This is a genomic window from Promicromonospora sp. NPDC050880, from assembly GCF_044456525.1.
GTDB lineage: Bacteria > Actinomycetota > Actinomycetes > Actinomycetales > Cellulomonadaceae > Promicromonospora.
In genome coordinates, this window is sequence record NZ_JBITFV010000003.1 from 282,453 (window position 1) to 338,361 (window position 55,909).

The window sequence follows — 55,909 nt, forward strand, 5'->3', positions numbered from 1 at the left end:
TGGACGTGTCGGGCGAGTCCGTCGCATGGTCCTCGGCAGAGGGACCCGCGCACGTGCTCACCGGTACCAGCGGATCGATGAGCCTGTTCGCCGTGCCGGGGGAGCGGGCCTCGGTCGGGGTCGACGGCGACCGCATCGCCTGGGCCACGCTCGACGACGCCGGCGCGTCCATGACGTTCGCCCGCCTGCGCTGGTGAGCCGCGCCTCGCCTGGTTCCGCCGTCGGGCCGCGCAGTGGGCGATGATGGGCGGCATGAAGGTCTCCCGCCGGTCCCACGTGCCCCCGTTCGCCGTCATGGAGGTGCTCGCCGCCGCCAACGCCCGCCGTGCCACCGGCGCGGACGTGCTCAACCTGTGCGCGGGTGAGCCGTCGACCGGGGCGTCCGACGTGGTGCGGGAGCGGGCCATCGCCCTGCTCCGTGACGGCAACCTGGGATACACCGAGGCGATGGGCGTGCCCGCGTTGCGGGCGGAGATCGCGGGCCACTACCGGCGCTGGTACGACGTCGACGTCGACCCCGCCCGGATCGCCGTCACCACGGGATCCAGCGGCGGCTTCGTGCTCGCGTTCCTCGCGGCGTTCGACGTCGGCGACCGGGTGGCGCTCGCCCGACCCGGCTACCCCGCGTACAAGAACATCCTGTCGGCGCTGGGCTGCGAGGTGGTGGAGCTCGACTGCGGCCCCGAGACGCGCTACCAGCCCACCGTCTCGCAGCTGAACGAGGCGTACTACGGCGGCGGGCTCGACGGCGTCATGGTCGCCTCGCCCGCCAACCCGACCGGCACGATGATCACGCCCGCCGAGCTGGGGGCGGTCGCGGACTGGTGCGCCGACCACGACGTGCGCCTGATCAGCGACGAGATCTACCACGGCATCGCCTACTCGGACGAGGTGGCACAGGCGACGGCGGCCACGTTCACCGGCCAGGGCGCCGTCGTCGTGAACTCGTTCTCCAAGTACTGGGCCATGACCGGCTGGCGGCTCGGCTGGCTCGTGCTGCCCGACGAGCTCGTCGGGCCCGTCGACGCGCTCGCGGGCAACGTGGCGCTCTCCCCGCCCGCGCTGGCGCAGCAGGCCGGCATCGCGGCGTTCACCCCGGAGGGCTACGCCGCGGCGGCCGAGAACGTGGCCCGGTACGCGGCGTCGCGCACACTGCTGCTCGACCGGCTGGGCGAGCTGGGCTGGCGCCCCGTCGCGCCCGCCGACGGTGCCTTCTACCTGTACGGGAACATCTCCGCCTTCGGCCTGGACTCCGTCACGTACTGCGCCCGGCTCCTGGCGGAGGCCGACGTCGCCATCACGCCCGGGACAGACTTCGACGGTGAGCACGGACGGGACTGGGTGCGGCTGTCGTTCGCGTCGTCGCTCGACACCGTGACGCGCGCGGTGGACCGCATCGTGGCCTGGCACAAGACGCTCTGATCACCGGCGCCGCCGCAGCACCTCCGGGAAGGCCACCCAGAGGATGCCCAGCACGACGAGCACGCTCGCCCCGGCGACGATCCCGGCGGTGCGTCCGACCACGACGTCGAACACGAGCAGGGTGGCACCGGTCATGACCAGGGCGAGCACGCCGAGGGCCGCACGGGTGATCCGGTCGGCCAGGGTGACGATGTTCCGCTTCATCTGCTTGCGGAACAGGGACCGGTGCACGCTGACCGGCGCCACGATGAGCGCGGTCGCGACGACCGACGTGATCACCAGGATCAGGTAGACGATGCGCTGGTAGTCGTCGAGATCGGAGAAGCGGGACTGGAACGGCAGCGTCAGCAGGAAGCCTGTCAGGATCTGCACCCCGGTCTGCATGACGCGCAGCTCCTGGAGCAGCTCGTTCCAGTTCCGGTCGGCGCGCTGCGCCGTGGACTCTCCTCGTTCGTCGGCATGCATCGACCCATTGTCGCAACTGTCGCGTAGGTCCGACCGGGCGAAAAATTTCACCCGGTTGCATTACCGCCTCCCGTGGCCGGGCCTGGTCGCCCGGGAGAACATGCCGCTGGGGCGGGACGCGTCCGCGTCCCCCGGACGAGGGGCGTGCGCGTGAAGAGATCAAGGATGCGGGTGTCGCTGGGTGTGGCGCTCGGGGCAGCACTGATGGTGGCCGGCGCCGTGGCGCCGAGCGTGTCCGCGGAGCCGACGGCGACGGTCTCGCCCGGGCCGTCGGGCACCGCGACCATGACCGCACGGGCGGAGAACGTGGCCGTCACGGCCAAGATCTCGCTGCCGCCGGGGTCGTCCGTGAACGGTTCCATCACCGGGACGCTCACCATCACGCACGACGGGACGTCCGCGGCGATGAAGTCGGGACGGATCACGATGGTCGACCCGGACGGCCGGGAGCTCATCGGTGAGCAGTTCGTCCCGTCCGGGACGGCGAACGCCTGGACCTCCACTGTCCCGCTGCCCGACGACGCCGCACCGGGGATCTACGAGGTGAGCCTGTCCGCCCGGGTCGCGATCACCACGGCCAGCGGCGTCACCGAGGTGCCGATCCAGACGGACACCCCCGTCTCGGTGCCCTTCCGGGCGCAGCGGAACATCCCGCTCATCTGGACCTCGCCGGCGAGCGCACCCGCGGGCTCGACGATCTCGGTCCACGGCGCCGCCAACATCAGGAGCCTCGGTACCGGCGAGTACGAGCCGGCCACCGGCCAGGAGGTCAAGCTGTACTTCGACCCCGAGGGCTCCGCGCCGGAGGCGCTCCGGGCCACGCTCACGACCGACTCGCGCGGCTACTTCACGAGCCGGCACAAGCCCGGTGGGTCCGGCAAGTGGCGGGCGGAGATGGCGCAGACCGACACGGGCGCGCGGGCGGTGTGGACCATCACCTCCGCGGAGCGTGAGCGCAACACGACGTTGCGGCAGGGTCAGGTCCGTGCGACGCAGGGCGACTACACCGCGGGCGACCACCTGATGACGCAGGACGTCGTCGTGGGGCTGGCCCCCGTGAGCCGCCGGGTCGACGTCGGCAGCCTGGGCTTCACCATCGGCGGGACCTCCGGCTGGGTCAGCGCCGAGAGCCAGCGCGGCGAGGGCAGCTACCCCAACGGCTACCGGATGCAGCGCGAGCTGGTGCACTCCGGCATCGGCACGAGCCATGTGACGCTGACCTTCAACCCGACGCTCCCGGCAGGTGTGTACGACATCGGCATCCGGGACGAGATGAAGGCCTGCTCGGCGCCGGACTGGGACGGCCTCGAGGGCGGCACCAGCAACTGCATCCACGACGTGCTGGTCGAGGACCCGACGGTTACCACGATCGTGGTCAAGCGGGCCAGCACCACCACGGTGACCGCGTCCGCGACATCGGTCCCCGGACCGCAGTCCATCAACCTCAGCGGTGGGGTCCGCAAGGTCCAGCTCGTCAGCGGCGGCAGCGCCCAGGACCGCCCGGCACCGAACACGACCGTGCAGATCTGGTTCGATCCCGCGGGCACGGCGGAGCCGGTCCTGAAGAAGACGGTGACGACGGGCTCGAACGGCACCTACTCGACGTCGGTCTCCGCGAGTGCGACCGGCAGGTGGATCGCGAAGTACCCGGGCACGAGCCTCCAGGCGCCGTCTCAGGCGTCGGTGAACGTGACGGTCGGCTGACCCCGGCTTTCCCCTGAGCGCCTCCGCCCGGCCGTGTCGTTCGACGCGGCCGGGCGGAGGCGTTCTTGTCGTGCGGGGCTCCGGGTGGCGGGTTCGCTCGGGTGCCGCGGCGGCTTGTCCCGCGAGGGTGCGTTGCTCTGTGTAGACGATGTCTACCGAGAGCGACTGACCCCCGCGAGGGTGCTTCGTCAGTGGTGGGTCGAAAGGTTCCACAGCTCGCGCCCCGCTCCGAACCGGCAGGTCACGGCACATTGACGGTCTCGGCGCGCGGAGGTTACCGTGCATCCGTGACCAGATGAACGGATCTGGTCATATTTTCAGGATCGGCAGGAGGGCGACGGCATGGAGGCCACACAGACCACCAGGCGCCCGGCAGCTGCGCGCCGGCGTGCCGAGCGTGCGGAGCGGATCCTCGCCGCGGCCACGGAGCTGGTTCTCCGCTGGGGCTACGACAAGACCACCATCGATGACGTCGCCCGGCTCGCCGGAGTCGCCAAGGGCACCATCTACCTGCACTGGAGCAGTCGCGAGGAGCTGTTCGCCGCGCTCATGCGGTGGGATCGGGCCCAGATGATCGGCGCGGTGCGCCGGGAGCTGCGGGATCATCCGGAGACCGCGACCCTCCCTGGTCTGTTCGGTCACCTGGCGCGCGAGATCCACCGCCGCCCGCTGCTGCAGGCCGCGCTGGTGCAGGACTCGGCCGTGCTCGGCAAGCTGGTGGCCCGCAAGCGCACGAGCACCACGACGCCCGAGATGGTGGTCCCGTTCGGTGAGTATCTCGCCACGCTCGGGAAGCACAGCATGGCGCGTGCTGACCTGAACGTCGAGGACCACCTCACGGTGATCGCCGCCGTGCTGCACGGTTCTCTGTTCTCCCTGCGGATGATGCCCGACTCCCTCCGGGTGTCCGACGAGCGCACCGGCGAGCTCGTCGCCGACATGCTCGTCCGTGCGCTCGCGCCGGAGCGTGAGCCGTCCGAGGCGGACCGTGTGGTCTGCGCGGACGCCACCCGCCAGTTCGTCGACCGGGCCTACGCGATCGCGCGGGCCAAGCTGCGGGAGTCGCTCGGCGACGACCTTCCGCCGGACGAAGGAGAGCCCTCGTGAGCATCGACGTCACGCACTCGTTCACGCTGCCCCTCGCGGACCCCGGGGCGGTGGAGCTGGCCGCGACCGGGGGCAAGGGATCCTCGCTCGCCCGTCTCGCTGCGGCCGGGCTGCCCGTGCCCGGCGGGTTCCACGTCACCACCGACGCCTACCGCGCGGCCGTCGCGGGTGCGCCGCAGCGGGAGATCGTCGCGGCGACCCGCGACGTGGACCCCGAGCGACCCGAGACCCACGCGGTCGCCGCGGCCCGGATCGCCGCCGTGTTCGCGGCCCTGGAGATCCCGGGGGCCGTGGACGAGGCCGTCCGGGCGGCGTACCGGGGCCTGCACGGCGCGGCCGCTCCGGCGCCCGGCACACCCGCCACGGCTGGCGGCACACCTGCTCCGGCGCCCGGCACACCCGCCATGGCGGACGGCGCACCCACCGCCCCGGCCGCGTCCGCCGCGTCCGCCGCACCCGCCGCACCCGCCGCACCCGCCGCGGCCGGCGACGCCGGCCCGTTCGTCGCCGTCCGGTCGTCCGCCACGGCCGAGGACCTGCCGGGCATGTCCTTCGCCGGCCAGCAGGACTCGTTCCTGAACATCCGGGGCGAGGACGCGCTGCTCCGCGCGGTACGCGACTGCTGGGCGTCCCTGTGGACGGCGCGCGCGATCGGGTACCGCGCGCGGCACGGCATCCCCGCCGACGAGGTCGCGCTCGCGGTGGTCGTGCAGCTCCTGGTCGACGCCGACGCAGCGGGCATCCTGTTCACCGTCGACCCGATGACGGGGTCACGGGACCGCGTGCTGATCAACGCGGCATGGGGCCTGGGCGAGGCGGTGGTCGGCGGGCACGTCACGCCGGACACGTTCCTCGTGGCCCGGGTCGGCGGAGCGGTGGAGCGCACGGTGAGCACCAAGGACGTCCGCACCGTCCGGACGGCCGGCGGCACACGGGACGAGCCGGTGCCTGCTGCGCTCCGGGACCGCCCGTCGCTCACCGACGAGCAGGCGGCGGGTCTCGCCGCGCTCGGCGTCCGCATCGAGGAGCTCTACGGCGCGCCCATGGACGTGGAGTGGGCGCTGCACGACGGTGTCCCGGCCCTGCTCCAGGCCCGACCCGTCACCGGAGCCGCCGGTCGGGCGCCCATGACGGAGGTGTGGAACGACAGCCTGCTCGGCGACTTCCTGTGGACGAACGCGAACCTGGGCGAGGCCCTGCCGAGCGTGATGACGCCGCTGACCTGGTCGCTCGTGCAGATCTTCATGCGGCACGCGATGGCCGAGACGGACATCGGTGTGCCGGCCTACGGGACCATCGGCGGCCGGTTCTACATGAACCTGAGCACCACCGAGACGGTCGCCCGCGCCCTCGGGATGCAGAAGACGATCGACGCCGCGTACCGGGAGGTGTTCGGGCGGCTCCCGGGTCAGCCGGAGATTCCCGTGGCCCCGATCGGCCGCGGGGAGCTGTTCCGCCGGCTGCTGCCGATGGTGTGGCGCAACCTCACGTCGCTGGTGCGCGACGTGCGCGCGCTGCCGAGCTTCCTGGCCACCGCGGAGGAGCGGGGCACCACCCTGCGCCGGCGCGCGGCCGAGACGGCCGGGCGGCAGGAGCTGGCGGCCTTCTGGCGCAGGGAGCTCGGTCCCTACCTGGTCGAGTCCTCCCGGGCGCTGCGCGGGGCGAGCCGGCAGGACGGCACGGCGCTCCTGACCCTGCGCAGGGACCTGAGGCCGCTGCTCGGTGACGTGGACACCGAGACGCTGACGTCCGGGCTGTCGACCGGTACCCGGGGGCTGGCCAGCATGGACACGCTGCTCGGCCTGCGGCGGGTGGCGCTGGGCGAGCTCGACGCGGAGACCTACGTGTCCCGCTACGGGCACCGGTGCGTCGACGAGTTCGAGGTGTCCGTGCCGCGCCCCGCCGAGGATCCGGACTGGCTCGGCCGGCAGCTCGCCGCGGCGGCGGAGACCGACGTCGACGCGCTGCTCGCCCGGCAGGAGGAGGCTCGTGCTGCCGCATGGGCGCGGCTGGAGCAGCGCTCGGCCCGCACGGCGGCGTCCGTGCGGAAGAAGTTCGACCGGTGGGCGCGGAACGCGCGCGACCGCGAGATCGCGCGCTCCGAGGTGATCCGCACGTTCTGGGCGCTGCGCGTCTTCGCGGTGCGCGCCGGCGAGCTCACGGGGCTGGGCGACGACGTCTTCTTCCTCGACGTCGGCGAGCTGCTCCAGGTGCTCGACGGCGGCGCCCCGCCCCGCGAGCGCGTCGCCGTCCGCCGGGCCACGTACCAGCAGTACCGCGACCTGCCCGCCTACCCCGCCGTGATCCGCGGCAGGTTCGACCCGGTGCGGTGGGCGGCGGACCCGGCGCGCCGTACCGACGTGTTCGACGAACACGGCGAGGCGGCTCCGGCGAGCGACGTGGTCCGCGGGTTCCCCGGTGCGGCGGGTGTGGTCGAAGGGGTGGTCCGGGTGGTGCCCTCGGTGGACGACGGCGCCGCGCTGCAGCCGGGGGAGATCCTCGTCACGACCGTGACGAACGTGGGCTGGACACCCCTCTTCCCCCGCGCGGGCGCCGTCGTCACCGACGTGGGCGCACCCCTCTCGCACGCCGCGATCGTGGCCCGAGAGCTGGGTATCCCCGCCGTCGTGGGGTGCGGCAACGCGACCATGCTGCTGCACACCGGGGACCGGGTCCGCGTGGACGGCGAGCACGGGACGGTCGAGGTCCTGGCGCCGGCGGCGGGCTAGAACACCGGGCTAGAACACCGGGCGCCCGCCCGTCACACCCAGCACCGTGCCGGAGACGTACGACGCCGTCACCGGCGACGCCAGGAAGACGAACGCGGGTGCCACCTCGGCCGGCTGGCCGGCACGGCCGAGCGGGGTGTCGGCGCCGAACGACGCGACCTTCTCCTCGGGCTGCGTGGCCGGTTGCAGGGGAGTCCAGATGGGACCCGGGGCCACCGCGTTCACGCGGATGCCGCGCGGCCCGAGCTCCGCGGCGAGGTTGACGGTGATGTTGTTGATGGCCGCCTTGGTGGCGGCGTAGTCGAGCAGCGAGGTCGACGGCTGGTAGGCCTGGATCGACGAGTTGTTGATGATCGCGCTGCCCTCGCCGAGGTGCCCGAGCGCGGACTGCGTCAACCAGAACAGCGCGTACAGGTTGGTCTTGAGCACCCGGTCCAGCTCGTCGGTGGTCACGTCCTCGACCGACTCGCGCCGCGCCATCTGGTACCCGGCGTTGTTCACCAGCACGTCCAGGCCGCCCAGCTCCCCGGCGGCGCGATGGGCGACACCACGCGCCGTGGCCTCGTCCCGCAGGTCGCCCGGCAGCAGGGCGCACTGCCGGCCCGCGCGGTGCACCCATTCCGCCGTCGTCCGTGCGTCCTTCTCCTCCTCCGGGAGGTAGGAGAGGGCGACGTCGGCGCCCTCGCGGGCGAAGGCGATGGCGACCGCCCGCCCGATCCCGGAGTCGCCACCGGTGACCAGCGCCTTGTAGCCGACCAGCTTCTCGCTGCCGACATAGCTCGCCTCGCCGTGGTCCGGCGTGGGCACCATCCGGTCGGTCGTACCGGGCGGGTCCTGCTGCTGCGGGGGAAAGGGCTGGTCCTGGCTCATGGAGTCCTCCGTCGTCCTGCGGGCATGTCCAACCGACGCGACGGCCACTTCTCGACCTGCCGTCCACGCTATCCGTGCCGCTCACGGGTCGCACGTCCCGTACTCTTCGATCACCAACCGCGAACCTGCCCCCGGGAGGAACCTCGTGAGCTCTGGACAGCCCCCTGTCGAGCGCGTGTTCGACGGCGCCATCGAGGAAGCGCTCGTCGGCGGAAGCCGTCCGCCCGTCGGGCGGTACCGGCTCGACCTGGCGACAGGGGAGTGGGCGTGGTCCGACGAGGTGTACGTGATGCACGGGTTCGAGCCCGGGCAGATCGTGCCGACCACGCCGCTCATGCTGTCCCACAAGCACCCGGACGACAGGGCCCGCGTGGACGGGGTCCTGCGGCGTGCTGCCGAGACCGGGCAGCCGTTCAGCTCCGTGCACCGGATCCGGGACGCGCACGGTGCGACGCGGACCCTGGCCGTGACGGGCCAGGGGCGGCGTGACCCTGCGACGGGGCGGGTGGTCGAGCTGTTCGGCTACTTCATCGACGTCACCGAGTCGCACCGCGAGGCCGCGGCACGTGAGGCGACCGCCTCGATCCAGGCGTCGGCCGAGCGCCGGGCGGTGATCGAGCAGGCCAAGGGCGTGCTCATGGTGGTGTACGGGATCGAGGAGGAGGAGGCGTTCGAACGCCTGCGGCAGGCGTCCAACCTGGCGAACATCGCCGTGCGGGACATCGCGCAGACCCTGGTGCGCCTCTTCTCCGGGCCCGGCGTGACCGTCTTCCCGACGCAGGAGGCGATCGACGCGTTCCTGAGCGACCCGGTTCTGCCGGGCGTCGACTGACGTACCGGCCTACGTTGGGGGGACAGGCGTCCCACGTGCGGGGACGCCCACCGGCGACGGCCAGGAGGCGTGATGAGCGACGCGAGGACCGACGAGGCGAGATCTCGTCCGGTGTTCTGGAAGGCCTACTCGTTCGGACTGGTCACCGGGGCGTTCTTCCTGGTGTCCTGGGTCGGACAGTTCGTGTTCCAGGCGATCAGGTTCGGCAACGAGGCGAGCGACCAGGGGCTCCCGTTCTCCTGGGTCGAGTACTGGCCCGACTTCCTCGCCTCGACGTTCGAGAACTGGCAGTCCGAGTTTCTCCAGCTCATCTGGCAGGCGGCGGGGCTCGGGCTGTTCTACTTCTGGGGTTCCTCCCAGTCGCGCGAGGGTGACCAGCGTCTCGAGGCCAAGGTCGACGCGCTGCTCCGGGAACGCGGGATGGACCCGGTGGAGATCGACCGGCAGACCCGCAAGATCGCAGAGAGCGAATGACGCAGGTGCGCGTCGCCACCTTCAACGTCCAGCACGGGCTCGGCCCGGACGGCCGCGTCGACAACCACCGCCTGGCGGACGCCGTCGCGGCGCTCGACGCCGACGTGGTCGCGCTGCAGGAGGTGGACCGGCGGCAGGCGCGGTCCGGGGGAGTGGACCAGGCCAGGCTCTGCGCGACGACGGCGGGCGCGGTCGACCACCGGTTCCTGCCGGCGCTCACCGGTCCTTTCCGCTACCCCGGCGTGCGCCGCCGGGCCCGTGCCGCGGAGCCTCCCGAGACCCCGGGCTACGGCGTCGCCCTGCTCTCCCGCTTTCCCGTGCGGCACTGGCGCGTGCTGCTCCTGCCCCCGGCCACGCCGTGGGTCTGGGGCCGGGTGCAGCTCGGCGCCGACGAACCCCGGGTAGCGCTCGCGGCGCAGGTCGACGCGCCGTCGGGCCCGCTCACGGTGGTCTGCACGCACCTGAGCGTGTACCGGTTCCCGACGGTGACCTGGGCGGGCGGTCTGGCGCGGCGCGCAGCCGGGTACCGCCCGGGGAGTCCCGGCGAACGGCACGCGGATCGTCAGCTCGCCCGCCTCCGGCAGTGGCTCACGGCACTGTCCCGGCCGCTGGTCGTCCTCGGGGACTTCAACCTCCGCGCACCGGCACCCGCGGACCTCACCGGGTGGCGGTCGCTCGCCACGGCCGACACGTTTCCCCGCCACGACCCGCGGTTCCAGATCGACCACATCCTGCTGGACGAGGCGCCGGGCGAGAGCCGGGTCCGGTCCGTCGCCGGCCGGGCGGTCGACACGGGCGTCTCGGACCACCGGGCCCTCGTGGCGGACTTCGACGTCCGCTGAGGCGGCCGGCCGAGGTCAGCCGACGAAGACGCAGAACGGATGTCCCATCGGGTCCGCGAGGACGTGGAGCGGCTCGTCCGGGTCGTCCGACCGGTCGTGGAGGAGGGTCGCACCCAGGGCGACGGCGCGGTCCCGTGCCGCCGCGAGGGCGGCGACGTCGGGCACCGTAGTGTCGAGGTGGAGCTGCTGCGGCACGCCGGGTTCGGGCCAGGTGGATCGTGGCAGCTCGTCGACCTGCTGGAACGCGAGGGCCACGCCGTCGTCGTTCCGCAGGACGAGCCAGTCGCGGCCCTTCGGGTCCGGCTCGTCCTCGGGCGGCGGCTCGTCACCCGGACGGTAGTGCAGGCCGAAGAGCTCCCGGTAGAACTCGGCGAGAGCGCGGGCGTCGGTGGTGTCCAGCACCACCTGTCGGATGCGCGGGTTCATGGTTCCAGCGCACCACATCCGGCGCGGGACGCAAGGCCGCTCCGCGCCGGACAGGGAGCCGGGCGACCCCGGACAGGGCCAGGCGACCCCGGACGGGTCAGGCAGCCTCGGCGTAGGCCCGGTGCGTGACGACGGGCCGCTCCGCGGTCTGCGCCGGCTCCTGCGCTGCGGTGTTCTCGACGACGGTGTTCTCGACGACGGACAGCGTGGCCGCCTCGCCCGCCGCGCGCCGCTTGGCGCGGAACACCGTGAAGAGCGCGTTCGCACCGATCAGGATGGCGGCGATGTTGGACGCCGCGGACGGCCAGATGCCGTTCACCGCCGCCACGGTCAGCAGTGTCCCGGCCGCCAGCACGTTCGTGCACTGGAACGCGAGCGAGTCGGCGCTCCAGCGCCCGCGGCTGACCATGGCGTAGGCCACGAGGCCGGCGAGAGCGCCGACCCAGCCGAGGGCGGTGACGACCAGCATGAGGGACATGGTGATACTCCTGGGGATGTGTTTCGAAACGATTCGAGGATCGCCCGGAGGTCGATTGCCGGGGATCCGTGCAGGGGTTCGGCGGTCTCGGTCCGGAACTGGTCCGCCCGCCGCCAGGATCAAGCATGAGGCACACCCTGCGTTCAGCACAATCGAATGTTCGTGACTCCGGGATGTAGCATCGCTACATGGCCACCGACCCGCGAAGACTCGCTTTCCTGCTCGCCGTGCACCGTGCCGGAGGGGTGCTCGCAGCAGCGGACCTGCTGCACGTCACCCCCTCCGCCGTCTCGCAGCAGATCGCCCGGCTCGAGGCGGAGGAAGGCATCGACGTCCTCGACCGGGGGCCCCGGGGAGTCACGCTCACGCCGGCCGGCCGCGTGCTCGCGGAGGCCGCCGAGCGGATCGAGGCCGAGCTGGTCCAGGCCCGGCAAGCCGTGGCCGCCCTGGAGGGCGAGCTCACGGGCCGGGTGTCCGTCGGGTCCATCCAGACGGCGATCCGCACGGTGGTCGCGCCGGTGCTCGTGTCGCTCGGGGAGCGCCACCCGCACATCGAGGTCGACGTCCAGGAGTACGACCCCACCGACTCCGTCCGCCGGCTGCGGGCCGGTGACCTGGACGCGGTGGTGCTGGAGCGCGACGTCGAGGTCGACGCGCCCGCCCCGCGCGGTGCCCACGACGTGCCCCTGCTCGACGAGCCGTGGCGCATCGTGGTGCCGACGAGCCTGCCCGAGCCCGAGCGCCTCGACGACCTGGCCGCACTCACGTGGGTGGGCCCGCAGGCCGGGTCGGCGGCCGAGCGCGCCTCCACCCGCCTGGCGGCCCAGCTCGGCACGACGTTCGAGATGCGCCACTCCTACAACGACTTCGACACCGCGATCTCGCTCGTCGCCGCCGGCCAGGGCATTGCGATGCTGCCCGCGCTGGCCCTGCAGCAGGAGGTGCCCGACGGCGTGGCCGTGGTCGCCCTGGCCGGTCTCGGCTCGCGGCGGCTCGTGGTGCGGCACCGGCAGAACCGGCACGAACCCGGTCCCATCGTGCGCGCCGTCGTGGACGAGATGGTCGCCGCGGCCCGCGAGATCGACCTGGGGTAGCCGCTCCGGCCAGAAGGCGGCCCGGCTCACAGTAGGCTTGGCCGTACAACAGAACACGCCGCCATCAACCGCGACGGGAGAGTCCGGTCCGCGCCGCCGTCCCACGACGACGCCGCAGCCGGCGCCGAAGGAGCAAACCCCTCCCCGGGAATCTCTCAGGCCCCAGTACCGCCACGGTGAGGCAACTCTGGAAAGCGAGCCGTCCCGCCGTCGGGCAGGAGGGCTCCACCGACGGTGCAAGCCGGCGCGCCCCGTCCCGCGAGGGAAGGCGGACCGGCAAAACTCTCAGGTCGACGCGCTGCGTCCGATGACAGAGCGGGGAGGGACCGCAGTCGTCCCCACGCCCTCGGACAGCCAGGAGCCCGCCGTGAGCACGCCCCACAACCCCGACGTCTTCGCCGACCGGCACCTCGGCCCGCGCGGCCGTGAGGTCCGTACCATGCTGGACCAGCTCGGCATCGACACGATGGACACCCTCGTGGACCGGGCGGTCCCCAAGGCGATCCGCACCCAGGTGCCCCTGAACCTGCCGGCCGCCCGCACCGAGGCCGAGGTGCTCGCCCACCTCCGTGAGCTCGCGGGCCGGAACCAGGTCAAGACCCAGCTCATCGGTCAGGGCTTCTACGGCACGCACACGCCCGCCGTCATCCGGCGCAACGTGCTGGAGTCGCCCGCCTGGTACACGGCCTACACGCCCTACCAGCCCGAGATCAGCCAGGGCCGGCTCGAGGCGCTCCTCAACTTCCAGACCGCGGTCGAGGACCTCACGGGCCTCGAGATCGCCAACGCCTCCCTGCTCGACGAGGCCAGCGCCGTCGCCGAGGCCGTCGCGCTGATGTGGCGTGCCTCGCGCGCGAAGGAGGGCTACGTCGTCCTGGACGCCGACCTGTTCGGCCAGTCGCTCGCCGTCGCGCGCGGACGCGCCGAGGCGATCGGCCTCCCCGTCGTGGTCGCGGACCTCACGCACGGCCTGCGCGCAGGCCTCGACCAGGCCGTGGCGGACGGTGCGACGCTCCCCGCCGGCCAGCTCGTCGGCGTGGTGGTCCAGCAGGCGGGCGCGTCGGGCCGGGTGCTCGACGCGCGCGGCGTGGTCGCCGAGGCCAAGGAGGCCGGGGCGCTCGTCACCGTCGCGACCGACCTGCTCGCCCTGACGCTGCTGGTCAGCCCGGGGGAGCTTGGCGCCGACATCTCCGTGGGCTCCGCCCAGCGCTTCGGCGTCCCGCTGTTCTACGGCGGCCCGCACGCCGCCTACATGGCGGTGAAGAAGGGCCTGGAGCGGCAGCTCCCCGGCCGGCTGGTCGGCGTCTCGATCGACGTCGACGGTGCCGCCGGATACCGCCTCGCCCTGGCCACCCGCGAGCAGCACATCCGGCGGGAGAAGGCCACGAGCAACATCTGCACGGCCCAGGCCCTGCTCGCCATCGTGGCCAGCATGTACGCGGTCTACCACGGACCCGAGGGACTGCGGGCGATCGCCGAGCGCGTCCGGACCCGGGCCGTGACCCTGGCCGCCGCCCTGCGGACCGCCGGCGTCACCATCGAGCACGACACGTTCTTCGACACCGTGCGCGCCGTGGTCCCGGGCAAGGCCCAGGAGATCGCGCGGGCCGCCGCCGACGCGGGCTACAACCTCTTCGTGCCCGACGCCGACCACGTGCAGATCAGCACGGACGAGACCACGACGCCCGCGGACGTCGAGACCGTCGCGGCCACGATCCTGGACGTGCTGGGCCTGGCCCCGGCGCCCACCGTGGAGGCCGGCGGGACCCTGCCCGCGGAGCTGACCCGGACGACGGCGTACCTGACGCACCCGATCTTCCACAGCCACCGCTCCGAGACCAGCATGCTGCGCTACCTGCGCAAGCTCTCGGACAAGGACCTGGCGCTGGACCGCACGATGATCCCGCTGGGCTCCTGCACCATGAAGCTCAACGCGACCGCCGAGATGGAGGCCATCTCCTGGCCCGGCTTCGCGGACATCCACCCGTACGCCCCCGTCGACCAGACGCAGGGCTACACCGAGCTCGTCACCGCGCTGGAGGCGCAGCTCGCCGAGATCACCGGCTACGCCGCCGTCTCCGTGCAGCCGAACGCCGGCAGCCAGGGCGAGTTCGCCGGCCTGCTCGCGATCAAGGGGTACCACGCCTCCCGCGGCGAGGAGCACCGCGACATCGTGCTGATCCCGGCCTCCGCGCACGGCACCAACGCGGCGTCGGCGGCGCTCGCGGGCCTGCGCGTCGTGGTCGTGGCCACGGCCGACGACGGCGAGATCCTGCTCGACGACCTGCGCGCCAAGCTCGACCAGCACGGCGCCCAGGTCGCGGGGATCATGATCACCTACCCGTCCACGCACGGCGTGTACGAGGAGCACGTGCGCGAGGTCTGCGACCTGGTGCACGAGGCCGGCGGCCAGGTATACATCGACGGCGCCAACCTGAACGCGCTGGTGGGCCTGGCCCGGCCGGGAGAGTTCGGCGGCGACGTCTCGCACCTGAACCTGCACAAGACGTTCTGCATCCCGCACGGCGGCGGCGGCCCGGGCGTCGGCCCGGTCGCGGTGGCCGAGCACCTGGTGCCGTTCCTGCCGGGTGACCCGACGCCGGGCCTGGACGCCGGCTCCGGCTCCGGTGGCACCCCGGTGTCCGCCACGCGCTACGGCTCGGCCGGCATCCTGCCGATCTCGTACGCCTACGTGGCCCTGATGGGGCCGGACGGCCTGACCGAGGCGACCAAGGCCGCCGTCCTGACCGCCAACTACGTGGCGAGCCGCCTCGACCCGCACTTCCCCGTGCTCTACACGGGCCCCAACGGGCTGGTGGCCCACGAGTGCATCCTCGACCTGCGCAAGATCACCGCCGAGACCGGGGTGACCGCCGAGGACGTCTCCAAGCGGCTCATGGACTACGGCTTCCACGCGCCCACGCTCGCGTTCCCCGTGCCGGGCACGCTCATGGTGGAGCCCACCGAGTCGGAGGACCTGGCGGAGCTCGACCGGTTCATCGACGCGATGATCGCCATCCGCGGCGAGATCGACGCCGTCGGCGCGGGCACCTGGCCGCGCGACGACAACCCGCTGCACAACGCGCCGCACACGGCGGCGTCGGTCGTGGCGGACGAGTGGGACAAGCCGTACTCGCGCGAGCTGGCGGCGTTCCCCGTCGCGTCGCTGCGCGCGACCAAGTACTGGCCGCCGGTGCGTCGCATCGACGGCGCCAAGGGCGACCGCAACCTCGTGTGCGCCTGCCCGCCGGTCGAGGCCTTCGCCGAGTGACCTGCCAGACCAAGCCGGGGTTGCCGGACGCGCGGGTCACTCGGGTGGCCCGCGCGTCCGGCACGCCGCCGACGAGAGGATTGATCCATGGGTGAGGACCGCACGACCCCGCTCCACGACGAGCACGTGGCGCTCGGCGCCTCGATGACACCCTTCGGCGGCTGGCTCATGCCGCTGCGGTACACGTCCGACCTGGCCGAGCACCGCGCGGTCCGCGAGGCCGCCGGGTTGTTCGACCTGTCGCACATGGGCAACATCGAGGTGACCGGGCCCGGCGCCGCGGCGTTCCTCGACCATGCGCTCGTCGGCTGGATCTCCAAGGTGCGCCAGATGGGTGCGCGCTACTCGATGATCTGCGCCGAGGACGGCAGCGTGCTGGACGACCTGATCGTCTACCACAAGGCCCCCGGCGTGTACTCGGTCGTCGCGAACGCCGCCAACGCCGCGCTCGTCCTGGCCGCCTTCCGGGAGCGGACGGCCGGCTTCGACGTGACCCTCGACGACATCCAGCCCGGCCAGGCGCTCGTCGCCGTCCAGGGGCCGCGCGCCGCGGAGATCATGCGTGCCACCGCCGGTCTCGTGGAGGACGCCGAGATCTCCGGCGGCACCGCGTTCGCCGACCTCAAGTACTACGCCTGCATGGGCATGCGGTTCGAGGGCGAGCCGGTGCTCGTCGGCCGGACCGGGTACACGGGTGAGGACGGGTTCGAGATCTGGGTCCCCGCCGGGCACGCCGTCGCCCTCTGGCGTGCGCTGCGCACCGCCGGCGAGCCGTTCGGCCTGGTGCCGGCCGGTCTCTCGGCCCGCGACTCGCTGCGCCTGGAGGCCGGCATGCCGCTGTACGGTCACGAGCTCGACACCACGACCACGCCCTTCGAGGCAGGTCTGGGCCGTGTGGTGCGCCTCGACAAGGAGACGGAGGACGGTACGCCGATCCCCTTCGTCGGCCGGGACGCCCTGGCGGCGCGCAAGGGTTCGGCGCCCGCCCGCGTGCTCGTGGGGCTGCGCGGCGAGGGCCGGCGCCCCGCACGCGCGGAGTACGACGTGGTGCTGCGGGGCGAGGGCACCGAGCCGGGCACGCGCGTGGGCCGGGTCACCTCCGGTGCTCCGTCACCGACGCTCGGCTACCCGATCGCGCTGGCCTACGTGACGCCCGAGGTGTCGGCCGAGGGCACCGAGCTCGCGGTCGACGTGCGCGGGCGGGCCGAACCGTTCGTGGTCGTGCCCGTGCCGTTCTACCGTCGTCCCCAGAACTGAACCCCCTCCCTCCTCAGAACCGCAAGGAGCTGTCATGGCCGACTTCCCCGAGAACCTGAAGTACACCACCGAGCACGAATGGCTGGACGGGTCCACCCCTGCCGTCATCGGCGTGACCGACGTCGCGGCCGAGGCGCTCGGCGACGTCGTCTACCTGGAGCTGCCCGAGGTGGGCGCGACCGTCGAGGCCGGCTCCGTGGTGGGCGAGATCGAGTCCACCAAGTCCGTGTCCGAGCTGTACTCCCCGGTCAGCGGGACCGTCGTCGAGGTCAACACCGAGGCCGTGGACAACCCCGAGATCGTGAACGAGGACCCCTACGGCAAGGGCTGGCTCTTCAAGGTCGAGGTGACCGGGACGGGCGAGCTGCTCACCGCCGCCGAGTACGCCGCGCACACCGGGAACTGATCCCGGAGATCTCCCACCGCCCCCGGACCGCCACGGTGCGTGTCCGGGGGCGGTTTGGTCTCGGAACGGTAACGGTCAGATTTCTCTGTCAGAACCGCGTCATGAACCCCATGCAGAGCGCTTTACCTCTTAGCAGCATCCGTAGGCCGGAACCCCAGAACCGGCCGCTGTGTGGAGGAAAAAGATCATGAGCGCGATGACCCTAGACCACCGTGTGCCCAGTCTCACCCGCCGCGAGCGCGTAATCCTGGCGAACCTCAGCGAGGACGCCACGCTCGAGCAGATCGCTCGGCGCCTGTACGTCACCCGCAACACGGTGAAGACGCAGGTCCGCAGCGTCTACCGGAAGCTCGGCGTGTCGTCGCGCGCCGAGGCGATCGCGAAGGCTCACGAGTTCCAGCTCGCCGACTGAGCCGAGACGGAGCCGCCGGCTCAGGCGGACAGGACTTCGGCGACGGCGCCCTCCCCAGAGGCGCCGTCGCCGTGCTGTGTCCGGCCGGTCTCGTCCCCGCGGTGCGCCGCACGCCGGCCCGCCGTGGGTGGGAGACTGCTCGGCATGCAGGAGACCCTCATCGACGTGGTCGCCGCGGCGATCGTGGACGACCTCGACCGGCCCACCCGGTTGCTCGCCGCCCGTCGTTCGGCCCCGGCGGCACTCGCCGGCCGGTGGGAGCTGCCCGGCGGCAAGGTGGAGCCGGGTGAGGACCCGCTCGACGCGCTGCACCGTGAGCTCGGTGAGGAGCTCGGCGTGACGGTGTCCGTGGGCGCGGAGCTTCCGGCGTCCGACGGCGGCGCGTGGCCGATCACCGCCACCCACCGGATGCGGGTCTGGTTCGCGACTCCGGTGCGGGGTACGCCCGCGCCGCTCGAGGACCACGACGAGCTGCGCTGGCTCGGCGCCGGCGAGCTGGGCGACGTGCCCTGGCTGGACGGTGACGTCCAGATCATCGAGGCCCTGACCCGGCACCTGCCGGACGCCTAGCGCGCGTCAGGGCAGACCGGGGGTGACCAACCCGTCTGACACGTGCACGGTCAGCGGGCGTTCGCCGACACCCGGTTGCGGGCCGCGGCCGCCCGGTGCCCGAGCGGCACGAACGCACCGTCCATCAGCACCGGCACCACGTCCGTGGCGTCCAGGTCGGTGGCGATCGTGACGTCGTCGGCGAACCCGGAGTCGAGCAGCTCCCGGCCGCTCGCGGAACCACCCACGAAGTCGACCACGTCCTTGGTGCCCTTCCAGAGGGTCGCGGTCGCCGCGGTCTCGGGGGAGATGCTGATGCCGGGCAGCATCGACGTGAGGCGGGCCGCGATCGCCCCGACCGCGAGGTGGTCCTCCAGCGCGGGACGCAGCGTGTCGTCCGGCCACCGCTCACCCACGGGGACCAGCACGACGTCGTGCCGCTCGGACGCGTCCAGGTGCGCGGCCGCGAGTCCGGCCACGGCCTTCGCGTTGCGCAGGCTGCCCGCGACGATCAGGGCGCCCCGGTTGGCGATGGTGTGGCAGATCTGGGCCGCGCCCGGCGACGGGAGCACGAGGCGCTCGGCGTCGAGGTCCTGCAGCGAGGCGGGGGAGATGCTGATGCCCTCCTCCCACCGGGGTCCGGCGAGCGCGGCGCGCATGGTGCGAGCCAGCCGGGCCGCGCCGGCGGGATCGTGGTACGGGAACGGGTAGACCCCCGCGCCCTGTTCGCAGGCGACGGTGACCGTGGTCGAGAAGGAGAGCACGTCCACGACGACCACGAGCGACGAGCGCGCATCGGTGGCAGTGAGGGCGAGTGCGCCGGAGATGCCCCAGTCCGTGCGCACACGGGCAGGACGCTGGTCGAAGGCGGGGGACGTGTTTGCCACGAACGCATCGTAGTGTCACCCGGACTCGCCCCTGATTCGCGCTCAGCGAACAACGTTGCGGTTCGGGCGCTATTCACACTCCGGCCGCCGGGTCATAACCTCGCCGCGCCACGCTGCCGCAGGACGCTCCCCCGATGCCCCCAGAAGGAACGAGCATGCGACGAGTCATGCCTGCAGCGCCGTCGGCACTGCCGCGAAATCCCTTGACCAGCGCGTTGACCTGCACAGTTACTGCCGCACTCCTCCTCGGCCCCGCGGTGGGTGCCGCCGCGGCGCCGCTTCCCGGCCCCGAGGACGTGCCCCGGTCGAGCGCCGCGCTGGCCGCCCCGGCGCCGTTCGCGAGCACCCCGTGGCCGGGGGGCGGGCCCGTCGAGAATCCCCCGGAAGTCACCCACCTACCGCTCGACGACGAGGGCGACGCGATCGTCACCCGGCGCCAGGAGCAGCGCATCGCGCCCGGCCTGGAGCTCACCCGGTTCGCACGGATCAGTGCCGACGGCTGGCTGAGCGGTGAGGTGCTCGTGGCCGATCTCGCCGCGGACGCCGGGCAGCGCGGAAAGGTGCAGGTCGGCTACGTGGGGCCGGAGCACATCGCCGGCAACGCCACGGTGTCGCAGATGGCCGCCTCGCGCGGCGCCGTGGCCGCCATCAACGGCGACTACTTCGACATCAACAACTCGGGTGCCGCGCTCGGCGCCGCCGTCGACGACGGGACGCTGCTCAAGTCGGCCTCGCCGGGCCGCGAGCGGTCCGTGGCCATCGGGTCGGACGGCGTGGGGCGGCTCGCGCAGCTCTTCCTGGAGGGGTCGGTGCGCTGGGCCGGTGCCGAGGTGCCCGTGAACGGCCTGAACGTCACCGCCCTCCCCGCCGGTGGCGTGGCCGTGTACGACGCCGCGTGGGGCACCTTCACCCGGACCCGTCCGCTCGCGTCCGGCGAGCAGGGCGTCGAGGTGCAGGTGGGTCCGGATGGCACCGTGACCGCCGTCGGGCAGCCGGGCGCAGGACAGCTTCCCGACGGCACGCGTGCCGTCGTGGCCCGGCCCGGTGCGGCGGCCGACGCACTGGCCGGCCTGCGGGTCGGGGACCGGGTGGACGTGGCGTACGGCCTGCGCGAGGACGCGGGCGGCGTCGCCGTCGCGATCGGGGGCGGGACCGAGGACCCCCTGCTGGAGGACGGCGAGGTCACCTCGGCGACCGGCGACCACGTGGAGCTGCGGCACCCGCGGACCGCGATCGGCTTCGACGAGTCGGGCACCCGCGCCTACCTCGTCGTGATCGACGGCCGGCAGACCCACAGCACCGGCATCGACCTCTACGACCTGGGCGAGCTCATGGCCCAGCTCGGCGCCGACGACGCCATCAACCTCGACGGCGGCGGCTCGACCGAGATGGTCGCGCGGTTCCCCGGCGACACGGGCACCACCATCCTGAACAGCCCGTCGGACGGCTACGAGCGCGCCGACGCGAACGGCCTGGGCCTGTTCGTACCCGCCGGCTCCGGCCGCGTCGCGGCCTACGACGTGCGCACCACCGTCCCGGCCGCCGACGCCGGGCGCGTCTTCCCGGGCCTGCACCGCACCCTCACCGGCAAGGGGTACGACGACGTCATGGCGCCGGTCGCCACCGAGCCGTCGTCGTGGCGTGCCCGAGGGTCGGCGGCGTCGGTGCGCGACGGTGTCGTCACGGGACGTCGGCCCGGCACCGCGGTCGTGACCGCCGCGTCCCTGAGCCGCTGGGGCCTCGCCACCGGCAGCACGGAGATCGAGGTGCTCGGCGACCTGGTCCGGACCGGGGTGGACACCCCGGTGATCGGGCTGGAGAACGGCGACGCGACCGCACCCCTGGTGCTCACCGGGTACGACGCGCAGGGCTTCTCCGCGCCGGTCGAGGCCCGCGATGTCACGGTCACCGCGGTCGAGCCGGGTGAGCCCCGGATCGCCGGCGTGCGCGCGACCCGCGAGCCGGTGGCGGAGCTCGTCCCCGCCGCCGACGGCTCCTTCACCGTGCGGGCGCTCGCGGACGTGGGCGCCACGACCTTCGAGCTGTCGGTCCGCGGGCGTGACGGCGAGACCTTCACGACCGAGGTCGCGGTGACCGTGAGCCTGGAGGAGGACGTGGTCGCGGACTTCGCCGACGCGGCCGCCTGGACGTCGGCGCACGACCGCGCCCCGGGCGGTTCGGTTGCCCCCGCGGCCGGGTACGACGGCGCGGCCGGCCTGCGCCTGACCTACGACTTCACGCGGTCCACGGCCACGCGTGGTCAGTACGCCGTGCTGCCGGAGGCCGCGGCGGGCGGGCGTGAGCTGCCCGGCGCGCCGCGGGCCGTGACCCTGTGGGTGGACGGCGACGGGAACGGCGCCTGGCTGCGGCTCCAGGTGCGGCAGGGCGACGGCGTGGTGACGCAGCTCGACGGCCCTGAGGTCACCTGGACCGGCTGGCGGCAGGTCACCTTCCCCGTGCCCGAGGGCGTGGCCTTCCCGCTGCGGTTGCAGCGGGTGCGTGCCCTGGAGACCACCGCGGGCGAGCAGTACGCGGGCGCGCTGACGCTCTCGACGATCGCGGCCCAGGTGCCGCCCGCCGTGGACGCGCCCGAGGTGCCGCGCGTCGAGGACCCGGTCGTCGTGGCCGACGGCGCGACCGACGACGCGCCGCTGCGGGTGGCGGTCATGTCGGACGCCCAGTTTGTCGCGCGCGACCCGGGATCGGGTGCGGTGGCGGGGGCGCGGGCCGCGCTGTCCGAGATCGTCGCGGCCGAACCTGACCTCCTGGTCATCAACGGCGACCTGGTGGACGAGGCCTCGCCCGAGGACTTCGACCTCGCCCGGCGCGTGCTCACCGAGGAGCTCGCGGATGCGGACTTCCCCTGGTACTACCTGCCCGGCAACCACGAGGTGATGGGCGGCTCGATCGCCAACTTCGAGGCGGAGTTCGGCGAGCGGACCCGTGTGCTCGACGTGCCCGCGCCCGGCCGGCGCGGCGGCACGACGCGGCTCGTCATGCTCGACTCGTCCTCGGGGCGGCTGGGCACCGACTTCGCGCAGGTCCGGATGCTGCGCGAGGCCCTCGACGACGCCGCGGCCGACCGTGCCGTCACCGGGGTGCTGGTGTTCGCCCACCACCCGCTCGACGACCCGCTGCCCACGAAGGCGAGCCGGCTCACCGACCGGCTGGAGGCGGACACGCTGCGCGGCTGGTTCGAGGACTTCGAGGCGACGTCCGGCAAGTCGATCGCCTCGGTGGGCTCCCACGTGGGCGTGTTCCACGCGAGCACCGAGGACGGCGTGCAGTACCTGGTGAACGGCAACTCGGGCAAGAGCCCGGCCAGTACGCCGGCCGACGGTGGCTTCACCGGGTGGTCGATGCTGGGCGTCCGCCCGGCGCAGGGCACGGCGTCCGGCTCCCGGGATCCGTGGCTGGAGTGGGAGGTCAGCACACGGGCCGAGAACGTCACCGTCACCGGACCGCGGTCGCTCGGGGTCGGTGAGTCGGGGGCGGTCGGCGCCGTCGTGCTGCAGGACGGGACGCGCGAGGTGCCGGTCGCATGGCCGGTCTCCGCGACCTGGGGCGGCGAGGGTGTGTGCGTCACGGACGAGCGGGGCCGGGCCGCGCTGCGGGAGTGCCCGCGCGGTGCGGTGCTCGCCCTCGACCCCGCCACCCACGAGGTGACGGCGCTGCGCTCCGGCGAGGCCACCGTGCGGGTCACGGTCAACGGGCGCGCGGGCGGGCTGGCCGTCACCGTCCCGCGGGCCGGACGGTAGATTTGCCCTCATGAGCAACTTCGAGGTGGCCCGCAGGCAGAAGCAGGAGCCCACGGCGACGCTGGTGGTGCGGTTCGTGGCGTGCTTCGCCCTGTTCCTGGGTGGGTTCGCGCTGATGGCCGTCGGTTCGATCGGTGACTCGGCGTCGTCGCCGTATCTGTTCGTGGGCGGCATCCTGGCCGTCGGGCTGTCGTTCGGTCTGCCGATGATCGGCGCCACGGAGCGCTGAGCCTCAACGTTCCGGTTCTCCCGTCCGTACCGGGGGGTGAGGCCTGACGGCGAGTGATTGCTCGCCGGGACAGGCTCCCTCGACGGACGGGAGAACCGAGATGTCTCAGTACCACCCCACCACGTGGCGCCAGGGCCTGACGGCGTTGGTCGCCGCGGTCGTGCTGCTCGTCACGGCCCTCGTGGTCACCCCTGCCGCCCAGGCGGCGCTGCCGCTCGTCGATGCGAGCGAACGCGACGGCACGGTCGTCACGACCCGGATGGCTGCCGCCGGAGCAACGATCACCGGCAACGCGGCCACCGACAGGATCGAGCCCGTCACGTTCTGGTACGAGCTCGACCTGCGCTGGACCGGCGGCGAGCTGCGGTCGTTCGACGGCGAGGTGACGCTCCAGGGCGTCGGCGCCACGCACGTGCGCCGCTATCCGGTCACCCTCGACGCCGACGGTGACCGGTTCGCGAAGGTTCGTCTGCCCAACCGCATCACCCCCGGCTTCTACGCCGTCGGCGTCGAGTACACGGCGGCCGTCGAGCGGCCCGACGGGACGCTCGTGCTGCACCACGTCGAGGTCGACCGGGCGAAGAAGATCTCGGTGCGTCGCGACGTGCGCTTCCGGGGTGAGATCACCGACCCCAGGGCCATCGACGGGCGGCCCTCCCGGATCACCGGGCAGTTCCAGTGGCTGCGCATCAGCGCCGACGGCGACGTCTCCTGGAGCCCGGTGCGGAACACCACGGTGCGGCTCCAGCACGACCCGGACGGCGTCTTCGAGGATGAGCGCGAGCTGGTGTTCGTGCGCACGCTCACCGCAGGTCCGGGCGGGAACATCTCGACGGTGGTGCCGGCTCGGGAGGGGGCCTGGCAGCTGCGGTACGCGGGCAACGACTGGACGGTCCCGCGGTACGGCGTGGTCCTCCAGGGCCGCAGCGGTGGAGGGTGCGGCTGCTGACCGGACCGGCGCCGTCGTCGTCGGGCGGGCGTCGTCGAAGGGGCCGCAGCCGCGTGCTGCGGCCCTTTTCGCTGCCCGCGGTGCGCCCCGCGACGGCTTGATGACCGGCGTGTCACCCGGAGGTCACAGGTTTGTTAGAACCATTGACAGATTACGCGGCCTAGTGAAAACGTGACCTGCACCACCACGAAGGAGAGGGAAGGTCATGGCCCAGTACAAGAGGCTCGGCGGGATCATGGCGATCACGCTGGCCACGGCAACAGGACTCACAGCCTGTGGATTCGGCGGGTCGTCCGGGGAGGAGAGCGGCGGTGCAACGACGCTCGACCTGCTCGTCCCCAGCTACTCCGACGCCACCCAGGGCCTCTGGAACGACGTGATCGCCGGGTTCGAGGAAGAGAACCCGGACATCAAGGTCAACCTCCAGGTGGAGTCCTGGGACAACCTCGAGTCCGTCATCGCCACCAAGATCCAGGGCGGCGACGCACCCGACATCTACAACGGCGGCCCCTTCGCGGGCTTCGCCGAGGACGAGCTGCTGTACCCGGTCGAGGAGGTCACCTCCGAGGAGACCTACGCCGACTTCCAGCCCACGTTCCTCGAGAACGCACAGGTCGGCGGCACCACGTACGGTCTGCCGTTCATCGCGTCGGCCCGTGCGCTCTTCGTCAACGACGCGCTCCTGGAGGAGGCCGGCGCCGAGGTGCCGACCACCTGGGACGAGCTGCTCGAGTCGGCCAAGAAGGTCTCCGAGCTCGGGGGCGGTGTGGCCGGCTACGGCATGCCGCTCGGTTCCGAGGAGGCCCAGGCCGAGGCGGCCGTCTGGCTGTGGGGCGGCGGCGGCTCGTTCGGCGACGCCGAGCAGATCACGATCGACACGCCCGAGAACCTCCCGGGCGCCGAGTTCGTCAAGACGATGATCGACGAGGGCGCCACGCAGGCCGACGCCGGTGCGACCGACCGCAGCCCGCTGTTCGACATCTTCGTGCAGGGCAAGATCGGCATGCAGGTGGGCCTGCCGCCGAGCGTCGGGCAGATCGAGTCCGACAACCCGGACCTGGAGTACTCGATCCACCCCATCCCGACCGAGGACGGCTCGCCGTTCACGCTGGGCGTGGCGGACCACCTCATGGCGTTCCAGAACGACGGCGACAAGCAGGAGGCCATCACCGCCTTCTTCGACTACTTCTACACCGCCGACGTCTACGTGCCGTGGGTCCAGGCCGAGGGATTCCTGCCCACCACGGTGTCCGGCTCGGAGGAGCTCGCCGACGAGGAGGCGCTCGCGCCGTTCCTCGAGGTGCTGCCCGACGCGCAGTTCTACCCGACCACCAACCCCGACTGGAACGCCGCGGACTCCGCGTTCAAGGCGCTCTTCGGCCAGCTCGACAGCACCAAGTCCGCCAAGGACGTCCTGGCCGAGATCCAGGCGCAGGTCGACGCGGGCTGATCGGAAGATTGTCGTGAAGGACCTCGTGAAGGCCCTGCCGTGGATCGGGCCCGCGGTCGCACTCATCGCGGCCGTGGTCCTGTTCCCGGTGGGCCTGATGTTCTGGAACTCGACCCGTGACATCAGCCAGAGCGGTGTCGACGGCGGCGGAGTGGGCCTCGGCAACTTCGCGACCGTGGTCGGCTTCCAGTACTTCTGGCCGATCCTCGGGCGCACCGTCGTGTGGGTGGTGGTGGTCGTCGCGTTCACCCTGCTCGGGTCGCTGGCGATCGCGGCCCTGCTGAACAAGGCGTTCCCGGGCCGCCGGCTGGTGCGCATGGCCGTCATCGTGCCGTGGGCCTCCAGCGTGGTCATGACCACGCTGGTGGTGCACTACGGGCTCGAGCCGTACTTCGGCATCATCAACTCGTTCCTCGTGGACGTGGGGCTGATCAGCACGCCGGAGGGCTACGGCTGGACCCGGCACCCGGGCACGGCCTTCGCGTGGGCCATGGCGGTGGCGGTGTTCGTGTCGCTGCCGTTCACGACGTACACGATCCTGGCCGGCCTGCAGACGGTGCCCGGCGAGACCGTCGAGGCCGCGCGGATCGACGGCGCCGGCGGGCTGCGCACCTACTTCAGCGTGGTGCTGCCGCAGCTGCGGGGTGCCATCTCGGTGGCGGTGCTGATCAACATCATCAACGTGTTCAACTCGCTGCCCATCCTGCGCGTCATGACCGGGTCCATCCCCGGGTACGACGCCGACACCGTGATGACCATGATCTTCAAGTACATGCAGAACCAGCGGCAGATCGACCTGGCGAGCGCGCTGTCCGTCATCGCGTTCCTCGTGGTCATCGGCATCGTGGCCGTCTACGTGCGGGTCGTGCGCCCGCTGGAGGAGGTCTGATGGCGGCGCTCACGGAGACGGCCACGACACGGCGTGCGGCCACCCCGCCGCCGTCCGGAGGGCGGCGGGTGCGCAAGTACACGGCCGACCAGGTGCCGCTCGGGTCGTTGCTGCTGCGGATGCTGGCCGGGCTCGTGGTGCTGACGGTGTTCCTGCTGCCGTACCTCATCATGTTCTTCGGCTCGGTGAAGACCAAGGCGGAGATCCGGTCGGTCGACCCGACCTACTTCCCCACGGAGTGGCACTGGGAGAACTACGCCACGATGTGGTCGACGCCCGAGACGCCGCTGCTGCAGAACCTGATCTCCACCCTGGTGATCTCGTTGTGCGCCACGCTGCTGGTGCTCGCGGTGGCACTGCCCGCCTCCTACTACACGGCGCGGTTCCGCTTCCCCGGGCGCCTCGTGTTCCTGTTCCTCGTGATCGTGACCCAGATGGTGCAGCCCGCCGTGCTGACGTCGGGCCTGTTCCGGCAGTTCATCACGTGGGGGATCCTCGACACCTGGGCCGCCATGATCCTGGTGAACGCGGCGTTCAACCTGTCGTTCGCCGTCTGGATCATGCACAGCTTCTTCGCGGGCATCCCGAAGGAGGTGGACGAGGCGGCGCAGCTCGACGGCGCGGGCACCTTCGCCGTGCTGACCAGGATCAACCTGCCGCTCGTCTGGCCGGGGATCGTGACGGCCGTGGTGTTCACGTTCGTCGCGTCCTGGAACGAGTTCGCGGCCTCGCTCGTGCTGCTCACCACGGCGGGCAACCAGCCGCTGTCCGTGGCGCTGACCAAGTTCGTGGGCCAGTACGAGACGTCGTGGCACTACGTGTTCGGCGTCTCCGTCGTGGCGATCGTGCCCGTGGTGATCCTGTTCATGATCATCGAGAAGCGCCTGGTGGGCGGCCTGGTGGCCGGTTCCGTGAAGTAGCGGACGGCCCGGTCCACGGGGGTGGACCGGGCCGTCTCGCCCGTCGGACGAATTCTGTCCCATTGCTGGACGACCGCTTAGCATGGTGGCGAACCCCATCCAGAGCGGTCGAGAGTCCTGGCTCCCTGACACCGCAGCAACCTGCCGACCCGCCGCGGTGCGAGGGAGGCAAGGTGCTCACGCCAGGTTCGATGGAGCAGCCATGGTCGCCGAGGTACCCACGCACCGCCCCACCGTCTCGTTCGAGCTGATGCCGCCGCGCCGGCCGGAGGCGGCCCCCAACTTCTGGGAGACGGCCGAGCGACTGGTGGGCGCGCGGCCGGACTTCGTGTCCGTCACGTACGGTGCGGGCGGGGGCGACCGGGCGACGTCGCGCGAGGTGCTCGCCACGCTGCTGCGGGGTACGCCTGTGCTGCCGGTGGCCCACCTGACCTGCGTGGGCGCGTCCCGGGAGGACGTCTCCGAGGTGATCGAGGAGTTCCTCGAGGCCGGGGTCCGCTCGTTCCTGGCCCTGCGCGGCGACCCGCCGCGCGACGAGCCCGACTGGGTGCCGCCGTCAGACGGCGTGCGGTCCAGCGTCGACCTGGTCCGGCTGCTGCGCCAGGTCGACGAGCGCCGCTGCGCCGCGGACGCCAGCGCCGCGCTGCGCTCGGCCGCCCGCCCGCTGGCGATCGCCGTGGCGACGTTCCCGGACGGCAACCCGGGTGCGGGCACCACGCGCGAGCAGGAGGTGCGGCGGCTCCTGGAGAAGCAGGAAGCGGGGGCGAGCTTCGCGATCACCCAGTTCTTCTACCGCGCCGACTCCTACACCGGGTTCGTCGACGCGGCCCGCGCGGCCGGCGTCACCATCCCGATCCTGGCCGGTCTGCTGCCCACCACGGAGGCGCGCCGGCTGCGCCGCGTCGAGGAGCTCACGGGCGTGGCCGCGCCGTCGGGCCTGCTGCGGGACCTCGACCGGCTCACGGCACCGGACGGCGCCGTCGATGCCGAGGCCCAGCACGAGCACGGCGTGCGCTACTCGGCGGCGCTCGCGCGCGAGGTGCTCGACGCCGGGGCGCCGGGCCTGCACGTGTACACCTTCAACAAGCACCGCCCGGCCCTGGACCTCCTGGACCGCGTCGGGCTGACGGGCCGCGCCGCCGCCTGAGGGTGCCGTGCGGCCCGCCGTTCCGGTCGCCGCGACACGACCGGACAGGGCTTGGCACTCTCGGGGTGAGAGTGCCAGAATTGGGCTGTAGCCAGGCGGCGGTCCAGGCCGTCGCCGATCGCGCGGCCCTGGAAGGGCCAGGGCCGCATCGTCGTAGGAGGTGGTGCGCGATGGCTACCTACTGGGACCCGTTCCAGGAGATGGACCGGCTGTTCAGCTCGTTCGCGAGCAACGCCCGACAGTCCGGCGCCATGCCGATGGACCTCTTCCGCACGGGTGACCACTACGTCCTGTCGATGGACCTGCCCGGCGTGGACCCCGGCACCATCGACGTCTCGGTCGAGGACCGCACCCTCACCGTGCGGGCCGAACGCACCCAGCGGTCCGACACCGACGCGCAGTGGCTGGTGCGCGAGCGGTCCACGGGCACGTTCGCCCGGCAGCTCACGGTCGGCCGCGGCCTCGCGCTCGACAGGATCTCGGCCTCGTACGCCGACGGCGTGCTCTCGCTGACGATCCCGGTGAGCGAGGACGCGAAGCCGCGCAAGATCGAGGTGGCGCACGCGGCGGGCTCGACGCCCATCGGCCAGGGCTCGTCCGAGAGCCACCAGACGATCGAGTCCTGAGAGCCCCGGCCCGGGCGCCGGGACCGCCGGTCCTCCTCCACACCGGCGTGCTCCCGGCACCCGGGTCGGCGCACGGTCTATAGCGTGCGCTGATGTACCGGATGTGATGTATCGGGGAGCTGTGCGGTCGGCCGATACTACGGATGAAATCGGCACGTTCCAGCGCGACCGACCCGTGGAGGCAACCCGTGCACGACCACGTCCCCAGCTCCACCGATCACCATGACCACGACCACGCCGCACTCGACCGGCGTGACCTGCTGCGCGGCGCCGTCGTGCTCGGCATCGGCGCCGCGGGCGCGACCGTGGCCGCAGCCGCCCCGGCTGCCGCGGTGCCCCTGTCCGGCGGGGCGGCGCCCCTGTCCGGCGGGGCGGCGGCCGTCCGGTCCGGCGACGCCCCGCCGTCCCTGGCGCCCGACCCCGACGCCCCGGCCGACGCGCCCGCAGGAGCACTGGCGGGTGTCGAGGTCGCCGCGCCGACCATCGCGAGCTGCGCCACCTGGGGCGCGGCGGCGGCCCGGGGCACCATCGACACCGTCTCGACCAACCCGAACAAGATCCTGATCCACCACACGGCGTCGGCCAACGTCACCGACTACTCGCAGGCCGCCGGGTACCAGATCGCGCGGGACATCCAGCAGTGGCACTTCGCCAACGGCTGGGTGGACACCGGGCAGCACCTCACGGTGAGCCGCGGCGGGTACGTGATGGAGGGCCGGCACGGCTCGCTGTCCCGGCTGCAGAACGGCAGCGGCATGGTGGTGGGTGCGCACGCCCCCGGCCAGAACAGTCAGGCGATCGGCATCGAGAACCAGGGCACCTACACCAGCGCGACGCCGCCCGCGCAGCTCTGGAGCCGGCTGGTGGAGCTGTGCGCGTACATCTGCGACCAGTACGGGATCGCGCCCACCCAGATCTACGGGCACCGGGACTACACGGCCACGGCCTGCCCGGGGGACGTCCTCTACTCGATGCTGCCGCAGCTCCGTTCCGAGGTGGCCGCGGCGCTGTCCGGCACGAGCTGGTCCGTGATCGTCGACAACACGTCCGCGGGCTTCTCCGCGGGCTCCTCGTGGCTCTCGTCCTCGTTCTCGGGCGAGCGGTACGGCGCCGACTACCGCTATGCGACGCCGGCCGAGGTGAGCGACCTCGCGACGTTCTCGGCGACCATCCCGTCGAACGGCTCCTACCGGGTCGAGGCCTGGTTCCCCGGTATCGCCGGGTACAACACGTCGACGCCGTTCATCGTCTACACCGGCACCGGGTCCTCGACCGTCCGCGTGGACCAGTCCACGGGCGGCGGCGCCTGGCTCTCGCTCGGCACCTACGCGATGACGGCGGGCACCCGCACGGTCGTCGCCGTCAGCCGCTGGACCCAGGGCACGGCATACGTGGTCGCGGACGCGATCCGGATCACCCGCCTCTGACCCCCGCACGTGTCAGGCCCGCGGGTCACCCGGGTGACCCGCGGGCCTGACACGTTCGGGAGCCACGTGGCAGCTCAGTCCGCGCGCTCCTGGCCGCTCATCGCCTGGATCGACTGCATGACCTGTTCCGTCAGCTCGCGCCGGGCCTGTGCGGGCTTGGTGCCGGCCGCGATCTGGCGGGACGGGTCGATCGGCGGCCCGAAGTGCACCTCGACGCGCGCCAGGCGCGGCATCTTGCCGATGGGCTTGACCTTGTCGGTGCCCAGGAGCGCCACGGGGACGACGGGCGCCTTGCCGGTCAGGGCCAGCCAGGCGACGCCCGTGTGCCCCTTGTGCAGCTTGCCGTCACGGGAGCGCGTGCCCTCGGGGTAGATGCCGAAGGCGCCGCCACGCTGGAGCACGGCCAGCGCGTCCTCGAGCGAACGCTGCCCGGCGCGCGGGTCGTCGCGCTGGACGGGGATGTCGCCCATCTTGGTGAAGAACCAGCGGGAGAACCGGCCCTTGATGCCCTTGCCGGTCCAGTACTCGGCCTTGGCCAGGAAGGCCACGTGGCGCGGCGCCATGATCGGGATCAGCAGCGAGTCGATGAACGACAGGTGGTTGCTCGCGAGGATCACGGCGCCCTGCTTCGGGATGTTGTGCAGGCCGGTGACGCGCGGGCGCAGAAGCACGAGCACGAGCAGCGAGAGGATCAGCTTGAGGAACCGGTACGTCACCGGCCTATTGTGCACCTCTCAAGCGCCTCTGTGGACGAGGTGATATGTGGTGAAAAAGACTAAAGAGAACTGCAAGGTGCCGTGTCAGACATGCAGGTCACCCGGCTGACCTGCATGTCTGACACGTGGCGGAGGGTTCAGTCCGTCGGCTTCTCGAAGGCCGCCGGACGCACCTGCACGGCGCGCACGCGGTCCACGTCGAGCTTCACGCTGCGGTCGAACCGGTAGATGCCGTTCTCCTCCTGGAACACGTCGGTGAGCTGCGTGTAGCAGTAGCCGAACATGAGCGGGTCGTCCAGCAGCGCGTCCGTCAGGCCCGCGAACCGGGTGTGGAACTCCTCCTCGTCCGCGACGCGCTGGCCGTAGCCCCACGAGTCGGGCGAGCTGCCCGAGGCGCTCGCCGCCGTCTCCGGGTTCCACCAGATGCCGCCGTACTCGCTGACGAAGTAGGGCTGGCCGTTGTACGGCTGGGAGATCGGCGTGCCGTTGTCCCGCTCGTTCCCGTAGGGCTTGCCGTCCGCCAGCCCGCCCACCAGCTCCGTGAACTTCGCCGGGTCCTGCTCGTACAGGTGCGAGTCCCAGACGTCGGTCTCCGGCACGCGGTGCGCGTAGCCGCTGGCGTCCAGCACCGGCCGCGACGGGTCGGCGGCCTTGGTCGCGAGCCACATGCTGCGGGTCACGTCGTCGAGCTGCGTGATCCGGTCGTGCAGGTCCTGGTGCGTCTCGTTGAGCGGGCACCAGCCGATGATCGACGGGTGCGAGTAGTCGCGCTGCAGCGCCTCCAGCCACTCGGCCACGTACGACGTCGTGGGTCGCTGACCGTCCTGCGGCGTGCCGTAGCCGCTGACGCCCCAGTCGCCGAACTCGCCCCACACCAGGTACCCGAGACGGTCGGCGTGGAACAGGTAGCGCTCCTCGAAGACCTTCTGGTGCAGGCGGGCCCCGTTGAACCCGGCCTCCAGACCCAGCTCGATGTCGCGCGCGAGGGCCTCGTCGGACGGCGCCGTCATGAGCGACTCCGGCCAGTAGCCCTGGTCCAGCACCAGGCGCTGGAACACGTGCTCGCCGTTGATCCGGATGGCGTGCCCGTCGATCGAGACGGAGCGCAGCCCGCCGTAGGACCGCACCGAGTCCACGACGGCGCCCGACGCGTCACGCAGCTCGACGTCGATGCCGTACAGGTGCGGGTCCTCCGGGCCCCAGGTGCGCACGCGGTCCGCAGGGATCACGACGCGCAGCGCCGGGGCCAGGTCGAGGTCGGCGCGCGCGGTGGCGCTCGCGACCTCGCCGTCGGCATCGGTCACCGTCACGGCCACCGTGTGCCCGCGCCGGTTCGCCGACAGCGGCACGACGACGTCGAACGCCGAGCTCGACAGGTCCGGCGTGATCCGCGGGCGGCGCAGGTGCGTGGCGGGCACCGGCTCCAGCCACACGGTCTGCCAGATGCCCGTGGTGCGCGTGTAGTTGCACTCGAAGTTCGCGTAGCGGTTGCTCTGCTTGCCGCGGGCCTGCGGCCCGTGCCGCGTGTCCCGCGCCCGCACGACGACGGTGACCGTGTCGCCCGGGCTCGCGACGCCGTGCAGGTCGGCCGTGAACGGGGTGAACCCGCCGCGGTGCCGCACCACCTCGGTGCCGTCGACCCAGACGGTCGTGTCGTGGTCGACCGCGCCGAAGTGCAGCAGCACGTGCGGGTCGTCGCCCACGGCGGCCCACTCGGCGGGAACCGTGACCTCGCGGCGGTACCAGACCGCCTCCAGGAAGTCGGTGTTCTCGATGCCGGAGAGCTGCGACTCCGGGGCGAAGGGCACGGTGATCTCGTCCCGCAGCGGCTGCTCGACGAGACCCCGCTCGAGCCCGGAGTCGCCCGGGTCGATCTCGAACTGCCAGGTGCCGTTGAGGTTGAGCCAGCGGTCGCGGGCCATCTGCGGGCGGGGGTACTCGGGACGCGGGACGGCGGTGGGTGTCGCCGCGCCGGCGGGCGAGAAGCGGTCGAGGAAGGTCATCAGCTGCTCCATTGCGTCTACGACAGGTGCGCGGCGATTCAACACGCCTTCGCGAAAGAATGCAACGTTGTATCAACCTGGGATCGTGCCGACGACCCGCACACCCCGCCCCACCACGTCAGACGCGGCTGCTCTCCCGGACCAGCAGGCGGTGCGGCACGAGCGCGTCGACCGGCTCGACGGAGGGCTTCTCGACCTGGGCGAGGATGCGGTCCACGGCGGTCTCCGCGATGGCCCGCAGGTCCGGCGCCACGGTGGTCAGGGACGGGTTCGAGAACCGGCCGTCCTCGGTGTTGTCCCAGCCCGTCACGGCCAGGTCGGCGGGCACGCGGACGCCGTTGAGCCGCAGGACGTGCAGGGCGCCCAGCGCCAGCTCGTCGTTGGCGCAGACCAGCCCGTCGATCTGGTCGATCCGCGGCAGCACCGCCTCCACCGTCGCAGCCCCCGAGGGCCGGGAGAACTGGTCGACCTGGAGCACCCAGCGCTCGTCCACGTCGACCCCGGCGGCGGCGTGGGCGTCGACGAAGCCCTGGACACGCTGCGCACCGGTGCGGCCGGCACCGCGCGGCTCGGCGCCGAGGAACCCCAGCCGGTGCCGCCCGGCCTCCAGCAGGTGCGCCGTGACCTGCGCGGCCGCGGCCACGTTGTCGATGCTCACGTGGTCCGTGCGGCGTTCGCGCGACGGGTCGGGATCGGCGCGCTCACCGAGCAGCACGAGCGGCACCGGGCCCCGGACCTCGTCGATCTCGGCCGGGGTGAGCTCCAGCGGGGAGAAGATGATGCCGTCGATCGCCTGCACGTCGAAGCCGCGCGCCACCTCCAGCTCGGTGTCCCGCGAGGAGCGCGTCTCCTCGATGAGCACCCGGTACCCGCGGGCGCCCGCGACGTCGATCAGCTCGTGCGCCAGCACCGAGAAGTAGGGGGCGTGCACCCACGGCACGGCGAGGGCGAGCGTGTTGGTGCGGCCGCGCCGGAGCTGGCGACCGGCCAGGTTGGGCCGGTAGCCGAGGTCCGCGATCACCGCCTCCACCCGGGCCCTGGTGGCCTCGCCCACCCGGCCCGTGCCGTTGACCACGTTGGACACGGTCTTCCAGGAGACCCCCGCGGCAGCGGCGACCTCCTTGATGCCTACCCGACGGCCTGTTCGTTCCGACAACCCTTCACTTCCTTCCGCCCCTTCGCCCCTTGACGGGACGCGCAGCCTAGTCCATCGTGATCCAACGTTGGAGCGCAACGTTGCACCATGGGAGGTCGATGATGACCGTGTTTCGAGGACGCGGCAGCGCAGGGCAAGGAAGCCCCGCGCCCGGGTCGAGTGCCCGCCTTCGCGCGGGCAGTTCTGCAGGAGTGAGCCGGCGCGACCTGCTCAAGGCGGCCCTCGTGGGCGCCGGAGGCGTCGCGCTGGGCGGCACGCTCGCCGGGTGTGCCACACCCAGCGCCGCGGGCGCGGGCAAGACCGCGGTGATGATCTGGGACCTCTTCTCGGGCGGTGACGGCGCGCTCATGCAGGAGATGGTCGGCACCGTCGCGGCGGCCAACCCGGACATCGCCGTCCAGTCGACCACCCTCGCCTGGGGGCCGCCCTACTACACCAAGCTCGCCATGGCCTCGTCCGGCGGACGTCCGCCGGAGGCCGCCGTCATGCACATGTCACGGCTCGCCGGGTATGCGCCCGGCGGGCTGCTCGAACCGTTCGACCTCGACGCGCTGGCGGAGCTCGGGATCACCGAGGCCGACTTCGCGCCGGCGGTGTGGGAGAAGGCGCAGTACGACGGGCAGCTCTACGCCCTGCCGCTCGACACCCACCCGTACATCATGTTCAACAACCCGGCGATCATCGCGGACGCGGGCCTCGCCACGGCGGACGGTCTGCTCGACCTCGATGCCGTGGCGGGCGCGGACAAATTCCTCGACGCAGGGCGCGCGATGGCCGAGGTGACCGGCGAGACCGGCGTCGGCTGGGGCTACCAGCGTGACCCCGCCGGCTGCTGGCGCATGTTCTGGGGCCTCTACTCCCAGAACGGCGGCGAGTACGAGCTCACGCCGGGCCGCCCCGCGGCGCTCGACGAGGAGGCCGCCGCCGAGGTCTTCGAGTTCCTCCAGGCGATGGTGGACGGTGAGGTCGCCGCCAAGAACCAGGACGGCAACGCAGCGTCCGCACGGTTCATGTCGAACCGCACCGGCACGATGTTCGCCGGCGAGTGGGACCTGCCGATGTTCCGCGACGCGAACCCCGACGTCGGTGCCACGCAGTTCCCGGCGATCTTCGACACCCCGGCCAACTACGCCGACTCCCACTCGTTCGTGCTGCCCAAGCAGGGCACGCCCGACCCCGCCGCCCGGAAGGCCACCTACCGGGTGCTCGCCGGGATCCTGAAGGAGGGGCTGACCTGGGCCTCCGCCGGACACATCCCGGCGTACCAGCCCATCGTCGCCGAGCCGGCCTACCAGGAGCTCACGCCGCAGCGCGACTACGCGCCCGCGGCCGAGGTCGCCGTCTTCGACCCCGACGCCTGGTTCACCGGCGGCGGGAGCGACTTCCAGACCCGCATGGCCGACGCCATGACCGACACCCTGGCCGGCGTGGCCCCGCCGCGCACCGCCGTGACCCGGATGCTGAGCGAGATGGACCGCTTCCTCGCCCTGCCCAACCCCGCCTGATCGAGAGGACGACGACGATGACTGTCTCGAACGCCAGCGTCACCGCTGTCCCCGGCCGGGCGGCGTCCGGCCGGCGGACCTCTGCGGACCGGGCCCGCGCGGCCACCGGTCCGACCAGCAAGTCCCTGCGTGAGCGGGACCGTTCCGGCTACCTGTTCGTCGCGCCGTTCGCCGTGGCGACGGGGCTCTTCCTGGTGCTGCCGACGCTCTACGGCCTGTGGATGAGCTTCACGAACCAGAGCCTCACCGGCACCGGCAGCGAGTTCATCGGGTTCGCCAACTACGCCGAGGCCTTCAGCGACCCGCAGGTCTGGCAGACGCTCTGGCACACCGTGTGGTTCACGATCCTCAGCACCGTGCCGCTCGTGCTGGTGGCGCTCGTCATGGCGCTGCTCGTGCACACCGGGCTGCCGGGGCAGTGGGTGTGGCGCATGTCGTTCTTCGCGCCGTACCTGCTGACCAGCGCCGTCGTGTGGCACCTGAGCAACTGGATGTTCCAGCCCGACATCGGCCTGCTCGACACCTGGGTCGCCGCGATCGGCCTGGAGCCCATCGGCTGGCTCACCGACGAGAACGTCGCGATGTTCTCCATCGCCGGGGTCACCGTGTGGTGGACCGTGGGCTTCAACTTCCTGCTCTACCTGGCCGCCCTGCAGGGCATCCCCCAGCAGCAGTACGAGGCGGCCACCATCGACGGCGCGGGCGGCTGGCGCCGCCTGTTCTCCATCACGCTGCCGCAGCTGCGCACGATCACCGGCGTCATCCTGGTGCTCCAGCTGCTCGCCTCGCTCAAGGTGTTCGACCAGATCTACATGCTGACCGCAGGCGGTCCGAACGGCAGCACGCGGCCGATCCTCGAGTACATCTACGACACGGGATTCACGAACTACCGGCTCGGCTACGCCTCCGCGATCTCCTACGTCTTCTTCGCCCTGATCCTCGTGTTCACGCTGGTGCGGCTCCTGCCGACCCGGAAGGAGGCCTGACATGGCCGTCGCCGACATCACCGTCGCCCGCCGGGCGAAGGCACAGCAGACCCGTGCCGAGAACCGGGCGCTCACCCGGCTGACGATCGGTCCGTCGCCCTGGGCCCGTGCCGGAGCGATCGCCGCGCTCGTGGTCATCGCCGCGGCGTGGCTCGTCCCGATCGTGTGGGGTGCGATCACGAGCTTCAAGCACGAGGCGGAGGCAGCGCTGCCCGCCTCGCTGCTGCCGACGATGGGCTGGACCGTCGAGGCCTACCAGAAGGTGCTCGGCAACAGCGACCTGCCGCTGTGGATGTGGAACAGCCTGGTCGTCGCCGTGCTCGTCACCGCACTGACCGTGCTGATCTCCGCCATGGCGGCCTTCGCCTTCTCGCAGACGATCTTCAAGGGCCGGGCGCTCATGCAGTGGCTCACGCTCGCGGCGATCATGATGCCCGGCCAGATCCTCATCGTGCCGCTGTTCCGGGAGATGCAGGTGCTCGGGCTCGTGGACACGTTCGCGGGCATCGTGCTGCCGCAGGTGGTGGCACCCGTCATGGTCTTCATCCTCAAGCGCTTCTTCGACGCCATACCCCAGGAGCTGCTCGACGCCGCCCGCATCGACGGCGCCAACTCCTGGCGGCTGTTCTGGACCATCGTGCTGCCGCTGTCGCGGTCGATCCTGGTGGCCGTGGCGATCTTCGTGTTCATCGGCGCGTGGAACAACTTCCTGTGGCCGTTCATCGTCACGACCGACCCGCAGTTCATGACCCTGCCGGTGGGTCTGTCCACCGTCAAGGACGCCTACGGCGTGCAGTACGCGCAGAACATGGCGTCCGCGATGATCGCGGCGCTGCCGCTGCTCGTGGTGTTCATGCTGTTCCAGCGGCGCATCGTGCAGGGCGTCGCGACGACGGGCATGGGCGGGCAGTAGTACGCCAGAATCGGGACGTGGCCACCCCGACCCCGCATCCCTCGCAGCGTCCGCACCTCGCCGCGGCGGTGGAGGACCGCCTCTACGCCGCGGCGGGGTGGCTGCTGGGACGCCTCGGCTGGCGGCCGCGGCTGGAGACCTACACCGGCTACGGCACGCCGGACCGGGTGCGCGTGCTCGCGCGCGTGCTGCTCGCACCGCGCGGGCACGGCGGCCCGGAACGGGAGCAGGTCCGCGCCGGCAGGCGCGGGTTCCGCCACTTCCTGACGGTGCCGGCGCCGCACCGGACCGTCGTGCTGCGGCTCGGGGACGAGACGTCGGCGATCGTCAGCGACCGGGCCGGCTACGTCGACGTCGAGCTGCCGGTGGCCGTACCGCTGACCCCCGGTACCCGCACCGCCGTGCTGGAGTGCCCGGACGCTCCCGGGCCCGTCCGGGCCGAGGCCGAGGTCCTGGTGCTCGGCGACGACGTCCGGTTCGGCGTGGTGAGCGACATGGACGACACGACCATGGTGACGGCGGTGCCGCGCCCGCTGCTCGCCGCCTGGAACACGTTCGTGCGGCACGCCAGCGCGCGCCGCGCGGTGCCGGGGATGGCCGAGCTGTACCGGACGGTGCACGAGGCGCACCCGGACGCCACCTTCTTCTACCTCTCCACCGGTGCCTGGAACACGGCCGGCACGCTACGCGCCTTCCTCGCCCGGCACGGCTACCCGGCCGGGCCGCTGCTGCTCACCGACTGGGGGCCGACCCTGACCGGCTGGTTCCGGAGCGGCCCCGCGCACAAGGAGGCGAGCCTCGACCTGCTCATGTCCTGGTTCCCGCAGGTGCGCTGGCTGCTGGTCGGCGACGACGGGCAGCGTGACCCCGAGATCTACGACCGGGTCACGCGGCGGTGGCCCGGCCGGGTGCGGGCCGTCGCGATCCGGCAGCTCAGCGGAGGCGAGCAGGTGCTCGCCGGGAACGCGCCGAGCAGCGGTGAGAGCCCTACCGGCGGCGAGCCGGTCCCGACTGTCGCCGGGCGGGACGGCGTCGAGCTCGCGCGGCGGCTGGGCGAGGTGCCGGGGGTGCTCTGAGCCCCTCCAGCTCAGGCTCGTCAGGCGGTGACCAGGTAGTCGTCGGCGTCGTCGTCCCAGGCCAGCGAGACCGTGCCTGCCGTCTCTGCCGCCTTCGCGAACTGGAGGAACCCGCGGAAGCCGAGCGCCTTCTCGGAGAAGTCGGGGCGCCGCTTGCGCACCGCGTTCTTCAGGCCGGACAGGGCGGCGGAGCCGTTGGCCTCCTGCACGACGTCGCGCAGCAGCGCGAACGCGGCGTCCGTGTCGCCCTGCTCCGGCAGCGACACCTCCGGGTCGCCGGCCGACGGGCCCGCGGCGAGCTCGACGAACCCGCGGTCCGCGAGGAACCGCAGGAACTCGCCGAACGTGCGGAAACCGTAGTCTGACTCGCTGAACGTCGGGTCCTTGCGCAGCAGGGTGCGCTTCAGGGCGGAGGCCGTCACGGCCCCGCTCGTGGAGGACTGCAGGTCGGCCAGGGTCTGCGCCACGCGCACCTCCATGGGCACGTCGTCCGACACGACCTCGTCGTGCTCGCTGACGTCGGCCTCCGCCTCGGGCGCGACCTCGACGGGTGCCGGGGCTGGCTCCGACTTCCTGCGCCGCCGGGTGGCGGGCTTGGTCTCGGGTTCGGGTGCCGCCGTCTCCGGGGCGGTGGTCTCGGCGACCGCCTCGGCCACGGCTTCCGCCACGGCTTCGGCCGCCTTGGTGCGCCGCGAGGTCGACGGTGCCTTCTGCGTGCCGGACCGCTCGGTCGTCGCGGGCGCCTTGCGCGCCCGGGAGCCGCGCTTGGGGGCCGGGGCACCCTGGTCCTCGTCGGGCACCTCGACGCCTTCGAGGCGGTCGTAGAAGAGGAACTCGTCGCACGCCGCCGGCAGCAGGCGCGACGTCGACTTCTCGACGCCGACACCGATGACGCGCTTGTTCAGCTCGCGCAGCTTGTGGACGAGCGGGGAGAAGTCGCTGTCGCCCGTGCACATGACGAACGTGGAGATGTAGTCGCGCTCGAAGGCCATCTCGATGGCGTCGACCACCATCTTGATGTCGGCGGCGTTCTTGCGGGAGGCGCCCATCCGCTGGGTCATCTCGATGAGCTCGACCTGGTGCCGCGTCAGCATGCGCCGGTCCTCGTCGAAGTACGACCAGTCCGCGTAGGCCCGCCGTGCCACCACGCGCCCGCGCACGGCGAGGGCGTCGGCGATCGGTCCGAAGTCGAACTGCATCCCGCCCAGGTGTTCCCGGGCGCCCAGCGCCAGGTTCTCGTAGTCGATGAAGACTGCCAGGCGTTCCTCGAGGTCCATGTCCGCCACTCTAGGGGGTTTCGTCCACCGGGAGCTGTCGGCGGGCCGGCCCGCCGCCGGAGGCGCTCCGCATGCAGAAATCGGTGAGCGGGTGAAACGTTGTCGCGGGACCCTGTTTCGCCCACACCGTGACGTGTCCGTTACCTAGGATCGGTACATGGCCGAGACGACCGTGGCGCGCGAGGACCCGATCTCCAGCCGGAGCCGGATCATCGCGGCTGCGGCGCGGCTCACGTGCGCCGACGGCTGGTCGAAGGTGACGATGGGCCGCCTCGCCACCGAGGCCGGGGTGAGCCGGCAGACCGTCTACAACGCGGTGGGCAGCCGGGAGGACCTCGCGGAGGCCATGGTGCTGACGGAGTCGGCCAAGTTCATCGTCCAGATCGCCGAGGGATTCGACGAGCACCCGGACTCCCTGCTGTCGGCCATCCGCGCGGTCCTGGAGAAGACGCTGCTCCTCGCCGAGGGGAACGCTCTGCTGCGTGCCGTGGTCTCCGCGACGCACGGGGCCGACACCGAGCTGCTGCCGCTGCTGACCACCCACGCGGAGTCCCTGCTCGGCACGGTCAAGGTCGTGGTGCAGGACAGGGTGGACCAGTACGAGGTCGACCTGGAGCCGGAGCGGGTCGCGGCGGTCATCGACCTCGTGGTGCGGTCTGCGTTGAGCCATGTCATGCAGCCGTCCGGGACTCCGCGCGAGACCGCCGAGCAGATCACCTGGGTCGTGGCCCAGGTCACGGGGCGCCGGGCCGGCACCGTGGCCTGACGTCCGGTCCCGCTTGACGCCGCCGGGCGGCGGAGGAGGATCGAGGCATGCGAATCGGCACACACTTCATGCGCTTCGACTCCATGGACCCCGCCGGCATGCGCACCGAGCTGGCGGACGCCGCCCGGTACGCCGACGACGGCGGCGTCGCGTGGATCTCCGTGATGGACCACTACTTCCAGATGGAGCACCAGGGCTTCCCGGCGTCGGACCCGATGCTGGAGGCCTACACGACGCTCGGCTACCTGGCCGGTGTGACCGAGAAGGTCCAGCTCGGCGCCCTGGTCACGGGCGTGACCTACCGCTACCCGGGCCTGCTGGCCAAGATCGTGGCGTCGCTCGACGTGGTCTCGGGCGGACGGGCGACCTTCGGCATCGGCGCGGCCTGGTACGACAAGGAGCACGCGGCGCTCGGAGTGCCGTTCCCGCCGGTCCGTGAGCGTTTCGAGATGCTCGAGGAGACGGTCCGGATCGCACGCCAGATGTACGACCCGGACAACGACGGCCCCTTCGAGGGCAAGCACTACCGGCTCGCCGAGACGCTGTGCTCGCCCCAGCCGCTGTCCAAGCCCGAGATCATGATCGGCGGTTCCGGCGAGAAGAAGACCCTCCGGCTGGTGGCGCAGTACGCGGACGCGTGCAACCTCTTCGCCGAGACCCCGGAGCGGCTGCGCCACCTGCTCGACGTGCTGCACCGGCACTGCGACGACGTCGGCCGCGACCCGGCCGACATCCGCGTGACGATGCTGCACCGCGGTGCCCCGATCGGTCCCGGTGACACCGCGGCGTTCGTCGAGGAGATGCGCGGGTTCTCCGGGAACGGCGTCGACACCGTGATCCTGCGGCCGCCCGCCACGTCGCTCGCCGCCTGGGTCCGCGACGCGGTGCTCCCGGTCGTCGAACCGTGCGCCGAGCTGTGACGACCGGCCGACCCGCCCCTACCTGGTCGTGGTGACGCGGCCGAGCACCACGGGGCACGTGGCCAGGTGGTCGTCCACCAGGCCGCAGGCCTGCATCGCCGCGTAGGCCGTGGTGGGCCCGATGAACCGGAAGCCCTCCTTCTTCAGGGCCTTGCTCAGGGCCTTCGACTCGTCGGTCGACGCCGGTACCTCGCCGAAGGTGGCGGCCCGGCGGCGGTCCGCCGGTGCGGGAGCGAAGGACCAGAACAGCTCGTCCAGCGTGCGGCCCGAGTCGTGCAGGGCCACGACGGCGCGCGCGTTGTCGATCGTCGCCTCGATCTTCATCCGGTTGCGGATGATGCGGCTGTCGGCGAGCAGCCGTTCGACGTCGTCCGTGCCGAACGCGGCCACCCGTTCCGGGTCGAAGTCCGCGAACACCTCCCGGAACGCGGGTCGCTTGCGCAGCACGGTGATCCACGAGAGCCCGGACTGGAAGCCCTCCAGCGCGATCCGTTCCAGCAGGGCGGACTCCCCGTGCACGGGGACACCCCACTCGGTGTCGTGGTAGGTCTCGTAGAGCGGGTCGCCGTCGCCGAAGCAGCGCACCGCGACGGTGGTCTCCGGCCCGGTGCCGGTCAGCTGGTCACTTGTCACGGCACCACTCTGACGCACGCCACTGACACTCCGTGGGCTCAGGGCACCTGCCTGTGCACGACGTCCGAAATCCGCTGCTTGTGGACGCACTGGCCCCGGCCCGTCGCCTCAGGACGGTCTCACTCGTCGGCGGGGAGTGCGCCGCGCCGTCGTAGATATGCCTCGATGCCGTCGAGCAGCACGGTGATCCCGAACGAGATGTCGTCGTCGGTCGGCGCACTCGCCCCGGACCTGCTTGCCCCGGATCCACCCGGTGCCGCGAACGCCGCGAGCAGGTGCGGATAGGTCGCAGGGTCGGCGAACCGGACGAGCATCGCGTCGAACCCGGCGTAGGGGTCGGCCGCTTCGATCGCCGCGGGGTCCAGGTCGGACTCCGGCGTGTCGTCGGGCAGGCCGGCGGCATGCCGGGCCTGACGCACGGCGGCCCGGCGGGACTCCACGTGCACTCGTGCCTCGCCCAGGACGTGCTGTGCGAGCAGGCCCACGACGGCGAGCTTCTCGTCCGCGGGCAGGTCGACCGTGCGGAGCACGCCGAACGCCTGGTCCATCCAGCGCAGGCGGTTGGGTCCGGGCAGGACGGCGGACAGCGGCAGCTCCAGCATCCACGGCCGGGCCAGGCTGACGTCGATCTGGGCGCGGGTCCAGGCCTCCAGCCCGGCACGCCAGCCGTCGTCGGTCGGTATGTCCGGCAGGTCGGCGGCCACGGCGTCCGCCATGAGGACCAGCAGCTCGTCCTTGTCGGACACGTGCCGGTACAGCGCCATGGGCGTGTAGCCGACGGCCTCGGCGATGCGCGCCATCGAGACGGCGGCGAGCCCTTCGGCGTCGGCCAGCTCCATCGCGGCGCGCACGATCCGCGCCGTCGACAGGGCGGGCCGGGGCCCGCGCCGCCGTGGCGCCGGTGCGCCCCAGAGCCGGCGCAGGACGGCGGGCGGCTCGTCCGCCGGGCCGGCACCGCGCGGCGGTTCGGTGGGTTCGGGCGTGCTGTCGGTGCTCATCGGTCCCCATCCTGCCTCGATCGGACCGCTGACCCGGGACGAAACTCTCTTGACCGCATACTGTTTACGCTCCACACTAAAACGCGTAGGACATAAACAGTAACTGTCGAGAGGAACACCATGGCTGCCATCGTCACCGCGGAAGGGCTGCGCAAGTCCTTCGCCCGGCGGGGCTCCGCGAGCCCGCCCGTGCTGGACGGGCTCGACCTGGAGCTCGGCGAGGGCGAGGTCCTCGCGCTGCTCGGGCCCAACGGCGCGGGCAAGACCACCACCGTCCGCATCCTGTCTACGCTGCTGCGCCCGGACGCCGGCCGCGCGACCGTCGGCGGGTACGACGTCGTGCGGGATGCACGGCGGGTCCGCGAGATCATCAGCCTCACCGGTCAGCAGGCCGCCGTCGACGACAAGCTGTCCGGGGCGGAGAACCTCACGATGATGGGGAACCTCGCCCACCTGCCGCGCCGGGTCGTGCGCGACCGGGTCGACGAGCTGCTCACCGCGTTCGACCTCACCGCCGCCGCCGGTCGACGGGTCGGCACCTGGTCGGGCGGCATGCGACGGCGCCTCGACCTGGCGTCGGGCCTGCTGACCAGGCCCCGGGTCATGTTCCTCGACGAGCCCACCACGGGCCTCGACCCGCGGTCGCGGCTCGCCCTGTGGGACGTCGTCCGCGGCGTGGTGGCCGACGGCACCAGCGTCTTCCTCACCACGCAGTACCTGGAGGAGGCCGACCGGCTCGCCCGGCGCGTGGCGCTCGTCGACGGCGGCCGTGTGGTCGCCGAGGGCGGTCCTGCCCGGCTCAAGCGCGAGGTCGGCGAGGCCGGCGTCGAGCTCGTCCTCGCCTCCGTGCCCGACGCCGCCCGCGTCGCCGCCGGGCTGGCCTCCGGCACGGTCGACGGCGCCCGGGTGCGCGTGCCCACCGACGGTTCCGTGGGACACGTGCGGTCGGTGCTGGCCGCGGTCGAGGCGACCGGCGTCACGCCCGAGCACTGGGAGGTGCGGGCGCCGAGCCTCGACGACGTCTTCCTGGCGCTGACCGGGCACACCGGTCGGGCGCGCCCGGCGAGCTCCGCGGGGGTGGCGGCATGACGTACCTGCTCAGAGACGTCTCGACGATGACCGTCCGCGGGCTGCGGCTCGTCTCGCGGGACGTGGACGCCATGATCACCGCGGTCGTGCTGCCGGTGGTCATCCTGCTGATGTTCGTGCTCGTCTTCGGCGGCGCGGTGGACATCGGCACGGAGTACATCAACTACGTGACCCCGGGCGTGATCCTGCTGGCGGCCGGGTTCGGCGCCGCCAGCACGGCGATGGCGGTCGAGCGGGACATGTCCGGCGGCATGGTGGAGCGGCTCCGGTCGATGCCGGTCACGGCCTGGACGGTCCTGTCGGGGCACGTGGTCGCGAGCCTGGCGAAGAACCTCGTCACCACCGCGATCGTGTTCGGCGTCTCGATCCTGCTGGGGTTCCGGCCCGAGGCCTCCCCGCTGGGATGGCTCGCCGCCGTCGGCATGATCCTGCTGTTCGTCAACTGGATCACCTGGCTCGCCGCCCTGGTGGGGGTGCTGGTCCGCTCGCCCGACGCCGCGGGTGGGTTCTCCTTCGCCGTGATGTTCCTGCCGTACGTGTCGAGCGCGTTCGTGCCCGTCGACACGTTGCCCCGCTGGTTGCGCGGGTTCGCCGAGCACCAGCCGGTGACGCCCGTGATCGAGACGGTGCGCGGCCTGCTCGCGGGCGACGCCGCGAGCGTGACCGGACCGGGCGGCGCGGCGTTCCTCGCCGTCGTCTGGTGCGCCGGCCTCGGGCTCCTGTTCGCGGTGGCGGCCGGCCTGGCGTTCCGGGCCCGGCGCTGACCCCCCTCCCTCCGACCCCGACCGGGTGTGCGCCCGGTCCCGGCGAAAGCAGGTACGACATGACAACGACGACGTCCGCACCGCCCGGCCCGGCCCGCGCCGCCCGGCAGGTCCGCTGGTGGCGCCGCCCCTGGATCGCGCCGCTCGCGATCGTCACGGGCCTGTTCCTGGTGACGGCGCTGCCGCGGTACGTCGGGCTGGACCCGGCCCGTTCCCTGGTGCCCACCGACCGCGGTCCGGCGTTCTACCCCGCCCTCGTGACGCACATCTTCGCGGGGTCGGTCATGCTCACCGCCGCGGTGCTGCAGCTCTGGCCCTGGCTGCGCGCCCGGCACCCGCGGGTGCACCGCTGGAGCGGCCGCACCTACGTGGTCGCGGCGGTGGTGACCGGGGTGGCGGCGCTGGTCACCGCACAGTTCCCGAGCGCGGGCGCGGGACAGCAGGTGGCGAACACGTTCCTGGCGGTGCTGCTGCTGACGTTCACCCTGCTCGGGTTCCGGGCGGTTCGGCAGCGGCGGTTCGGCGACCACCGCGAGTGGATGGTCCGCAGCACCGCGCTGGCGTTCTCGATCGTGACGAACCGGTTCTGGGGTCCCGCGCTCATCATGATCTACGTCCCGGGGGCCTGGACCGACCCCGAGGTCGGCTTCGGCGCACCGGAGATCGAGGGCGCTGCGGTCGCGTCCGCGTGGGTGTCGTGGGTCGTCAACCTGCTGTTCGCGGAGTGGTGGCTGCACCGCAGGCCGCGGAAGCGGACCCGGGTGCCCCGGACCCGGTGAGAGTGTCAGTGGCCCGGTCCAGACTGTCCCCATGACACAGACGACGGACGACCAGGCCGCTGCGGAGCTCGAGCAGAAGCAGATCCTGAAGAAGTACCTCCAGGAGACGCGTGAGGCCCTCGTGTGGAAGCTCGAGGGCCTCACCGAGAAGCAGGCACGCTGGCCGCTGGTGCCGTCGGGCAACAACCTCCTCGGCATCGTCAAGCACTGCGCCAACATCGAGATCGGCTACCTCGGGTCGTGCTTCGGGCGGGAGTGGCCCGACCCGGCGGAGCTCGTCTCCGAGGCGGTTCTCGAGGAGGACCCCCAGGCGGACTGGTACGCGACGGCCGACGAGTCGGTCGCCTCCGTCGTGGACCTCTACCGGCGCGCCTGGGTGTTCTGCGACGAGACCATCGACACCCTGCCGCTCTCCGCGCCGGGGCACGTGCCGTGGTGGCGGGCCGGGGACGTGACGCTGTTCCGCCTGATCGTGCACGTCACCGACGAGATCGCCCGGCACGCCGGCCACGCCGACATCCTCCGGGAGCTGACCGACGAGTCGGTAGGCCTCTACGCGGACAACACCAACATCCCCGACCTGGGGGCGGGCGGGTCCGCGGCGTACGTCGAGAAGCTCAAGGAGCTCGCCGAGCAGGCGGGCGACTAGCGCTCGCGTCCCGGATTCGCCAAACTTCGGCCATGCCCATCGACCCGGAGTCGCCCGAGCCTGCCGCGCCGTCGCACGAACCGTCGGCCGGGGACGCTCCGACGGCCGAACCGGATGTATCTCCGCAGGTGGCGACGCCTGGCGAGCCTGTGCCCGGAATATGGCGCCCGCGGTCGGACGGCGGGTCCATGCGCCCCCTCTTCGTCTTCCTGGTGGCGGCCGCGGTGGCCCTGGTAGGCAGCATCGTCTTCGCGCTCGTTCAGGCGGGCAACGGGCGTGAGCTGGAGCAGCTCGCGGACGCGCGCGCCGACGTCGTGCAGGCGGTGGACGAGGGGCGCGCCGCACAGGAGAGCCTGACCGAGCAGATCGCGACCGCGGAGCAGGCGCTCGCATCCACCGAGGGCAAGGTGCTCGACGACGCCGTCCGCGCCGAGCTGGCCGCGCACGTCGCGGCAGCCAAGGAGCTCGGGACCGTCGAGCCGCCCGCCGTGCCGGAGGCCGGCACCCCCGGCCTGGCGGAGTCGGCGGACGCGGACGCGCTGGAGGCGAAGGCGACGGAGTGGGCCATGACCATGCGCACCACCTCGTCGTCGCTCGTCTCGGCCACCCAGGAGGTGCTGGCGTCCAACGAGGGCTGGCGGAAGGCACGCCAGGACGCCCAGGCCAAGGCCCAGGCGGAGGCCGAGGCGAAGCAGCGGACGGCCGCCGAGCTCAAGGAGGCGACGGCGCGGCTCACGACGGTCAGCGCGCAGCTCAAGATCTCGGTGCGCGACGCCCGGTACACGCTGGACTGGACCAGGAGCGTGGGTGCCCCCGCCGACGTCCGCGCCGCGCTCACCGCGCAGCGGACCGAGGGGCAGGCGGCGCTCGGGACCGGGGCGAACATGAAGGACCCCGCCTCGGTGACGAAGCTGACCCAACGGCGCGAGAAGGCGCGTGCCGCCATCGAGGGCGCGGCCTGGGACGCGCGGGCCACCGTGGCCGACGGGTCGAACGGACGCCTCGCGCTGGACACGCTGTGCAAGGTGGGCGTGGGACCCGAGGGGCAGGACCAGTACCTGCGGTGCGACGCTGCACGCGCGTGGAAGAAGCTCGGCGTCGCGTTCGAGGCGAAGTTCGGCAAGCCGTTGCGCGTCGAGTACGGTTACCGCCCGTACGACTGGCAGCTCCAGGCGCTCGACGAGTTCGGCAGCGGCCAGGTCGCCGCGCCCGGCACGTCCAACCACGGGTGGGCGCTCGCGATCGACGTCCCGGTGGACGACGGATTCCGGTTCGGGCACCCCGAGTACGAGTGGCTCGCCGCGCACGGGCCGGCCTCCGGCTGGGAGCATCCCGAGTGGGCGCGGGCCGGCGGTGGTCGCGAGGAGCCGTGGCACTTCGAGTACGTCGGCTGAGCGCCGGCCCGCCGGCCGGTCGGGGGCCCGGCCGCCGCGCTGGATAATGGGTGCGTGCAGTGCCCCCACTACGACGCCGGCCGCTGCCACTCCTGCACCCTCCTGGAGATCGACTACCCCACCCAGGTGCTCGACAAGGAGCGGCACGTCGCCGCACTCCTCGAACCCGTCTCCGCGGACCTGACCTGGCTGCCTGCCGTCCGCAGCGCGGAGTCCGGCTTCCGGAACAAGGCGAAGATGGTGGTCAGCGGTACGGTCGCCGAACCGGTGCTCGGCATCCTCGACGGGGCCGGCCGCGGCGTCGACCTCACCGACTGCGGCCTCTACCCGGCAGCGCTCCAGGCGTCGTTCGGTCCGCTGGCCGCGTTCGTCACACGGGCCGACCTGGAGCCCTACCAGGTCTCCGGCCGGGGCAAGCGCGTGCAGCAGCGCGGCGAGCTCAAGTACGTGCTGGTCACCCTGTCGCCCGACGGCGAGCTCATGGTCCGGTTCGTGCTGCGTTCCCAGGAGGCCGTCGCGCGGATCCGCAAGCACCTGGCCTGGCTCCGGGCAGAGCTCCCGGCACTGGCGGTCGCGACGGCGAACATCCAGCCGGCGCACGCCGCGGTCCTGGAGGGCGACCTGGAGATCCCCCTCACGGAGCGCACCACGCTGCCCATGCGCATCGACGACATCACGCTCGACCTACGGCCGCAGAGCTTCTTCCAGACCAACACGGCGGTGGCCGCCGAGCTGTACCGGCAGGCCCGCGCCTGGGTCGACGAGGTGCGCCCGGCGAGCCTCTGGGACCTGTACTGCGGGGTCGGCGGCTTCGCGCTGCACTGTGCGGCGCCGGGCCGGGCGGTCACGGGCATCGAGATCAGCGCGGAGGCCGTGACGGCGGCGTCGGCCACGGCCGCACGGTTGCGCGACGGCGCCGCGGGCGAGCGGTTCGCGGACGTCGGCTTCGCGGCCGGCGACGCGACCGAGTTCGCCGTCGGGCCCGGCGCCCCCGCGCTGCCGGACATGGTCATCGTCAACCCGCCGCGCCGCGGCATCGGTGCCGACCTGGCCCGGTGGCTGGAGTCCTCCGGGATCGACCACGTCCTGTACTCGAGCTGCAACGCGACGACGCTCGCCAAGGATCTTGCCGAGATGCCGTCGCTGCGACCGGCGCGGGGCCGTCTGCTCGACATGTTCCCGCAGACCTCGCACTACGAGGTGCTCGTCCTCCTGGAGCGTTCCTGACCGCTGCCGGGTTCGTGGCCACGCTCCTGGTCGTGACCGTGTCGCCCGTCGGTGCGCTCGCCGCCCGTGCCGCCACCGGGCTGCTCGTGGCCGCGGGTGCGTTCACCGTCGCGTTCCGGGCCCCAGCGGTCCCCGTGGTTGCCGCCGTGCCCCCGGTTGCCGCCGTCCTGACCCTTCTTCGCCTGGCCGGGTGGAACACCGGTGTGCCCCGCGGGGCCCGACGGTGCGTCCTCCGCCGGCTCCGACACGCCGGATCCGGCCGCCTTCTCCGACTTCTTCGCCTGGCCCGGGGCGACCTCGCCCTTCTTGCTCTGGCCGGGCGGCGTCTCCTTGCCTGCCTGGCCCGGCGGGACGCCGTCGTTCTTGGCGAGGCCCGGCGGGACGCCGTCCTTCTTGGCCAGTCCGGGCGGCACCCCGTCCTCGTTCCCTGTGCCGGATGCTGTGCCGTCCTTCTTCTGCCGGCCCGGCGGCACGCCGTCGCTCTTGGCGAGCCCCGGCGGTACACCGTCGGACTTCGCGAGCCCCGGCGGGACGCCGTCCTTCGTCGCCAGGCCCGGCGGCACGCCGTCGCTCTTCGCGAGTCCCGGTGGCACATCGTCCGCGCCACCCGCCCCGGGCGCCCGTGACGCGGTGAGCCCAGGGGCCGCCGCAGGATCCGCCTTCGCCGGACCCGGTGCAGCCCCCCGCGCCTCCGCCGGGGCGTCTCGCGGAGTGCTGACGGAGACGACGCCTGTCTCCAGGAAGGACGTCGACGCGCCCGCGTTCCCGGCGGTCCCGGTGCCGACGGCCGTCGTGATGATGAGGCTTCCCGCGACCGTCGCCGTCAGGGCGACGGGGTCGGTCAGCAGGCCGCGGACGACCAGGGCCGCGCGGCCGCCGGCCCCGGCGAACCAGCCCCCGACCGCCGTCACGGCCGCGGTGATCGTGCCCGTCCCGGCGGCGACCGCGGTGGACGTCCGCACGGCCGTGGCCGCACCGAGCAGCAGGACGGGCGCGGCGGCACGCAGCATCCAGTACGACTCGCGGACGTCGACGAACGCCCGCGTGCAGCCGGCGCACTCCACCATGTGGTCCTCGACCGCCTGCCGGCGGTGCGGCATGAGGCGGTTGCGCACGAAGTCGTGCATCGCGGCGCGCGCCGTCCGGCACTCGACGTTCTCGGCCGTGCCGGCATGCGTCTCCGCGAAGCCGCTCGCGAGCCGGTTCTCGGCCCGGCGCAGACGCCGCCGGGTGGCGTACGGCAGCATGCCGATCTCCTCGGCGATCGCGGACACCGGTCGCGACCCCACGTGGTGGTCCCAGAGGATCTGCTGCTCGGCGGCCGACAGCCGTTCCATCGCCGAGCTCAGGGCCTCGAAGTCGACGGTCCGGGTCGGCACCGTCGCGACGTCGTCTCGGCCGGCGGGCGTCGCGGGTCCCGCTGCCCCGGGCCCGGGAGACTCCGGCCCCGCGGGCTCCGGCTCCTCGCGTGCCATCTCCGCCGCGACGCCCAGTGCGGCGGCGCTCCAGAACGCCACGGGATCGGTGATCCCTCCGGCCTTGAGGAGCTGGGCGCACAGCATCTCGAGGCCGCGGCTCGTGGCCACCTCGGGGTCGACCCCCGGGACCCGCCGGGACACCGCGGCCACCACGGCACGACGATGCGCCGCCCACTGGGCGAGGTCGGCGCTGGTGACGGTCACTTGACCCCCCTCCACCCCACGGCCGGACACCGTGGGAGCACGCCGTGCACGAAACCTCGGGCGTGCATGCTCGCAGAGAACCTGCGCCGAGGGAAGGCGCCGGCGGGTGAGCCGAGCCCGGGGCCGGGCGGAGCCGCGCGGACGCACGGCAACGAGCGGGTCCGGTCAGGGGCCCGCCGGACCATCAGTCACCGGCCGCGGACTCGGCGTCGTCGGCGGCCTGGCCGAACAGGCCCGTGAGCAGTGCCCACAGCTCGTCCAGCGTGGTGGTCACCAGGTCGATGCCCGGCAGGTCGGACAGCCCGAGGCTCGCGAGCAGGTCGGACAGGGCCGTGCCGAGGCCAGGGGTCTCCGGCTCGACCGGCGGCACCTCGGGCTCCTCGGGGGTCTCCGGTTCCTCGGGCTCGGGCTCCTGCGTCCCCGGGTCCTCAGGTTCCTCGGGCTCCGGCTCGGCCGGCGGCTGCTCGGTCCCGGGGGTGTCGCTCCCGCCGTCGGGCGGGTCGGACGTCTCACCAGGGCCGGGGGTGCTGGGGGTGTCGTCCTCGGGCTCCGGCTGGGGGTCGGAGGCGGGGGCGGTGTCGGCCGGCTCGGGCTGCGGCTCGGTGACCGGGGCGGGCGCCGGGACGGCGTCCTCCTTCGGGGTGGTCGCCGGGCGCGGCTGGGGGTCGGCCGGCGGGATCGACGGCGGCTTGTCCGCGGGCTGCTGCTCGGTCGGCGTCGAGCCGTCGCCGGCACCGCCACCCCCGCCGGCACCTGCGCCACCACCGGAACCGGTGCCACCGCCTTCGCCGACGTTCTCGCTGGCCTGGACCGGCGGATCGTCCTCCTGGCTCGCGATCATCCCGACCGCGGTGCCCCCGACGGCCAGGACTGCGAGCACGCCTGCGGCGACCGCGAGCTCCTTCTTGCCGGGCGTCCGCGGCTGCGGCTTGCCGGCGACCGCCGCCGTGCCCGCCGCGGCTCCTCCGACGGCGCCGGTCACCCAGCCGCCGGCGATGAGGTGTTGTCCGAGGTCGCGGAGCATCCAGGAGACTTCGCGGACGTCGATGAAGGCGCGGGTGCAGTCGGCGCAGCCGTCCATGTGGACCTCGAGGCGGTGCTGGCGGCGGGGCAGCATGCGGCCTTTGAGGTAGTCGTGCATGCCGGCGCGGGTGGTGCGGCACTCGGGTTCGGTCACGGCCTGGGCGTGGGCGGCGGCGAACGCGCCGGCGAGGCGTTCCTCGGCGCGGCGTAGCCGCATGGTCACGGCGTGGGGGCGTACGCCCAGGCCGGTGGCGATGTCGGTGACGGCTTTGTCGTGCACGTGGCGGTCGAACAGGATCTGGCGGTCGTCGTCGGCCAGGTCGGCCAGGGCGGTGCGGAGCATGCCGGCGTCGGCCTGGCGTTCGGCGTCGAGCTCGGCGCCGTCGGCGGGGGGTGTCAGGCCGTCGAGGGTGTCGTCCTCCACGAGGGTGGTGCGGCCTTGCTCGCGGGTCATGGAGATGGCTTCGTTGACCGCGGCGCGTCGCCAGTAGGGGGCGGGGTCGGTGATGGTGCCGCCGGTGGAGACGATGCGGATCATCTTCTCCAGGGCGCGGCTGGTGGCCTCCTCGGCATCGATCCCGGGTACCCGGGCTGCTACCGAACGCACGACGTTACGACGATGCACGACCCAGTCGTCGATGCGGAGATCACCGGTTGTCGTCACGCGGCCTTGCCCCCCTCTGCGCATAGTGTCCCGTTTTGACTCGTTGGCCAATGATGGCACCGTGGCTCCGGTTTCGCACATGTCGCCGGGATCTTCCGGTGTGGTACTCGATCGTTCCATCGGTGCTCATCTCCGCCTCGTCGAGAACGCCGTCGAGACCGCGTCGAGGCCCTGCGGCCCGGACGTCGCGTGAATCACCGCGAGCGCGACCTCGCAGGTGGCGGCGATGAGGTCGCTCGCTCCCCACGCGTCGGCGAGGCGGTACAGCTTGACGGCATCGCCCTCGGCGTAGGCGCGCAGGTATTGGGCGCCCAGACGAACGAGTTCGGGGTGCTCGGTGTGTTCCATGCAGCCCAGACGCGTGAGCCGCCCGGATGTCACAGCACTTGAGGAAATTTCTTCGATTGATCCTCTGGTGTCCGATTAGCACCCCTCGGTTCGACTGATCAGGTGCCTCGGGCAGCCGTTCACCGTGCGCCAGGTGCCGTTGTCCGGTAGGCCTGTGAGCCAGGCCACATGAAAATGCATCGAGAAGTGCTGTGACTTCCGGGACGTGCGCGCGTCAGAGCTGTGACGCGGACGAAGTTCGGACCTCGCTGGGGGCGGGCCGAGCTCCGGCGCGTCGGGTGGGAGCCGTGGTTCGGAGTGCGCTGGGGGCACGCCGAGCCACGTGCTCCCGCTCACCGGCGCGAGCGCCGGTTCGGACCTCGCTGGCGGCGGACCGAACCGGCGCTCGTTCCTCGACCGGTTCCTCGACCGGGCGGACGCTCTTTACCCGCTGCGTCCGGCCCACGTATCGTGCCGTCATGCGCATCGCACGCTCGCTCCTTACCTAGCCGCACCGGACAGCCCTCGATCGGGCACACCCGGTGCGGCCGCCCCTCCTCGTGAGGGGCTTTTTCGTGCCCGGACCCGATCGACGCACCGGAGAGCGAGAACGATGAGCGAGACCCTGGGCTTCGCGGCGGCCGACGACGGCGCCCGCCCCCGCCGCTACCTGCTGACGATGTTCCCGTACCCCTCGGGCGACCTGCACATGGGTCACGCCGAGGTGTTCGCGATCACCGATGTCCTGGCCCGCCACTGGCGCGCCAAGGGCTTCGACGTGCTCAACCCCGTGGGCTGGGACTCGTTCGGCCTGCCGGCCGAGAACGCCGCGATCCGCCGTGGCGAGCACCCGGCCCTCTTCACCGAGGCGAACATCGCCACCCAGGCGGCGTCGATCCGGCGCTACGGCGTCTCGTTCGACTGGACCCGGCGGCTGCACACGCACGAGCCGGCGTACTACCGGTGGACGCAGTGGCTGTTCGCCCGCCTGTACGAGCGTGGCCTGGCCTATCGGGCCGAGGCGGAGGTGAACTGGTGCCCGGGCGACCGCACGGTCCTGGCCAACGAGCAGGTGGTCGACGGGATGTGCGAGCGCTGCGGCGCCACGGTGGTGGCGCGCAGCCTGACGCAGTGGTTCTTCCGCACCACCGCCTACGCGGACCGCCTGCTGGACGACATGAGCCTGCTGGAGGGCGGCTGGCCCGCGCACGTGCTGACCATGCAGCGGAACTGGATCGGCCGGAAGCACGGTCCCGACGGGCCGACCTACCGTCTGCACGACTGGCTGGTCTCACGGCAGCGCTACTGGGGTGCGCCCGTCCCGGTGGTGCACTGCCCGGACTGCGGCGAGGTGCTGGTGCCCGACGACCAGCTCCCCGTCGAGCTGCCCCACCTGGAGGGCGACGAGCTGGTGCCCGGGGACGTCTCGCCCCTGGCCGGCGCGCGGGACTGGGTACGGACCACGTGCCCGCGCTGCGGCGGCCCGGCCGAGCGGGACACCGACACCATGGACACGTTCGTGGACTCGTCCTGGTACTTCCTGCGCTACCTGTCGCCCGGGTACGACGCCGGGCCGTTCCGTCCCGAGGACGCCGCCCGCTGGATGCCCGCCGCGCTGTACGTGGGCGGCGTCGAGCACGCCACCATGCACCTGCTGTACGCGCGGTTCGTCACCAAGGTCCTGTACGACATGGGCCTGGTGCCGTCGCCCGAACCGTATGCCCGCCTGCTGAACCAGGGGCAGGTGATCAACCACGGCCGGGCGATGAGCAAGTCGCTGGGCAACGGCGTGGACCTGGCGGCCGAGCTGGACCGGTACGGGGTGGACGCCGTCCGGCTGGCGATCCTGTTCGCCGGACCGCCGGAGGACGACGTCGACTGGGCGGACGTCTCGCCCGACGCGATGCGGAGGTTCCTGGCCCGGGTGCAGCGGCTGGCGGACGCCGGCCCGTCTGCCGCCGTCGACGCCCGTGGGACCGCGCCGTCGCACCTGCGACGGGCCGTGCACCGCGCCGTGCAGGACGTCGACGAGCTGGTCGAGGCAGGCCGGCTCAACGTCGCCGTCGCGCGGCTGATGGAGCTGGTGGGCCAGGTGCGCCGGGGTCCGGGCGCCGGGCCGGAGCGCGACGAGGCGGTCGCCGCGATCGCCGTCCTGCTGAGCCTGTTCGCGCCGCACGCGGCGCAGGAGCTGTGGGAACGACTGGGCCGCACGACGCCGGTCGCGGCGCAGCCGTGGCCGGAGGTCGACCCGGCGCTGCTGGTGGTGTCCGAGGTCGAGGCGGTGGTCCAGGTGGACGGGAGGGTGCGCGACCGGCTGACCGTGGCCGCCGACGTGACGGCCGAGGACCTGGAGCGGGCCGTGCTGGGCCGGCCGGCCGTGGTCCGGGCCCTGGGGGGCCGGGTGGTGCGGCGGGTCGTGGTGCGACCGCCGCACCTGGTCAACGTGGTGCGGGGGTAGCGGCGTCGCCGTCCTCGCCGAGCCGCGCACGGACGGCGCGCAGCTCGGCGAGGATCTCGCGGTTCTGTGCCGCGAGGGCGTCCAGGCGCTCGTCCTTCTGCAGGTCGTCCTCGCGCTCCTCCTCCGACATCTCCTCCATGCCGTTGACGATCACGGCGATGAAGAGGTTCAGCACCGCGAAGCTGACCACCAGGATGTAGAGCACGAAGAAGATCCACGCGGACGGGTGGGTCTCCATCACGACGCGTGCGATGTCGGGCCAGGCCTCACCGGTCATGGCCTGG

Annotated in this window: 51 protein-coding genes and 2 riboswitches (2 of these 53 only partly in view); of the genes, 36 read left to right on the top strand and 15 right to left on the bottom strand. The window is 72.5% G+C overall.

The genetic code is table 11. The annotated features are described in order from the left end of the window. Both ACIBBF_RS07980 and ACIBBF_RS07985 read left to right on the top strand, forming a co-directional pair. Positions 1 to 197, top strand: the end of a protein-coding gene (locus ACIBBF_RS07980) for a SigE family RNA polymerase sigma factor (protein ID WP_397412247.1). 1,750 nt of this gene lie to the left of the window's left edge; 197 of the gene's 1,947 nt are visible here — the last part of the coding sequence; the start codon falls outside the window, past its left edge; it ends in the stop codon at positions 195 to 197. Between the two features lie 55 nt (positions 198 to 252). Beyond that, positions 253 to 1,422, top strand: coding sequence for a pyridoxal phosphate-dependent aminotransferase (locus tag ACIBBF_RS07985; RefSeq protein ID WP_397412249.1), 1,170 nt, complete (start codon positions 253 to 255; stop codon positions 1,420 to 1,422). On the opposite strand, the gene ACIBBF_RS07990 is transcribed toward ACIBBF_RS07985, so the two are convergent. After that, positions 1,423 to 1,887, bottom strand: coding sequence for a DUF6328 family protein (locus ACIBBF_RS07990; protein WP_397412251.1), 465 nt, complete (start codon positions 1,885 to 1,887; stop codon positions 1,423 to 1,425). A gap of 150 nt (positions 1,888 to 2,037) precedes the next feature. Here ACIBBF_RS07990 and ACIBBF_RS07995 point away from each other — a divergent pair, with 150 nt between their 5' ends. The 3 genes from ACIBBF_RS07995 to ACIBBF_RS08005 all read left to right on the top strand — a co-directional run bounded on the left by ACIBBF_RS07995 (position 2,038) and on the right by ACIBBF_RS08005 (position 7,427). After that, a complete protein-coding gene (locus ACIBBF_RS07995; protein WP_397412253.1) occupies positions 2,038 to 3,591 on the top strand; it encodes a hypothetical protein in 1,554 nt (517 codons plus the stop codon). 342 nt (positions 3,592 to 3,933) lie between these two features. Further along, complete coding sequence (locus tag ACIBBF_RS08000) at positions 3,934 to 4,698, top strand: TetR/AcrR family transcriptional regulator (RefSeq protein ID WP_397412255.1); 765 nt, start codon at positions 3,934 to 3,936, stop codon at positions 4,696 to 4,698. Beyond that, positions 4,695 to 7,427, top strand: a complete 2,733-nt coding sequence (locus ACIBBF_RS08005; protein WP_397412257.1) for a PEP/pyruvate-binding domain-containing protein — start codon at positions 4,695 to 4,697, stop codon at positions 7,425 to 7,427. Before ACIBBF_RS08000 ends, ACIBBF_RS08005 begins: the two co-directional genes overlap by 4 nt. A gap of 9 nt (positions 7,428 to 7,436) precedes the next feature. Here ACIBBF_RS08005 and ACIBBF_RS08010 read toward each other — a convergent pair whose 3' ends face one another. Then, positions 7,437 to 8,297, bottom strand: a complete 861-nt coding sequence (locus ACIBBF_RS08010; RefSeq protein WP_397412259.1) for an SDR family oxidoreductase — start codon at positions 8,295 to 8,297, stop codon at positions 7,437 to 7,439. A 145-nt stretch (positions 8,298 to 8,442) separates the two neighbouring features. Here ACIBBF_RS08010 and ACIBBF_RS08015 point away from each other — a divergent pair, with 145 nt between their 5' ends. The 3 genes from ACIBBF_RS08015 (at position 8,443) to ACIBBF_RS08025 (ending at position 10,445) form a co-directional block, all read left to right on the top strand. Next, positions 8,443 to 9,129 (top strand): PAS and ANTAR domain-containing protein, encoded by a 687-nt coding sequence (locus ACIBBF_RS08015; RefSeq protein ID WP_397412261.1) that lies wholly within the window; start codon positions 8,443 to 8,445, stop codon positions 9,127 to 9,129. Positions 9,130 to 9,201: 72 nt separating this feature from the next. Further along, positions 9,202 to 9,603, top strand: coding sequence for a DUF6766 family protein (locus ACIBBF_RS08020; protein ID WP_397412263.1), 402 nt, complete (start codon positions 9,202 to 9,204; stop codon positions 9,601 to 9,603). Then, a complete protein-coding gene (locus ACIBBF_RS08025; protein ID WP_397412265.1) occupies positions 9,600 to 10,445 on the top strand; it encodes an endonuclease/exonuclease/phosphatase family protein in 846 nt (281 codons plus the stop codon). The genes ACIBBF_RS08020 and ACIBBF_RS08025 overlap by 4 nt, the downstream gene beginning before the upstream one ends. 15 nt (positions 10,446 to 10,460) lie before the next feature. Here ACIBBF_RS08025 and ACIBBF_RS08030 read toward each other — a convergent pair whose 3' ends face one another. After that, the gene (locus ACIBBF_RS08030; RefSeq protein WP_397412267.1) at positions 10,461 to 10,871 is read right to left on the bottom strand and encodes a VOC family protein; all 411 of its coding nucleotides are present in this window, start codon (positions 10,869 to 10,871) and stop codon (positions 10,461 to 10,463) included. A gap of 97 nt (positions 10,872 to 10,968) precedes the next feature. Further along, positions 10,969 to 11,349, bottom strand: coding sequence for a hypothetical protein (locus ACIBBF_RS08035; protein WP_397412269.1), 381 nt, complete (start codon positions 11,347 to 11,349; stop codon positions 10,969 to 10,971). A gap of 188 nt (positions 11,350 to 11,537) precedes the next feature. On the opposite strand from ACIBBF_RS08035, the gene ACIBBF_RS08040 reads away from it, so the two are divergent. The 6 genes from ACIBBF_RS08040 to ACIBBF_RS08065 all read left to right on the top strand — a co-directional run bounded on the left by ACIBBF_RS08040 (position 11,538) and on the right by ACIBBF_RS08065 (position 18,359). Further along, on the top strand, positions 11,538 to 12,443 hold the full coding sequence (locus ACIBBF_RS08040) for a LysR family transcriptional regulator (protein WP_397412271.1): 906 nt from the start codon (positions 11,538 to 11,540) through the stop codon (positions 12,441 to 12,443). A gap of 64 nt (positions 12,444 to 12,507) precedes the next feature. Then, positions 12,508 to 12,624: riboswitch (glycine riboswitch) on the top strand. Positions 12,625 to 12,750: 126 nt separating this feature from the next. Beyond that, on the top strand, positions 12,751 to 15,714 hold the full coding sequence (gcvP, locus tag ACIBBF_RS08045; RefSeq protein ID WP_397412273.1) for an aminomethyl-transferring glycine dehydrogenase: 2,964 nt from the start codon (positions 12,751 to 12,753) through the stop codon (positions 15,712 to 15,714). Between the two features lie 87 nt (positions 15,715 to 15,801). Further along, positions 15,802 to 16,971 (top strand): glycine cleavage system aminomethyltransferase GcvT, encoded by a 1,170-nt coding sequence (gene gcvT / locus ACIBBF_RS08050; protein ID WP_397412275.1) that lies wholly within the window; start codon positions 15,802 to 15,804, stop codon positions 16,969 to 16,971. A 34-nt stretch (positions 16,972 to 17,005) separates the two neighbouring features. Beyond that, positions 17,006 to 17,377, top strand: coding sequence for a glycine cleavage system protein GcvH (gcvH, locus tag ACIBBF_RS08055; protein ID WP_397412277.1), 372 nt, complete (start codon positions 17,006 to 17,008; stop codon positions 17,375 to 17,377). A 187-nt stretch (positions 17,378 to 17,564) separates the two neighbouring features. After that, positions 17,565 to 17,789, top strand: a complete 225-nt coding sequence (locus ACIBBF_RS08060; RefSeq protein ID WP_397412279.1) for a LuxR C-terminal-related transcriptional regulator — start codon at positions 17,565 to 17,567, stop codon at positions 17,787 to 17,789. 144 nt (positions 17,790 to 17,933) lie between these two features. Continuing rightward, positions 17,934 to 18,359 (top strand): (deoxy)nucleoside triphosphate pyrophosphohydrolase, encoded by a 426-nt coding sequence (locus tag ACIBBF_RS08065; RefSeq protein WP_397412281.1) that lies wholly within the window; start codon positions 17,934 to 17,936, stop codon positions 18,357 to 18,359. 50 nt (positions 18,360 to 18,409) lie between these two features. On the opposite strand, the gene ACIBBF_RS08070 is transcribed toward ACIBBF_RS08065, so the two are convergent. Then, entirely contained in the window at positions 18,410 to 19,225 is an 816-nt protein-coding gene (locus tag ACIBBF_RS08070) for a 2-phosphosulfolactate phosphatase (RefSeq protein WP_397412283.1), read from the bottom strand. A gap of 215 nt (positions 19,226 to 19,440) precedes the next feature. Between ACIBBF_RS08070 and ACIBBF_RS08075 the strand changes: the two genes are divergently transcribed. The 9 genes from ACIBBF_RS08075 to ACIBBF_RS08115 all read left to right on the top strand — a co-directional run bounded on the left by ACIBBF_RS08075 (position 19,441) and on the right by ACIBBF_RS08115 (position 30,620). Then, positions 19,441 to 22,983 (top strand): phosphodiester glycosidase family protein, encoded by a 3,543-nt coding sequence (locus tag ACIBBF_RS08075; protein WP_397412285.1) that lies wholly within the window; start codon positions 19,441 to 19,443, stop codon positions 22,981 to 22,983. A gap of 10 nt (positions 22,984 to 22,993) precedes the next feature. Continuing rightward, complete coding sequence (locus ACIBBF_RS08080) at positions 22,994 to 23,212, top strand: hypothetical protein (protein ID WP_397412287.1); 219 nt, start codon at positions 22,994 to 22,996, stop codon at positions 23,210 to 23,212. A gap of 100 nt (positions 23,213 to 23,312) precedes the next feature. After that, complete coding sequence (locus ACIBBF_RS08085; RefSeq protein ID WP_397412289.1) at positions 23,313 to 24,161, top strand: hypothetical protein; 849 nt, start codon at positions 23,313 to 23,315, stop codon at positions 24,159 to 24,161. Positions 24,162 to 24,366: 205 nt separating this feature from the next. Beyond that, on the top strand, positions 24,367 to 25,611 hold the full coding sequence (locus ACIBBF_RS08090) for an extracellular solute-binding protein (RefSeq protein ID WP_397412291.1): 1,245 nt from the start codon (positions 24,367 to 24,369) through the stop codon (positions 25,609 to 25,611). Positions 25,612 to 25,624: 13 nt separating this feature from the next. Beyond that, on the top strand, positions 25,625 to 26,500 hold the full coding sequence (locus ACIBBF_RS08095; protein WP_397412292.1) for a carbohydrate ABC transporter permease: 876 nt from the start codon (positions 25,625 to 25,627) through the stop codon (positions 26,498 to 26,500). Continuing rightward, positions 26,500 to 27,420 carry a carbohydrate ABC transporter permease gene (locus tag ACIBBF_RS08100; protein ID WP_397412294.1) on the top strand — a complete coding sequence of 307 codons (921 nt, stop codon included), beginning with the start codon at positions 26,500 to 26,502 and terminating at the stop codon, positions 27,418 to 27,420. Before ACIBBF_RS08095 ends, ACIBBF_RS08100 begins: the two co-directional genes overlap by 1 nt. Before the next feature lie 92 nt (positions 27,421 to 27,512). Then, positions 27,513 to 27,618, top strand: a riboswitch (SAM riboswitch). 4 nt (positions 27,619 to 27,622) lie between these two features. Next, positions 27,623 to 28,567, top strand: a complete 945-nt coding sequence (locus tag ACIBBF_RS08105) for a methylenetetrahydrofolate reductase (protein ID WP_397412296.1) — start codon at positions 27,623 to 27,625, stop codon at positions 28,565 to 28,567. 170 nt (positions 28,568 to 28,737) lie between these two features. Further along, positions 28,738 to 29,193: an Hsp20/alpha crystallin family protein gene (locus ACIBBF_RS08110; RefSeq protein ID WP_397412298.1), complete on the top strand. Its 456-nt coding sequence runs from the start codon at positions 28,738 to 28,740 to the stop codon at positions 29,191 to 29,193. Positions 29,194 to 29,381: 188 nt separating this feature from the next. Further along, positions 29,382 to 30,620, top strand: a complete 1,239-nt coding sequence (locus ACIBBF_RS08115) for an N-acetylmuramoyl-L-alanine amidase (RefSeq protein ID WP_397412300.1) — start codon at positions 29,382 to 29,384, stop codon at positions 30,618 to 30,620. 74 nt (positions 30,621 to 30,694) lie between these two features. On the opposite strand, the gene ACIBBF_RS08120 is transcribed toward ACIBBF_RS08115, so the two are convergent. The 3 genes from ACIBBF_RS08120 to ACIBBF_RS08130 form a co-directional block, all read right to left on the bottom strand. Continuing rightward, the gene (locus tag ACIBBF_RS08120; protein WP_397412302.1) at positions 30,695 to 31,336 is read right to left on the bottom strand and encodes a lysophospholipid acyltransferase family protein; all 642 of its coding nucleotides are present in this window, start codon (positions 31,334 to 31,336) and stop codon (positions 30,695 to 30,697) included. A gap of 137 nt (positions 31,337 to 31,473) precedes the next feature. After that, positions 31,474 to 33,339 (bottom strand): glycoside hydrolase family 2 protein, encoded by a 1,866-nt coding sequence (locus tag ACIBBF_RS08125; protein ID WP_397412304.1) that lies wholly within the window; start codon positions 33,337 to 33,339, stop codon positions 31,474 to 31,476. A gap of 118 nt (positions 33,340 to 33,457) precedes the next feature. After that, on the bottom strand, positions 33,458 to 34,495 hold the full coding sequence (locus ACIBBF_RS08130; protein ID WP_397412306.1) for a LacI family DNA-binding transcriptional regulator: 1,038 nt from the start codon (positions 34,493 to 34,495) through the stop codon (positions 33,458 to 33,460). Positions 34,496 to 34,686: 191 nt separating this feature from the next. Here ACIBBF_RS08130 and ACIBBF_RS08135 point away from each other — a divergent pair, with 191 nt between their 5' ends. Genes ACIBBF_RS08135 through ACIBBF_RS08150 form a run of 4 tightly spaced genes read left to right on the top strand, consistent with a single transcriptional unit; the run spans position 34,687 to position 38,975 of the window. After that, on the top strand, positions 34,687 to 36,000 hold the full coding sequence (locus ACIBBF_RS08135) for an extracellular solute-binding protein (protein WP_397412308.1): 1,314 nt from the start codon (positions 34,687 to 34,689) through the stop codon (positions 35,998 to 36,000). A 17-nt stretch (positions 36,001 to 36,017) separates the two neighbouring features. After that, the gene (locus ACIBBF_RS08140; RefSeq protein ID WP_397412310.1) at positions 36,018 to 36,986 is read left to right on the top strand and encodes a carbohydrate ABC transporter permease; all 969 of its coding nucleotides are present in this window, start codon (positions 36,018 to 36,020) and stop codon (positions 36,984 to 36,986) included. 1 nt (position 36,987) lies between these two features. After that, complete coding sequence (locus ACIBBF_RS08145; RefSeq protein ID WP_397412312.1) at positions 36,988 to 37,899, top strand: carbohydrate ABC transporter permease; 912 nt, start codon at positions 36,988 to 36,990, stop codon at positions 37,897 to 37,899. 17 nt (positions 37,900 to 37,916) lie between these two features. Continuing rightward, positions 37,917 to 38,975 (top strand): App1 family protein, encoded by a 1,059-nt coding sequence (locus ACIBBF_RS08150; RefSeq protein WP_397412314.1) that lies wholly within the window; start codon positions 37,917 to 37,919, stop codon positions 38,973 to 38,975. Between the two features lie 20 nt (positions 38,976 to 38,995). Here the strand turns inward: ACIBBF_RS08150 and ACIBBF_RS08155 are convergent, their stop codons facing one another. Then, the gene (locus tag ACIBBF_RS08155) at positions 38,996 to 40,252 is read right to left on the bottom strand and encodes an NYN domain-containing protein (protein ID WP_397412316.1); all 1,257 of its coding nucleotides are present in this window, start codon (positions 40,250 to 40,252) and stop codon (positions 38,996 to 38,998) included. Positions 40,253 to 40,409: 157 nt separating this feature from the next. On the opposite strand from ACIBBF_RS08155, the gene ACIBBF_RS08160 reads away from it, so the two are divergent. Further along, positions 40,410 to 41,018, top strand: coding sequence for a TetR family transcriptional regulator (locus tag ACIBBF_RS08160; RefSeq protein ID WP_397412318.1), 609 nt, complete (start codon positions 40,410 to 40,412; stop codon positions 41,016 to 41,018). Between the two features lie 47 nt (positions 41,019 to 41,065). Beyond that, positions 41,066 to 41,938 carry an LLM class F420-dependent oxidoreductase gene (locus ACIBBF_RS08165; RefSeq protein ID WP_397412320.1) on the top strand — a complete coding sequence of 291 codons (873 nt, stop codon included), beginning with the start codon at positions 41,066 to 41,068 and terminating at the stop codon, positions 41,936 to 41,938. An 18-nt stretch (positions 41,939 to 41,956) separates the two neighbouring features. On the opposite strand, the gene ACIBBF_RS08170 is transcribed toward ACIBBF_RS08165, so the two are convergent. Both ACIBBF_RS08170 and ACIBBF_RS08175 read right to left on the bottom strand, forming a co-directional pair. Beyond that, complete coding sequence (locus tag ACIBBF_RS08170) at positions 41,957 to 42,571, bottom strand: DNA-3-methyladenine glycosylase I (protein WP_397412322.1); 615 nt, start codon at positions 42,569 to 42,571, stop codon at positions 41,957 to 41,959. A gap of 119 nt (positions 42,572 to 42,690) precedes the next feature. Further along, positions 42,691 to 43,569 carry a TetR/AcrR family transcriptional regulator gene (locus tag ACIBBF_RS08175; RefSeq protein ID WP_397412324.1) on the bottom strand — a complete coding sequence of 293 codons (879 nt, stop codon included), beginning with the start codon at positions 43,567 to 43,569 and terminating at the stop codon, positions 42,691 to 42,693. 120 nt (positions 43,570 to 43,689) lie between these two features. Between ACIBBF_RS08175 and ACIBBF_RS08180 the strand changes: the two genes are divergently transcribed. The 6 genes from ACIBBF_RS08180 (at position 43,690) to rlmC (ending at position 49,471) form a co-directional block, all read left to right on the top strand. Next, a complete protein-coding gene (locus ACIBBF_RS08180) occupies positions 43,690 to 44,658 on the top strand; it encodes an ATP-binding cassette domain-containing protein (RefSeq protein ID WP_397412326.1) in 969 nt (322 codons plus the stop codon). Continuing rightward, the gene (locus tag ACIBBF_RS08185; RefSeq protein ID WP_397412328.1) at positions 44,655 to 45,422 is read left to right on the top strand and encodes an ABC transporter permease; all 768 of its coding nucleotides are present in this window, start codon (positions 44,655 to 44,657) and stop codon (positions 45,420 to 45,422) included. The genes ACIBBF_RS08180 and ACIBBF_RS08185 overlap by 4 nt, the downstream gene beginning before the upstream one ends. 59 nt (positions 45,423 to 45,481) lie before the next feature. Then, positions 45,482 to 46,201: a DUF2306 domain-containing protein gene (locus ACIBBF_RS08190; RefSeq protein WP_397412329.1), complete on the top strand. Its 720-nt coding sequence runs from the start codon at positions 45,482 to 45,484 to the stop codon at positions 46,199 to 46,201. A gap of 31 nt (positions 46,202 to 46,232) precedes the next feature. Next, positions 46,233 to 46,850, top strand: coding sequence for a DinB family protein (locus ACIBBF_RS08195; protein WP_397412331.1), 618 nt, complete (start codon positions 46,233 to 46,235; stop codon positions 46,848 to 46,850). 188 nt (positions 46,851 to 47,038) lie between these two features. Then, positions 47,039 to 48,244: a M15 family metallopeptidase gene (locus ACIBBF_RS08200; protein ID WP_397412333.1), complete on the top strand. Its 1,206-nt coding sequence runs from the start codon at positions 47,039 to 47,041 to the stop codon at positions 48,242 to 48,244. Between the two features lie 54 nt (positions 48,245 to 48,298). Then, positions 48,299 to 49,471 (top strand): 23S rRNA (uracil(747)-C(5))-methyltransferase RlmC, encoded by a 1,173-nt coding sequence (gene rlmC / locus ACIBBF_RS08205; RefSeq protein ID WP_397412335.1) that lies wholly within the window; start codon positions 48,299 to 48,301, stop codon positions 49,469 to 49,471. Here the strand turns inward: rlmC and ACIBBF_RS08210 are convergent. The 3 genes from ACIBBF_RS08210 to ACIBBF_RS08220 all read right to left on the bottom strand — a co-directional run bounded on the left by ACIBBF_RS08210 (position 49,438) and on the right by ACIBBF_RS08220 (position 53,188). Continuing rightward, positions 49,438 to 51,153, bottom strand: coding sequence for a hypothetical protein (locus ACIBBF_RS08210; RefSeq protein WP_397412337.1), 1,716 nt, complete (start codon positions 51,151 to 51,153; stop codon positions 49,438 to 49,440). The genes rlmC and ACIBBF_RS08210 overlap by 34 nt on opposite strands. 184 nt (positions 51,154 to 51,337) lie before the next feature. After that, complete coding sequence (locus tag ACIBBF_RS08215; protein WP_397412339.1) at positions 51,338 to 52,840, bottom strand: hypothetical protein; 1,503 nt, start codon at positions 52,838 to 52,840, stop codon at positions 51,338 to 51,340. Positions 52,841 to 52,966: 126 nt separating this feature from the next. Further along, positions 52,967 to 53,188 carry a hypothetical protein gene (locus tag ACIBBF_RS08220; RefSeq protein WP_397412340.1) on the bottom strand — a complete coding sequence of 74 codons (222 nt, stop codon included), beginning with the start codon at positions 53,186 to 53,188 and terminating at the stop codon, positions 52,967 to 52,969. A gap of 592 nt (positions 53,189 to 53,780) precedes the next feature. Between ACIBBF_RS08220 and ACIBBF_RS08225 the strand changes: the two genes are divergently transcribed. Then, positions 53,781 to 55,625: a class I tRNA ligase family protein gene (locus tag ACIBBF_RS08225; protein ID WP_397412342.1), complete on the top strand. Its 1,845-nt coding sequence runs from the start codon at positions 53,781 to 53,783 to the stop codon at positions 55,623 to 55,625. On the opposite strand, the gene ACIBBF_RS08230 is transcribed toward ACIBBF_RS08225, so the two are convergent. Beyond that, on the bottom strand, positions 55,606 to 55,909 hold the final stretch of the coding sequence (locus tag ACIBBF_RS08230; protein ID WP_397412344.1) for an ion transporter. 545 nt of this gene lie beyond the right edge of the window; 304 of the gene's 849 nt are visible here — the last part of the coding sequence; the start codon falls outside the window, past its right edge; the stop codon is at positions 55,606 to 55,608. The two genes, ACIBBF_RS08225 and ACIBBF_RS08230, sit on opposite strands and share 20 nt — an antisense overlap.

What these genes read in the sequence shown, in the direction of transcription:
- ACIBBF_RS08080 (WP_397412287.1), top strand. Translation starts at nt 22,994, where the DNA reads ATGAGCAACTTCGAGGTGGCCCGCAGGCAGAAGCAGGAGCCCACGGCG.
- ACIBBF_RS08190 (WP_397412329.1), top strand. Translation starts at nt 45,482, where the DNA reads ATGACAACGACGACGTCCGCACCGCCCGGCCCGGCCCGCGCCGCCCGG.
- ACIBBF_RS08195 (WP_397412331.1), top strand. Translation starts at nt 46,233, where the DNA reads ATGACACAGACGACGGACGACCAGGCCGCTGCGGAGCTCGAGCAGAAG.
- ACIBBF_RS08065 (WP_397412281.1), top strand. Translation starts at nt 17,934, where the DNA reads ATGCAGGAGACCCTCATCGACGTGGTCGCCGCGGCGATCGTGGACGAC.
- ACIBBF_RS08090 (WP_397412291.1), top strand. Translation starts at nt 24,367, where the DNA reads ATGGCCCAGTACAAGAGGCTCGGCGGGATCATGGCGATCACGCTGGCC.
- ACIBBF_RS08040 (WP_397412271.1), top strand. Translation starts at nt 11,538, where the DNA reads ATGGCCACCGACCCGCGAAGACTCGCTTTCCTGCTCGCCGTGCACCGT.
- ACIBBF_RS08145 (WP_397412312.1), top strand. Translation starts at nt 36,988, where the DNA reads ATGGCCGTCGCCGACATCACCGTCGCCCGCCGGGCGAAGGCACAGCAG.
- ACIBBF_RS08030 (WP_397412267.1), bottom strand. Translation starts at nt 10,871, where the DNA reads ATGAACCCGCGCATCCGACAGGTGGTGCTGGACACCACCGACGCCCGC.
- ACIBBF_RS08085 (WP_397412289.1), top strand. Translation starts at nt 23,313, where the DNA reads ATGTCTCAGTACCACCCCACCACGTGGCGCCAGGGCCTGACGGCGTTG.
- ACIBBF_RS08125 (WP_397412304.1), bottom strand. Translation starts at nt 33,339, where the DNA reads ATGACCTTCCTCGACCGCTTCTCGCCCGCCGGCGCGGCGACACCCACC.
- ACIBBF_RS08200 (WP_397412333.1), top strand. Translation starts at nt 47,039, where the DNA reads ATGCGCCCCCTCTTCGTCTTCCTGGTGGCGGCCGCGGTGGCCCTGGTA.
- ACIBBF_RS08180 (WP_397412326.1), top strand. Translation starts at nt 43,690, where the DNA reads ATGGCTGCCATCGTCACCGCGGAAGGGCTGCGCAAGTCCTTCGCCCGG.
- ACIBBF_RS08020 (WP_397412263.1), top strand. Translation starts at nt 9,202, where the DNA reads ATGAGCGACGCGAGGACCGACGAGGCGAGATCTCGTCCGGTGTTCTGG.
- ACIBBF_RS08035 (WP_397412269.1), bottom strand. Translation starts at nt 11,349, where the DNA reads ATGTCCCTCATGCTGGTCGTCACCGCCCTCGGCTGGGTCGGCGCTCTC.
- ACIBBF_RS08025 (WP_397412265.1), top strand. Translation starts at nt 9,600, where the DNA reads ATGACGCAGGTGCGCGTCGCCACCTTCAACGTCCAGCACGGGCTCGGC.
- ACIBBF_RS08140 (WP_397412310.1), top strand. Translation starts at nt 36,018, where the DNA reads ATGACTGTCTCGAACGCCAGCGTCACCGCTGTCCCCGGCCGGGCGGCG.
- ACIBBF_RS08160 (WP_397412318.1), top strand. Translation starts at nt 40,410, where the DNA reads ATGGCCGAGACGACCGTGGCGCGCGAGGACCCGATCTCCAGCCGGAGC.
- ACIBBF_RS08185 (WP_397412328.1), top strand. Translation starts at nt 44,655, where the DNA reads ATGACGTACCTGCTCAGAGACGTCTCGACGATGACCGTCCGCGGGCTG.
- gcvH (WP_397412277.1), top strand. Translation starts at nt 17,006, where the DNA reads ATGGCCGACTTCCCCGAGAACCTGAAGTACACCACCGAGCACGAATGG.
- ACIBBF_RS08225 (WP_397412342.1), top strand. Translation starts at nt 53,781, where the DNA reads ATGAGCGAGACCCTGGGCTTCGCGGCGGCCGACGACGGCGCCCGCCCC.
- ACIBBF_RS08100 (WP_397412294.1), top strand. Translation starts at nt 26,500, where the DNA reads ATGGCGGCGCTCACGGAGACGGCCACGACACGGCGTGCGGCCACCCCG.
- ACIBBF_RS07985 (WP_397412249.1), top strand. Translation starts at nt 253, where the DNA reads ATGAAGGTCTCCCGCCGGTCCCACGTGCCCCCGTTCGCCGTCATGGAG.
- ACIBBF_RS08110 (WP_397412298.1), top strand. Translation starts at nt 28,738, where the DNA reads ATGGCTACCTACTGGGACCCGTTCCAGGAGATGGACCGGCTGTTCAGC.
- ACIBBF_RS08175 (WP_397412324.1), bottom strand. Translation starts at nt 43,569, where the DNA reads ATGAGCACCGACAGCACGCCCGAACCCACCGAACCGCCGCGCGGTGCC.
- ACIBBF_RS08010 (WP_397412259.1), bottom strand. Translation starts at nt 8,297, where the DNA reads ATGAGCCAGGACCAGCCCTTTCCCCCGCAGCAGCAGGACCCGCCCGGT.
- ACIBBF_RS08165 (WP_397412320.1), top strand. Translation starts at nt 41,066, where the DNA reads ATGCGAATCGGCACACACTTCATGCGCTTCGACTCCATGGACCCCGCC.
- gcvP (WP_397412273.1), top strand. Translation starts at nt 12,751, where the DNA reads ATGACAGAGCGGGGAGGGACCGCAGTCGTCCCCACGCCCTCGGACAGC.
- ACIBBF_RS07990 (WP_397412251.1), bottom strand. Translation starts at nt 1,887, where the DNA reads ATGCATGCCGACGAACGAGGAGAGTCCACGGCGCAGCGCGCCGACCGG.
- ACIBBF_RS08105 (WP_397412296.1), top strand. Translation starts at nt 27,623, where the DNA reads ATGGTCGCCGAGGTACCCACGCACCGCCCCACCGTCTCGTTCGAGCTG.
- ACIBBF_RS08000 (WP_397412255.1), top strand. Translation starts at nt 3,934, where the DNA reads ATGGAGGCCACACAGACCACCAGGCGCCCGGCAGCTGCGCGCCGGCGT.
- gcvT (WP_397412275.1), top strand. Translation starts at nt 15,802, where the DNA reads ATGGGTGAGGACCGCACGACCCCGCTCCACGACGAGCACGTGGCGCTC.
- ACIBBF_RS08220 (WP_397412340.1), bottom strand. Translation starts at nt 53,188, where the DNA reads ATGGAACACACCGAGCACCCCGAACTCGTTCGTCTGGGCGCCCAATAC.
- ACIBBF_RS08155 (WP_397412316.1), bottom strand. Translation starts at nt 40,252, where the DNA reads ATGGACCTCGAGGAACGCCTGGCAGTCTTCATCGACTACGAGAACCTG.
- ACIBBF_RS08060 (WP_397412279.1), top strand. Translation starts at nt 17,565, where the DNA reads ATGAGCGCGATGACCCTAGACCACCGTGTGCCCAGTCTCACCCGCCGC.